Below are 54,822 nucleotides of genomic sequence, written 5' to 3' on the forward strand. Positions count from 1 at the left end.
GCCCTGGTGGCCATGACCCACAACCCGGTCATCCGGGCGCTGAAACAGCGGCTAAGCGAACGCGGCAAAGCCGGCAAGCAGATCGTGTGCGCCGCCATGCGCAAGCTCCTGCACCTCGCCTATGGCGTCCTCACATCGGGCACCGCGTTCGACCCGAAAAGGGGCCTTGCCTGCTAGGGGGTAAGACGGTATCTACGGAGGCAACCTGGTTCCGTTGGTACATGGCGAGCGCAAGCCTGCAGTCGGCGCTGCCGGTGGTGCGCTCAGAACGCCACGCCAGCCAGTGCGCACGCCACCTCCCACAACTGCGCGGCCACCTGCGGATCGCGTGCCTGCCGGGCGATCCTGGCCGGTGCCGGGTCGCCTTTCAGCTCGAACAGGCCATCCGGTCCGTAGTACGCGCCACCTTGCACCTGCGGCGAGGTCGCGGCGTAGAGCGTGGGGAGTGCCCCGGCCGCGGCGGAATGACTGATCAATGGCGCCAGCCACCTGGTCGCCGTGCCCACCACGCTGCGGCGTCCGTCCGCGTCCGGGCCATTGGCGACCAGCGCGGTCTGCGCGATGCCGGGATGCGCGCAGACCGCGCACAGGCCCCAACCCCGCGCGTCACTGCGCCGCTGTAGTTCCAGCGCAAACATCAGCATCGCCAGCTTGGATTGCCCGTAGGCCTTCCAGGGACGGTACGGGCGTTCGCTCTGCAGGTCGTCGAAGTCGATGCGGCCTTGGCGGTGCGCCAGGCTCGACAGGTTCACCACGCGTGCGGCCGGCGCGGCGCGCAGCAGCGGTAGCAGCCGCGCGGTCAGCGCGAAATGTCCGATGTAGTTGCTGCCGAACTGCAGCTCCAGGCCGTCGGCGGTGGTCTGCCGCTGCGGCGGCGCCATCACGCCGGCGTTGTTGATGAGCAGATCCAGCCGCGGGTAGCGCGCCGCGATGCGCTCGGCGAAGGCGGCCACCGAGACCAGCTGCGCCAGGTCCAGCGCTTCCACGCGGACGTCGGCCGCCGGATGCGCGGCCAGGATCGCCTGCCGCGCGGTCTCGCCCTTGGCCGGGTTGCGGGCGGCCAGCACTACGCTGGCGCCCGCGCCGGCCAGCGCCAGCGCAGTTTCGTAGCCCAATCCGCGGGGGCTGGCGCCGGTCACGATCGCGAGCTTGTCGCGCTGCGACGGCAGGTCGGCCAGGGTCCAGCGGCTCACGGCGCCACCGCCTGCGCCAGCGCACGCCACCAACGCTCTCCAGTGGCCGGCTGCGTCAGGTCGACGCGCTCGCCCATCCGCGGCGTGGCCAGCGCCACGCCGGCGGCGTCGGCCAATGCCGCGAGGCGTTCGAAGGGTTCGTGCCAGGCGTGCATGGCCAGGTCGAAGGTGCCGTTATGGATCGGCAGCAGCGTGCGTCCGCGGATGTCCAGATGCGCCTGCAGGGTCTGTTCCGGCTGCATGTGCACGTGCGGCCACTCCACGTCGTAGGCGCCGTTTTCGATCAGCGCCACATCGAAGGGACCCAGTCGCTCGCCGATCGCCTTGAAGCCATCGGAGTAGCCGCCGTCGCCGCTGAAGAACAGCTTCAGTTCCTGCGTCTCGATCGCCCACGAGCACCACAGCCGGCGCCCGCGGTCGAACATGCCGCGCCCGGAGAAGTGTTGCGCCGGGGTGGCGGTCAGCGTCACGCCGTCTACCGTGGTCGACTGCCACCAATCCAGTTGCCGCACCTTGTCCGCAGCCACGCCCCAGCGCCGCAGCAGATCGCCCACGCCCAGCGGGGTCACGAACGTCCCGACGTGCTCGGCCAGGCGGCGGATGCTGGCGCGGTCAAGGTGGTCGTAATGATCGTGCGAAAGGATCACCCCGGCGATCGGCGGCAACGCGTCCAGCGCGATCGGCGGTGCGTGGAAGCGCCGCGGGCCGGCGAACGGAAACGGTGAGGCGCGTTCGGAAAACACCGGGTCGGTCAGCCAGAAGCGCTCGCGCAGCTTGAGCAGCACGGTGGAGTGACCGAGCCGGTACAGGCTGCGGTCGGGCGCCGCGAGCAGTTGCGCGGCGGTCAGCGGCAGCACCGGCAGCGGCTGCGCGGGCACCGCCTCGGGCGACTTGCGGGTCAGCAGATGCCACATGATCCGCAGGGTCCCGGCCAGACCGGGCATGCCGCTGGTGCCCGGGGTGGCGTTGCGGAAGCGGCCATGGCGGTACTGCGGCGAGCCCAGATGCGAGGGCGGGACACGGGACAGCGGGGGAGCGGACGCAGACATTGCAGCAATCCTTGAAAGGTGATCCGGCAAGGCAATTACACTACACAGTGTAGTTTCCTTTTCGTGAAAGTAAACCGTCCGGTGTAACATCCGTCCATGGTTTCTCCTTCCACGCCCACCCCGGCACGGCTGACCGAACGCAAGCGCCAGGCGATCCTGGAGGCGGCGATCGCCGAGTTCCGTGGCCATGGCTTCGAGGCCACCAGCATGGACCGCATCGCGGCCAGCGCCGGCGTGTCCAAGCGTACCGTCTACAACCATTTCCCCAGCAAGGAAGCGCTGTTCGACGAGATCCTGGTGCAGCTATGGCAGCGCAGCCTGGACACGGTCGGCGTGCCCTACAACCCGCAGCAGCCGCTGCGCGCGCAACTGCTGCAGTTGCTGCAGCAGAAGCTGCAGATGTTCGACGATCCCGCCTTCGTCGGCCTGTCGCGGATGGCGATCGCCGAAGGCATGCGTGCGCCCGAGCGTGCGCGCGAGTTAACCGCGCGCCTGGGCAGCAAGGAGGAGGGCACCCTGGTCTGGTTGCGCGCGGCCCTGGCCGATGGCCGGCTCAAGCCGTTGCAGCCCGAGTTCGCCGCGCAGCAACTGCATGCGCTGATCAAGGGCTTCGCCTTCTGGCCACAGTTGACCATGGGCCAGCCGCCGCTCAGTCCCGCGCAACAGGCCGAGGTCGCCGCGTCGGCGACCGACATGTTCCTCGGGCATTACGCGCGGGATCCGGGTTAGGGACTGCGATCCCTCGCGTCAGCCGCAGGCATCAGCCCTCGCACCACACCGCCAGCTCGTAGCCGTCGCGGTCGGCGAAGTGGAAGCGGCGTCCGCCCGGGAACGCGAACACAGGGCGCACGATGCGGCCGCCGGCCGCTTCGATGCGGGCCTGCGTGGCTGTGAGATCGGTGGAGTACAGCACCACCAGGGCACCGCCAGGCTGCGCGGTGCCGTGGAAGAAACCGCCGCTCAGGCGGCCGTCGCGGAACTCGCAGTAGTCCGGGCCGTAGTCCTGGAAGGTCCAGTCGAAGGCCTGGCCGTAGAAGGCCTTGGCCGCATCGATCGAGGCGACGGCGAATTCCAGGTAGTCGATGCGGTGATGCTGTTCGGCGCGGGACATGGGCGGCTCCTGTGGACGAGGCGCCAGTATCGGGCAGCGCGCGGCGGCTGGCTTGGCGAAAACGGCCACAGCGCACGTCCGGTGTCGGCTGCGAGCGGCATGTGCGGGCGAGCGCGATCCCGGCGATGACGGAGGCGCGGCGGCGCCGCGAACGAGGGAGCGATGGCATGGACATCCAGGTACTGGCGCGGCGGATCTTCGACGCACAAGCCTTCAGCCGGCTGCTCGGCGCGCGGCTGGACGCGATCGGCGAGGGACAGGTCGAGATCGTCCTCGACATGCGCGACGAACTGCGCCAGCAACACGGCTTCGCGCATGGCGGCGTGCTGAGCTACCTCGCCGACAATGCGCTCACGTTCGCCGGCGGGCTGGCGCTGGGCGGCGATGCGCTGACCGTCGAGTTCAAGATCAACTACCTGCGTCCGGCACGCGGCAGCCAGCTCATCGCCCGCGCGCAGACGCTCGGGCAGGGCAAGCGCCAGGCGGTGTGCCGCTGCGACATCGTCTCGGTCGAGGAGGGCGGCGAACGTCTGTGTGCCGTGGCGCAGGGCACCATCGTCGCCGCACCCTGAGCCGTGTGCCGTTGCCGGCCGTCTCGGGCGCCTGCGTCGACGCCGGGCTGCGCGAGCGCCGGTCGCGATCCGTGCGGACGCACCGCGCCGGAGTCATTTCGGCGGCAGCGTCTGCACGAAAGCGATGGCCTCGCGCAGCAGGCGCGCGGCGAGCGCGTCGTCGGCAAAGGTCTCCGGCGCGACCCGGACCCAGCCGGGCATCGCCCGGCCGCGCGATAGCATCGGCTCGATTCCCGGTATCGCCAACGCCCACGCGTCGTGACCCTTGCCGAGTCGCACCAGCACGCCATCGTCGCGCGCGCCGCACAGCAGATGGCCGTGCAGCAGCCAGGCCCAGCCACCGAACATCGGTTTTTCGGTCAGATCCCGCTGCGCACCGAGCGTGTCGCGCAGCATGTGTTCCAAGCCTGCATCTCTGGCCATGTGTCACCCAGGTCTTCGCACTTGGCGGCACGGTAGCAAACGGCGCAAGACGACAGCCTGCGCTCGATGCAGCGCGGCGCCGGCGCCGGCATGCAGGCAGGCGGTTTTCGCCGTAATCCAAGCGAATGCAGGTGCGCGCGTAGGCGCGGTTCCTGGCCACTTTTGCGGCACCAGCCTTGTCGGAGGACTGCACTGTGGGAGGGACTTCAGTCCCGACGACGGAGGGTGTCAGTCGGCGTTCGGCTTCGCTTGTCGCGGCTGCATGACAGGTGACTCCTACAGGGGGCGACAGCGCGCGTTTGTCGCGATCGGCGGCGCATTGCCGTTGCAGACGCTGTCAGCGCGCGTGCCGCTGCACCAGCTCGCGTGGGCTGAGCCCGGTCAGTTGCCGGCTGTCGCGCACCAGGTGCGGCGCATCGCCGTAGCCGGCCTCGAGTGCCGCCGCAGTCAGGCTGGGATGCCGGTGGGCCAGGCCCAGGAAGCGTTGCAGGCGCAGGATGCGCTCGAGGGTCTTGGCGCCGTAGCCGAAGGCGTCGTGGCTGCGCCGCCGCAGCGTGCGTTCGCTGACGCCCAGCATGCGGGTCAGCGCGGCCAGGCGCGGTGGCGTGTCGCCGGCGAGTTGTGCGAACAACCAGGCCATCTCGCGGTCGGCCTGCAGCGGGCGGCTGGCGCACAGTGCGTGCAGGGCCGCCAGCGGGTCGGCGGCCTCTTCCAGGCGCGCCTGCCAGTGACGGCCGCGTCTGCCCCACAGCGCGTCCAGCGGTATGCGCTGGTCGGCGATGGCATGCAGCGACAGGCCGAGCAGGCTGGGCCCGGCGCCCGTAGCCAGCCGCACCGCCGTCAGCACGCTGCCCGGCGCCACTACGGCATCGGTGGCGCGACGATCCGGCCCGGCCACGAACAGCGCACGGCCGTCCCAGATCAGATCGACGCAGCCGTCGGGCAGCACCTGCGTCGTGGCGGTCTCGGCTTCGCCCTGGCGGAAACGCCAACTGCAGCGCAGGCGGTCGCGCAACGCCGGTGGTGCGTCGCATTCGGCGTAGCGGGAGGGCAGGGACATGGGCGGTCGGTGTGCAGCGAGCGTGCCGCCACCGTAGCAGAGGCAATGGCGCCGCTGTCTCGCGCTGTCTCGCGCTGTGTGGCTACCGCTCCGACGGCCCGCTCTCGTCGTAGCCGCGCGGGGTGAACAGGTCCGGCTGGATCAGTTCGATGAAGGCACGTGCCTGCGGCGACAGGTACTTGCCCTTGCGCACCACCACGCCATAGCTGCGCGCCGGGAAGTAATCGCCCAGGGCGCGGGTGGCCAGGCGCGCATGGTCGGCGTCGGTGAGGCAGATCGAACTGACGATGGACACGCCCATGCCCATCGCCACGTATTGCTTGATCACCTCCCAACCGCCGACTTCCAGTGCCACGGTGTAGGGCACGCGCGCCTGCTGGAATACCAGGTCGACCAGGCGGTAGGTGACCTGGCGCCGCGGCGGCAGGATCAGCGGGTAGGGCGACAGATCCTCCAGGGTCAGCTTGGGCTTGCGGGCCAATGCGTGGTCGCGCGGGGCGATCAGCAATTGCTCGAAGCGGTACACCGGGGCGTAGCTGAGGTCGGCCGGCACGTCGAGCATCGAGCCGACCGCCAGGTCCACCGCGTCCTCGCGCAGCAGGTCGGTGCCGTCGGCGCTGATCGCGTTGTGCAGGGTCAGCCGCACCTGCGGATGGCGGGCACGGAAGGCCTCCACGATCTTGGGCAGCAGATAGAGGATGGTGGAGCTGTTGGCGGCGACGTTGAGCTCGCCGGCATCCAGCCCGCGCGCCTTCTCGCGGAAGTCCGCCTCCAGCCGGTCCAGGCTCTCCACCAGCGGCTGCGCCATCTCGTACAGCAACTGGCCCTCGCGGCTGGGCACCAGTCGGCGGCCACTGCGCTCGAACAGCACCACGCCCAGCTCCCGTTCCAGCGCCTGCAACTGCAGGGTCACCGCCGGCTGGCTGACGAACAAGGCTTCTGCCGCCCGTGATACCGCACCCAGCCGCACCGTCTGGCAGAACGCGCGCAGCGGTTTCAACCGGTCGGATTTATAAGGAAATCGCGGGGTTGCAGTGCTGCCCGTGGCCATGACGTGATAGATATAAGTCTTGCTTATATAAAGCATTGACAAAACTGCTTTGTCAAATACATGCGCTAGAAGCACGGTGGAGCCCCGGAAACATCGAGGAATCCCCACATGTCCGCCCCCGCTTTCGCCGCCGCTCCCGACCCATCCAGGCGTTCCACGCCGGGCATTGCCCTGACCACGTCGCTGGCCGGCCAGGACGCCTTGCTGCCACCGCCGCTGCTGGCCCTGCTGGTGTCGCTGCACCGGGCGACCGAGCCGGAGCGGCAGGCGCGACTGGCGGCGCGGCGCGAGCGCCAGGCGTTCTTCGACGCCGGCGGCCTGCCGGATTTCCGTGACGACACCCGCGCCATCCGCGACGGCGACTGGCAGGTGGCGCCGCTGCCGGAGGCGCTGCAGGACCGCCGGGTCGAGATCACCGGCCCGACCGATCCGAAGATGGTCATCAACGCGCTGAACTCCGGCGCCAAGGTGTACATGGCCGACTTCGAGGACTCGACCGCGCCGACCTGGCGCAACCTGGTCGCCGGCCAGCGCGCGCTGGCCGAGGCGGTGGCCGGGACGCTGACCTTCACCGCGCCGGCCGCGCGCGACGGCAGCCCGGGCAAGCGCTACGCGCTGCGCCCCTACGAGGAACAGGCGGTGCTGATCGTGCGCCCGCGCGGCTGGCACCTGGACGAGAAGCACGTGCTGGTCGACGGCCAGCCGCTGGCCGGCGGCCTGTTCGACGCGGCGCTGTTCGCCTTCCACAACGGCCGCGCGCTGCAGGCCAAGGACCGCGGCCCGTACCTGTACCTGCCCAAGCTGCAGTCGATGGAGGAAGCGGCGCTGTGGGAGACCGCGCTGGCCCACGTCGAGGACATGCTCGGCCTGCCGCAGGGCCAGATCAAGGTCACCGTGCTGATCGAGACGCTGCCGGCGGTGTTCGAGATGGACGAGATCCTGCACGCGCTGCGCGGCCGCATCGTCGGCCTGAATTGCGGCCGCTGGGACTACATCTTTTCCTACCTGAAGACCTTCCGCCGGCATCCGGACCGGGTGCTGCCCGAGCGTGGCCAGGTGACGATGACCCAGCCGTTCCTGAAGGCGTATTCGGAACTGCTGATCCGCACCTGCCACCGCCGCGGCGCGCATGCGATGGGCGGCATGGCCGCGCAGATTCCGATCAGCCACGACGAGGCGGCCAACGAGCAGGCGATGGCGCGGGTGCGCGCGGACAAGCTGCGCGAAGTCACCGCCGGCCACGACGGCACCTGGGTGGCGCACCCGGCGCTGATCCCGATCGCCCGGTCGGTGTTCGACGAGCACATGCGCACGCCGAACCAGCACGCGGTGCGCCGCGAGGACGTGCAGGCCGACCGCGACACGCTGATCGCCCCGTCCGCCGGCACCATCACCCGCGCCGGCTTCGAGGGCAACATCGAAGTGTGCGTGCGCTACCTGGCGGCGTGGCTGGACGGCAACGGCTGTGTGCCGATCCACCACCTGATGGAGGACGCCGCCACCGCCGAGATCAGCCGCAGCCAGCTGTGGCAGTGGCTGCACGTGGGCGGCCTGCACCTGGACGACGGCACCGCCATCGACTTCGCCCTGTTCGACACCTGCCTGCGGCAGTTGCCGGCGCGGCTGGGCGAGCGCGCGCTGCTGCCGGGCGGCGCGCGGGTGGACGAGGCGATCGCCTTGCTCGACAAGCTGACCGGTGACGAAGAATTGGCCGACTTCCTGACCTTGCCGGCCTACCAGTTGATTGATTGAACGCGGGGATTGGGGAGTCGGGATTGGGGATTCGCAAGGGCGGATGCCCGTCCTCCCCGAAGCCGACCGCGACACCCCCACCGTTTCATCGCTGCATCCATTTCGAGGAGAACGCCAGATGAGCACCACGCTGCAGACAGCCGAACAGATCCAGCGCGACTGGGACACCGATCCGCGCTGGGCCGGGATCACCCGCAACTACACCGCCGCCGACGTGGTGCGCCTGCGCGGCACGGTGCATGTGGAGCATTCGCTGGCCCGACTCGGCGCCGAGAAGCTGTGGAAGTACCTGCACGAGAAGGACTTCGTCAACGCGCTGGGCGCGCTGACCGGCAACCAGGCGATGCAGCAGGTCAAGGCCGGGCTCAACGCCATCTACCTGTCCGGCTGGCAGGTGGCCGCCGACGCCAACCTGGCCGGGCAGATGTATCCCGACCAGTCGCTGTACCCGGCCGACTCGGTGCCGGCGGTGGTCAAGCGCATCAACAACACCCTGCTGCGCGCCGACCAGTTGCACCATGCCGAAGGCAAGGACGAGATCGATTTCCTGCAGCCGATCGTGGCCGATGCCGAGGCCGGCTTCGGCGGCGTGCTCAACGCCTTCGAACTGATGAAGGCGATGATCGAGGCCGGCGCGGCCGGCGTGCACTTCGAGGACCAGCTGGCGTCGGTGAAGAAGTGCGGGCACATGGGCGGCAAGGTGCTGGTGCCGACCCGCGAGGCGATCGAGAAGTTGAACGCCGCGCGCCTGGCCGCCGACGTGATGGGCGTGCCGACCCTGCTGGTGGCGCGCACCGATGCCGAGGCCGCCGACCTGGTGACCAGCGACATCGACCCCAACGATCGCCCGTTCACCACCGGCGAGCGCACCGTCGAAGGCTTCTTCCGCACCAACAAGGGCCTGGACCAGGCGATCAGCCGCGGTCTGGCCTATGCGCCCTACGCCGACCTGATCTGGTGCGAGACCGGCAAGCCGGACCTGGAGTTCGCGCGCAAGTTCGCCGAGGCCATCCACGCCAAGTTCCCCGGCAAGCTGCTGGCCTACAACTGCTCGCCCAGCTTCAACTGGAAGAAGAACCTGGACGACGCCACCATCGCCAAGTTCCAGCGCGAGATCGCCAGTTACGGCTACAAGTTCCAGTTCATCACCCTGGCCGGCTTCCATGCGCTGAACTACTCGATGTTCAACCTGGCGCACGGCTATGCGCGCCGGCAGATGAGCGCCTTCGTCGAGTTGCAGGAGGCCGAGTTCGCCGCCGCCGACCGCGGTTTCACCGCGGTCAAGCACCAGCGCGAGGTCGGCACCGGCTACTTCGACGCGGTGACCCAGGCGATCCAGCAGGGCCAGTCCTCGACCACCGCGTTGACCGGGTCGACCGAGGAAGAGCAGTTCCACGGCGAGAAAGCGGCCTGACCTGCAGCCAGACGCTTACGACTCGCCCCTCCCTGGCAGGAGGTGGGAAGCCCGGGTTCGCCCGGGCTTTTTTTGCGGCACGCTGGCGCCAGCGGCGGGCAGCTGTCTACCGTGTGCGACAGCTGGCCGTAGCGTCTCTTTGGCGACGAGATTGGCTGTGAAACGTATCGTGAGCATCACGTGTAGGTGCTATGCTCCCCAGCCAGGGGCCAGCGACGTCACATGAGGGGGCCGGATGAGCTGCGACAGCGCCGCATCCACCGCACGCGGCACAATTTCCAACGCTGCGGTCGCTCCGAAGCCGAACGAGCTGGCGGTGCTGACGGCCGCGGAATTGCGCCTGTTTTCCGAGTTCGGTCGCGCCCGCACGGTGCGCGCCGGCGATGTGCTGTTCCGCCGCGGCGACGGCGGCAGCGCCATGTTCGTGATCACCAGCGGCGTGATCGATCTGGATTTCGGCGAGGACCTGGTGGTCAAGCACCTGGGCCACGGCGAGTTCTTCGGCGAGCTGGGTCTGTTGATCGGCAACCACATGCGTAGCGCCGACGCGCTCGCCGCCAGCGATGGCGCCCTGGTGGAACTGGACCACGATGACTTCCAGCGCCTGGTCGACCGCGACCCGGGCGTGGTCGCCTACTTCCTGCGCCGTACCATCATGCGCGTGGTGATGAACGAGCAGACCCTGATCCGCCAGCTGCGCCGACGCAACCGCGACCTGGAGGCGGCGCTGGACAACCTCTACGCCACCACCCACCAGCTCACCCAGACCGAAGAGCTGGTGCGCACCGACGAACTTACCGGCCTGCACAACCGCCGCGGGCTGATCCTGCGCCTGCAGGAGTGCCGCCGCGACGGCCGTTCGCCCGGTCCGGGCCTGCTGCTGATCGACTGCGACCGCTTCAAGCACATCAACGACGCCCACGGCCACCTGGTCGGCGACCGCGTGCTGCAGAACGTCGCCAACATCCTGCGCTCGGTCGCCGGGCCGGACGACATCGCCTGCCGCCTGGGCGGCGACGAGTTCTGCCTGCTGGTGGCCGCCGGCACGGTCGAGGATCTGCGCCGCATCGGCGAATTCGTGCTCGCCACCGTGCAGAACCTGCTGGGCGTGCCGCACCCGGCGCCGCACATCTGCCCGGTCAGCATCGGCATCAGCCGGGTCGACCCGCATTCGGACTGGAACGACTGGTACGCCAACGCCGATGCGGCGCTGTACGAAGCCAAGCGTCAGGGCGGCAATCGCCTGTACTGGCACGACCTCGCCTCCGCCAACTGCTGAGCCACCGCGCCCCCGCCGAGCCGCCGCCATGACCGACGTCCCCGCACCGCCGCCCGAGGTCCCGCAGCTCCGCACCCTGCTGCTGACCGACCTGTGCGACTCGGTGGCGCTGGTGGAAAAACTCGGCGACGCCAAGGCGGCCGAACTGTTCAAGCAGCACGACTCGCTGGTGCTGGAGCTGCAGCAACGTTGGCGTGGCCGCCTGATCGACCGCTCCGACGGCCTGCTGCTGCTGTTCGAACGGCCCATCGACGGCCTCGGCTTCGCCCTGGACTACAGCCGCGGCCTGCACGCCCTGGGCGCGGCGCGCGCGCTGGAGCTGAAGGTGCGCGCTGGCCTGCACGTCGGCGAGGTGCTGACCTGGCGCAACAGCGACGCCGCGGTGCAGGTGGGCGCCAAGCCGCTGGAAGTGGAAGGCCTGGCCAAGCCGACCGCGGCGCGGCTGATGACCCTGGCCCGACCCGGACAGATCCTGCTCTCGGCGGTGGCCGAGTCGCTGACCCATCGCGCCGCGCGCGAACTGGGCGAGCGCGGCGAGCGCCTGCTGTGGAAATCGCACGGCCGCTGGCGCTTCAAGGGCATGCCCACCGCGCAGGAGATCTACGAAGTCGGCGAGATCGGCCACACCCCGCTGCGCGCGCCCAAGCCCACGCCCAAGGCCTGGCGCGACATCCCCCTGTGGCGCCGGCCGGCGGCGCTGGCGGCGGAAGCGGCACTGATCGCCGCGTTCGCGCTCGGCGCCTGGTTCGTCACCCGCCCGCAGCCGGCCATCGCCTTCGCCGAGCGCGATTGGGTGGTGGTGGGGGATCTGCGCAATCTCACCGGCGATGTCGCCCTGGACGACTCGCTGCAGCAGGCCTTCCGTATCAGCCTGGAACAGTCGCGCTATGTCAACGTGCTCAGCGATCTGAAGGTGCGCGATACGCTGATGCGGATGCGCCGCGATCCAGAGCACACGCCGTTGGATCGCGCCATAGCTTCGGAGATCGCGCAGCGCGACGGTGCGCGCGCCGTGCTGCTGGCCACCGTCTCGGAGGTCGGGGGACGGGTGCGGGTGAGTGCGGAAGTGGTCGATCCGCGGACGCAGGCGACCGTCTATGCCGAGTCCCACGACGGCCGCGGAGCGGGCTCGGTGCTGGCCTCGATCGATTCGGTGACCGCATCGCTGCGCGAGCAATTGGGCGAAGGCGAAGAGATCATCAGAAAGAATTCGCCGCCGCTGCCGAGCGTCACCACCAGCAGCCTCGATGCCCTGAAGGCTTACGCCATCGCGGTGAAGTACTTCACCCGGCGCGACTATCAGACCGCCGATCAGTACTTCGCCAAGGCGGCGGAGATCGACAAGGATTTCGCGCTCGCCTACATGGGGTCGATGCGGGTCGAGATCTCCACCGCCAACAATCGCGCGGCGCTGCAGTATCTGGCCAAGGCCATGGCCTTGCGCGACCACCTTTCCGAACGCGATGCGCTGTACCTGGATGCATGGGCGAGCGAACTCGGCCCGCACCCGTGGCGGCAGGCCAAGCAGAAGTGGAAGATGCTGTCGGAACTGTATCCGGACTACTACGCCGGCGCGGCGCAGTTCGCCTGGGACGAGTTCACCGAAGGCAATTACGCTTCCGCCGCGCATAGCGTGCAGAAGTTCGCGGTGCCGCAGAATCCGCTGCGCGACGTGGCGGTGGAACTGCAGGGTCGCATCTACCTAGCGCAGGGCCGGTATGGCGACGCGCTGAACGCCTTCAAGCAGGCCGAGGAACTTGGTGGCTATCCGGCGACCCGGCGCCATGCTGCGGCGTTCGCGGCGATGAAAGACTATCCGGCGGCTGGCAGGATCATGGCGGCGCTGGCGGCGTCGGGAACGGCGCTGACCGACCACTTCGAACAGATCTCCATTCCGCTGGACCAGGGACGTTTGCACGATGCCGCCGCTGCCGCGCAGGCGGCCGTGGCGGCGTCGGCGGATGCCGAGCCAGTGATCCGTTATCCGCTGCAGATCGCGCAGCAGGCGGTCGCCTTCGTTACCGATCCGCGCACGGTGGACAGGGCGTTGTTGGCGCGAATCGCCGGCGAAGCGTTGGAGCGCGCGGTCCACGGTGACGCCGGCGATCGCGACGACCTGATCATCGTCGCGATGTCGGCGATCCGCTTGGCGCAGCGCAGCGGCGACCGAACGCTGTACGACCTGCACGCTGCGCAGCTCGCGTCCCTGGTCGCGGAGTCGGGCTTTCCGCCCATGACCAAGCTGCTGTCCTTGCTGCAGGCGCAACAGCTCGTCGACAGCGGAAATCCCACGCGTGCGGTCGCTCTGTTACGCGAACAGATCGATGGCCGGGAGCCGTACCAGCTCCATGTCAGCCTGCGTGACGCCTTGCTCGCGGCCGGCGAGAAGAAACAGGCCATCGCCGAAAACGACTGGCTGGTCGCGCGTCGCGGCCTGGCGTACATCGAGCCGACCGGCGGACTGGTGCTGCAATCGATGAATGTCGCCGACGCGAACCTGGCGGTGCTGAGTACCACGGAAATCCTGGCCAGCCTTGGCGAGGCCGACCAGGCGCGGCAGAAGGCGGAAACCTTCCGACGCGCCTGGGCCGGGCAAGCGCTACCGAACTATCTGGCGGTCAGGCTGGCGACGACGGAACCCGCCTCGAAACAGTGAACGACCGTGTGCGTACCCTCGGCGGTGAGGTAGGCCAGCAGCAATTCCAGGGCTTCCTGGATTTCTTCCTTGCTCGCCAGGTCCGACGTGCACAGGCAGGTCGGCTCCTCCAGCGCGGCAGCGGCGCGTTGCTCGGAAAGGCCGAGGCTACGCAGCGCCGCGCCCGGATCCTGCGCGAACAGCGCGCGGAAGTCGTCGTCGGTGGACAGAAGCGTGAGCAATTGCTGGGCGGTGGCGAGATCGAAGGGCGGATGCCCCTGCGGCTGATCGGTCATGATGTGGTCCCCTGTTGCGATAGCGGTGGACATGCGATGCACGCATGGTGGAGGTGCGGTTGCCACGGGTGCTCGCAGGAGCGACCGGGGCCGCGACGGTATCCTAGCAGTCCGGCATCTCTCCAACGTGGCAAATCGATGCAGCGCTCCCGCACCGCGGAAACGAGGGATTCATGCGCCTGAGGCGCTGCGCCGTGCTGTTCGTCGAGGCGAGGGAAAGCGTGGCGTTCGACCTGGCTAGCCTGCTGCGGGGCGGTGCGGGCCTGCGTCGCCGGCGGGCCTGGGTCGCCCTGGCGCCGCACTTGGACGGCGAGCTCGAACTGGACGTGGCCGAGCTTCCGTTGCTCGGCCAGGTCAGTCCTACGGAATGGGTCGAGCGCGCACAACTGGTCGACCATGCGGACGATGCGATCGAGCGGGCGCTTGAGCGCGGCCTGCTGATCGGCGACGACGCACGTTCTGCGGCGTTTCGCGAACGCGACGAGGCATTGCGGTCCGCGCATTGGTGGCCGGCTGCCGCCGTCGCGCACTGGGCGAGCCGTTGGCAGGGCATCGATGGGGTGACCGCGATGGAGCGCAACGGCATGGTGTCCGCCCCCGACCTGCGCCGCAAGCTGGGGGCGCCACCGCCCGAAGTGCAGGAGGTCGATTCCGGTCTCGCCAGGATTCCGCTGCCGCGGCTGGACGACGGCGCGTTCGAGGCCATGCTTGCGCGTCGCGTCACCTGCCGCAACTACGACGCTGCCCGCACGCTGCCGCATGCGCTGTTCCTGCGGATGTTGCAGCGCGTGCTGATGGCGCGGGCGACGCTGCGTGTCCAGGACGATACGATATTCCTGAAGAAGAACGTGCCGTCCGCTGGCGGGTTGCATCCCACCGAAGCCTATCTGCTGGTGCGCCGGGTGGAAGGGATCGAGCCGGGGCTGTACCACTACCACCCGGTGGAGCATGCGCTGTCACCGTTGTCGTGCCCTGGGCCGGACATCGACGCATTCGCGCGTCTGGCGCTGGCCGGACAGCACTGGTTCGCCGATGCCCACGTGCTGGTGCTGCTGGCGCCGCGATTCAACCGGACGTTCTGGAAGTATCGCCAGCACGCCAAGGCTTACCGCGCACTGACCCTGGACGTCGGCCACATTTCGCAGGCGCTGTACTTTTCGGCGACCGATCTGGGGTTGGGCGCGTTCGTCACCTCTGCCATCAACGACGTCGATCTCGGCAAGGCACTGGGCCTGGATCCGATGCGCCAGAGCGTCATGGCGATCTGCGGCTTCGGTTGGCGGTCCGAGCACGCAGCGACGACCGAGTTCGATCCGGCGTGCGACGTCTGGGCGGCGGGGTCCGCTTCGCGGCAGGTGTGACCATGTTGGACGACGAGGTCAATCGACGGCGGTAGGCTTCAGCCAATACTCCAGCAATGGCCCATCCGCCCCGAGCAGCGGGTCACTCTGCGGAAATGGCACCTGCGCGATCCGCTGCAGCATGGCCGCCGTGGGCGCCTCCCGGCAGATGTCCCAGTCCTGGCCGGCCGGATAAGCGCCGACGACCATGAAGTCGGCGCTGGCGGACAGCCGGCAGTGGCCGGTGCCGGCCGGCAGCAACAGGGCATCGCCGGCCGCGAGCGCGACCTCGACGCCGCCCGGGCCGCCGAGCAGCACACGGGCGCTGCCGCGGGCGACGCCCAGTACCTCGTGCGCGGTGGAGTGGTAGTGGTGGTAATCGTAGATGCCGTCGCGCCATTGCGGCGGCCAGCCGTGGGCGCCGAAGCGGCGTTCGAAACCGTCGGCGTCGATAGCGCCAACGCAATGCCGATAGTGCAGCACCGGCAGGAACGGATGGTTGGGCACCCAGTCGTGCGGCGGCAGTTGCCAGTGGTCCAGCGGCATCGCGGTTCTCCTGCACGGTCGTCGGCAGGCCGATGCTAATCGGTCGATGTCGTCGCCATGTCGCCACAGAACGCAAGCGCGGTGGCGGTCGCGCGGCGTGCCTGCTGCCCACGCGATGTGCCGTATCGTGCTGTGCCCGGATTGCCTCAATGCAGGGGCGCACTCTCCACGTCGCCGTGCTGATGCGTACCCAGCCGCCCGACCATTGCCGCACTGCTCGGGTTCAGTCCGACCACATGGACCTGCGCGCCGTGGCGGCGGAACTTCAGCACCACCTGGTCCAGTGCGCCGATAGCGCTGATGTCCCAGACGTGCGCCTGGCTCAGATCCAGGGTGACCCGCGCCGGCGCATGGGCGAAGTCGAAGGCGCCGGCGAAGCTGCCGGCCGAGGCGAAGAACAGCTGGCCGCGGATGCGGTAGGTGTGGCCGCCATCGGCGTCCTGGCTTCTGGCGATATCGAGCATGCGCCCGACCTTGCGCGCGAAGAACAGCGCCGACAGCAACACCCCGGTGAGCACGCCGCGCGCCAGGTCGTGGGTGGCCACGGTCACTACGACGGTGCCGAGCATCACCACGCTGGAGCTGGCCGGGTGGGTACGCAGCTGCACCAGCGAGCGCCAGCTGAACGTGCCCACCGAGACCATGATCATCACCGCCACCAACGCGGCCATCGGGATCTGCCGTACCCAGGCGCCGGCGAACACCACCAGCAGCAACAGCACGCTGCCGGCGACCAGCGCGGACAGGCGGCCGCGCCCGCCGGATTTCACGTTGATCACCGACTGCCCGATCATCGCGCAGCCGGCCATGCCGCCGAACAGGCCGCTGACGATGTTGGCCACGCCCTGGCCCACGCATTCGCGGTTCTTGTCGCTGGGCGTGTCGGTCATGTCGTCGACGATCTGTGCGGTCATCATCGACTCGAGCAGGCCGACCACCGCCATCGTCGCCGCGACCGGGAACACGATCCGCAGCGTCTCCAGCGTCCACGGCACGGTCGGCAACAGCAGGCTGGGCAGGCGATCGGGCAGTTGCCCCTTGTCGCCGACGGTGGGCACGTGGATGCCGAAGTACAGCGCCAGTCCGGTCAACAGCACGATGGTCACCAACGGCGGCGGTACGGCCAGCCCGCGCGTCCAGCGGTGCCCGAGCAGCAGCGCCGTCGCACCGCCCACGGCGACCGGCAGCAGCGTCCACGGCGCCATGCTACCTGCGGTCAATGCCGCGCCCAGCACCAGCAGCCACAGGCCGATGCCGGGGAAGCTGCGTCGCGACAGCCAGGGCAGGCCGTAGATCAGCAACAGCCCCAGCGCCACCAGTGGGTACACCGGCACGGGCACGCCGATCAGTTCGGGCAGTTGCGCCATGAAGATCAGGATCGCCAGCGCGTTGACGAAGCCGGTGATCACCGAGCGCGAGACGAAGCGCATCAGCGCGCCGAGCTTGAACAGTCCGGCCAGGATCTGCAGCACGCCGGTCAGCAGCGTGGCCGCCAGCAGGTAGGGCAGGCCGTGCTGTTTGACCAGACCGATCATCAGCAGCGCCATCGCGCCGGTGGCGGCGGAGATCATGCCGGGGCGTCCACCGGCGAAGGCGATGGTGACGCAGATGCAGAAGGCGGCGTACAGGCCGATCTTGGGGTCGACCCCGGCGATGATCGAGAACGCGATCGCCTCGGGAATCAGCGCCAGTGCGACGACCAGGCCGGCGAGCACGTCGCCACGGAGATTGCCGCACCAGGATTGGCGCAGGGAAGAGAAAAGCTTCAAGGTAGACACTCCCGACACCGCCCTGTCGCAGGGCAGCGCTCGCTGTATGCAATGGAAAACCAGCAACCTGCGGCCAGCCGTCGAGGCGGGCCGATGCGAGCGGCGGGGTTCAGGGTGGTGTCATGGGAAGCGCGTGGTGAGGGATCGGCGCGAGCAGAGGCGCGTCGCCAGTATACGCGACGGCTGTCGCCGCGCCCGCTGTGACCGCATCCACGCTGCCGCCATCGTGCGACTCACGTTGCGCTCACTTTCGCCGCGCAGAATGTGGCAATCGCAACGCCGCATCGTGGAGTCGGCCATGCAGGATCTACGCATCGATCATGTCGATGGCGCCTTGTCCGCCCTGGACCAGGCCGACCCTCAGTACAAGGCGGCGCTATGGCAGTGGGCGTGCCTGGAAATGCTGCACGAGACGCTCAGCGCCATGCACCAGCTCTCGCACCGCGCCGGCGTGGCCGAACTGGTCGCCGATGCCTGGCTGGCACCGGTCGATGTCATCGCGCCGGAGCAACCGTTCCTGGAGCGCGCCGCACTGGCCGATCCCCGCGTGCCGGCGTTCGCACTGGCGTTGGATGCGGCGTCGTCGCGGCAGTCGCGCGCCGAGCTGTGGCGCAGCGGCTACGCCAGTGCGGTGCAGGCCACCTTGCAGGGCATGCAGGCATTGGCCGGCAAGCACCGGATCGACGCGCGGTTGCCGCAGCACGCCGCAACTGCCTGAGCGCTGCGCGGAGCGCGCCATTCGTGCTGCTGCGCCTTCGGGCGGCCGTGATAACGCGGCACGCGCTTTGCTCGTACTGAGTCGTCTTCGTCGCTAGCTTCGGCCGTGCGCGGCAGGCCGCAGCACCGCCTCGGCATTGCGCTTCGCTGGTCGCGCAATGACACGCGCACCACATCGCGTTCACCCCCATGCGACGGCCTTCGCGACAGCCTGGGTGCATGCGCCACGACGACCGCCATCCTGCGGCTCCCCCTTCCGCGCCCTCGCCGCCACCGCGGCGCGTGCGCGACGCCAGCGGCACGTCCGAAGCCGCGGCCTGGTGGCGGCAGCTGCGTGGCAGCCGGTGGTTGGGCGCAGTCGTGGTGCTGCTGTTGCTGGCGCTGGTCGTCGTGTTCCTGCTGCGCTGGGGCGGCGCGTGACCTAGGCAGTGCGCCTTCCCGATCCGCATGGAGCATCCCATATGGCCCGATCCGCTCCCCATGCTCAGGTACGCGCCTGCCATCTGCGCGAGGCCGCGTCCGCTGGCCATGAGGCGGCCACGCATGCCTGGGTGGTCGCCGAAGTGGCGCGCCTGATGCATCTGCCGTTGCACGAGGAAGGCTGTGCTGCCGGAGCCTGTGCGTTCTGCGTGCCGGACGAAACCCTCACCACCGCGCAGGCCGAACAGTTCGGCGTGCATGCCGCAGCCGATCTGCTTGGCGGCGTGGTGCCGCATGCCTTCGTCGCGACCAAGGCGATCAGCCATCCGCTGATCGATGCCGATACGCAGGCGCCGGATGGCTGGCAACCGGACCTGGGCGTGGCGCTGGCGTCGGCCACGCTGCCGGGCTACACCGCCTTCAGCGCGGCGGACGCCCGGCGCGCGTATGCGCGCCTGTGCGAGGGCGGCCAGGTGCGGCTGAAGCTGCCGCATGGGGTCGGTGGACTGGGGCAGGTGTTGCTTGGCGATGCGCAGGCGCTGGATGCCGCGCTGGCGGCACTGCCCGCACAGGAGCTGCACCAGCATGGCGTGGTACTGGAACGGCATCTGCACCAGCCGACCACCTTCAGCGTCGGCGAAACCCACTGCGCCGGCGTGACCATCGCCTACTGCGGCACGCAATCGCTCACCCGTGACAGTAGCGGCCGCGAGGCGTACGGCGGCTCGGAACTGCACGTGATCCGCGGCACCCTCGACACGCTGCTGGAGCAGCCATTGCCGCCGCGCCAGCGCACCGCGGTGATGAAAGCGCGCGATTACGATCGACTGGTGGCCGCGGCCTATCCCGGCTTCTATGCCTCGCGGCGCAACTACGACGTGATCGAGGGCCTGGTGCCCGACGGCAGCGTCGCCTGCGGCGTGCTCGAGCAGTCCTGGCGTGTCGGCGGCGCCACGCCGGCGGAACTGGCCGCGGTCGCCGCGTTCCAGCAGTCGCCGACGCTGCAGCGCGTGGTCGCCGCCACCGTCGAACGGTACGGTGCGCATCCGCCGCCGCCGGCCGGGGCGCAGGTCTACTACGTCGGCGAGGAGCCGCGCACCGGCCTGCTGACCAAGTACCGCTACATGCGCAGCGCGGCCTGATCCATGGAAGCCGAACTTTCCAGCATCGACATCGCAGTGGATGGCGCATCCCTCAGCGGCACCCTGCTGACGCCGACCAGCCGCCTGCCCGGCGTGCTGTTCGTGCATGGCTGGGGTGGCAATCAGCACCACAACCTGGTGCGCGCGCGCGAGGCGGCGGGCCTGGGCTGCGTCTGTCTGACCTTCGACCTGCGTGGCCACGAAGGCCTGGCGGCGATGCGCGAGACGGTGACGCGCGCGCAGAATCTGGACGACATCAAGGCGGCCTACGATCGCCTGGCGGCGTCGCCGCAGGTGGATCCGGAGGCGATCGCAGTGGTGGGGCTGAGCTACGGCGGCTATCTGGCCGCGTTGCTGACCCTGGAGCGCCCGGTGGAGTGGCTGGCGCTGCGCTCGCCGGCGCTGTACAAGGACGCGCACTGGGATGGCCCGAAAGTCGCGCTGAACCGCGATCCGGACCTGATGCCGTACCGGCACCGCGTGGTGGCGCCGGCGGACAACCGCGCCCTGGCGGCATGCCAACGCTATCGCGGCGATGTGCTGCTGGTGGAGGCCGAGCGCGACGTGATCGTGCCCGGGCAGGTGCTGAGGAACTACGCCGCCGCGTTCTCCAACGCACGCTCGCTGACCACGCGCACGATCGCCGGCGCCGATCACGCGCTGACCGAGAAGGCGCACCAGGCCGCCTACACGCGCTATTTGATCGACTGGTTGACCGACATGGTGATCGGACGCCGCGTGGCGCTGGCCAGCAGCGTGGTCGAACGGCGCAAGCAGCGGCTCAAGCGCAGCGAGGGCGATGCAGCGACGGCGCCGGGCCAGGGGTCGAACGCGTTCCACGGCCGTCTCGAAGCGAAGGAGCGCAGCGCCCCGCCGCCTACTTCCACCTCGCCGCCCACTTCGTCGCGTTGAGCCGTATGCAGCGCGGGAGGCGTGTGACCGCTGCACGCGGCGCATGCCGCGAATGTGCCGTGTGCGCGATGGTGTGCTAGCCGGTTGTCGCTGCTGTGCCGGCAGGCGGCGCCCTGGGCGCTTTCAATAACGCCCGAAGACTCGTCGTAGGAGCGGCTTCAGCCGCGACAGCAGTTCCCAGTAACGCCAGTCGCGGCTGAAGCCGCTCCTACATGGGCGACGATGAGATCCCCGCTGCGCGAGGCGCTCTTCAGTGACAACGCCCCGCATGCGCCAGGTGCTGCCAGGCATGCCGCACCAGCCAGCGCGCCTCGTCCCATGGCACCGACAGCATCGGCGCGCATTGGTGATAGGCGTCCTGCAGCACGCGGTACAACTGCGCCTCGCTGGCGCGCGGGTAGGCCAGGTACACGTCGTAGCCGATCTTCAGCAACTGCGCGTAGTCGGTGAAGCCCTGGTGGCCGAGGCGGCCCTCGGCGTGGGCCTGGCGCCAATACGCCATCTCCGCGTCCAGATCGACGGCATGGCGGTGCTGATGCGCAGGATGCGCAGGCTGGGAAAGTGCGGAGGCGGTGTGCATGGACGTCACTCCGATGTCGGCGATCCCCTGTGATGCCGATCCTAGCCGATGAACGAAGGCTGACCGTGAGGGAGGCGTTTGCCGGGCGTGAAGCCGCGCCGTCGTCGGCCTGAGGACCAGTCGCGGGCTGGGATGGCCCACACCCTGCGTCGCTTGGCCCTTTGATTGCAGGCATCTCCGGCGGCACCTGAGGACTGCGTGTCATGGCGGCCGGGCATGCTGCACTGCAGCTTGCGCCGAAATAATGATGATCTATAACTATTATCAGTCCTAAGTGATCCTTCCTCCCCTCCCCCCATGCAGGCCTATCCATGAGCAGCTACCAAGACCGCTGGCAGACCGTCCAGGTCGAGATCGACGCAGGCATCGCCTGGGTCACCCTGAACCGGCCGGACAAGCGCAACGCGATGAGCCCCACCCTCAATCGCGAAATGATCGACGTGCTGGAGACGCTGGAACTGGACAGCAGCGCCGAGGTGCTGGTGCTGACCGGCGCCGGCGAATCCTGGTCGGCCGGCATGGATCTGAAGGAATACTTCCGCGAGACCGACGGCAGGGAAGAGATCGTGCAGGAGCGCATGCGCCGCGACTGCTCGCAGTGGCAGTGGCGCCTGCTGCGCTTCTACAGCAAGCCGACCATCGCTGCGGTCAACGGCTGGTGCTTCGGCGGTGCGTTCTCGCCGCTGGTGGCCTGCGACCTGGCCATCGCCGCCGACGAGGCGGTGTTCGGGCTGTCGGAGATCAACTGGGGCATTCCCCCGGGCAACCTGGTCAGCAAGGCGGTTGCCGACACCATGGGCCACCGCAACGCCATGCTCTACATCATGACCGGGCGTACCTTCACCGGCACCGAGGCGGCGCAGATGGGCCTGGTCAATGCCAGCGTGCCGCGTGCGCAGTTGCGTGACGAGGTGACCAAGCTGGCGCAGGAACTGCAGCAGAAGAATCCGGTGGTGCTGCGCTTCGCCAAGCACGGCTTCAAGCGCTGCCGCGAGCTGACCTGGGAGCAGAACGAGGACTATCTGTACGCCAAGGTCGACCAGTCCAATCACCGCGATCCCGAGAAGGGCCGGCAACAGGGCCTGAAGCAATTCCTGGACGACAAAACCATCAAGCCCGGTCTGCAGACCTACAAGCGCTGACCCGTCGCGTCGCCTGCGGCCCGCGGGGCCGCGGCGGCGTTGCCGCACGCCGTACCGTCTCTTTCCTCCGGATGGTTCCGATGAATGCCGCTGAGTCCGTTGCCACCGCCGTGCGCTACCGTCCTGTCGGACTGAGCCACGCGGACACCGAGGTCCACCGCGATGCCGACGGCGTGCTGCGCCTGCGCGCGCGCGAACCGCTGGCGCCGCTGCCAAGGCACCTGCTGCAGCGCCTGCAGCACTGGGCGCTGCACACCCCCGATGCGACCTTCGTGGCGCAGCGCGACGAAGACGGGCAGTGGCGGCGCCTGAGCTACGCGCAGATGCTCGAGCGCACCCGCCGCATCGCCGCCCATCTGCTGGACATGGGGCTGTCGGCGCATCGGCCGCTGGCGATCCTGTCCGGCAACGACCTGGAGCACCTGCAACTGGCATTCGCGGCGATGTACGCCGGCATCCCGTACTGCCCGGTGTCGCCGGGCTATGCGCTGCTGTCGCGCGACTACGCCAAGCTGCGGCATGTGGCCGAGGTGCTGCGTCCCGGCCTGCTGTTCGCCAGCGACGGTGCGGCGTTCGCCCCGGCGATCGCTGCGGTGTTCCCCGCCGATGTGCCGGCGGTGTGCGTGCGCGGCAAGCTGGGCGACCGCGCCTGCCTGCGCTTCGAGGACCTGCTGGCGCCGCGTGCGCTGGATGCCGCCGATGCGGCCTTCGCCGCCTGCGGCCCGGACAGCATCGCCAAGTTCCTGTTCACCTCCGGCTCCACCCTGCTGCCCAAGGCGGTGATCACCACCCAGCGCATGCTGTGCGCCAACCAGCAGATGCTGTTGCAGACCTTCCCGGTGCTCGGCGAGACGCCGGTGCTGGTCGACTGGCTGCCGTGGAATCACACCTTCGGCGGCAGCCACAACATCGGCATCGCCCTGTACAACGGCGGCAGCTTCTACCTCGACGACGGCAAGCCGACCCCGGCGCTGTTCGAGCAGACCCTGCGCAACCTGCGCGAGATCGCGCCCACCGTGTACCTGAGCGTGCCGCGCGGCTGGGAACAACTGGCGCAGGCGCTGGAACAGGACGCGGCGTTGCGCGAGACCTTCCTGTCGCGCATGCGCATGTTCTTCTTCGCCGCCGCGGCGCTGTCGCAGGAAGTATGGGATCGCCTGGAACGCATCGCCGAGGCGCACTGCGGCGAGCGCATCCGCATGCTCGCCGGCCTGGGCATGACCGAGTGCGCGCCGTCGTGCACCTTCACCCACGGCACCAGCAACACGCCCGGCGACGTCGGCGTGCCGGCGCCGGGCTGCGAGGTCAAGCTGGTGCCGGTCGGCGACAAGCTGGAAGCGCGCTTCCGCGGGCCGCACGTGATGCCGGGCTACTGGAACGCGCCGCAGCAGACCGCCGAGGCCTTCGACGAAGAAGGGTTCTATCGCTCCGGCGATGCGCTCAAGCCGATCGATCCGCAGCACCCCGAGCGCGGCCTGCTGTTCGACGGACGCCTGGCCGAGGATTTCAAGCTGTCCTCCGGCGTGTTCGTCAGCGTCGGCCCGTTGCGCACACGGGTGTTGATGGAGGGCGCCGCCTACGTGCAGGACGTGGTGGTCACCGGCGCCGACCGCGACGCCATCGGCCTGCTGCTGTTCCCGCGGCTGGATGCGTTGCAGGCGCTGTCGGGGCTGCCCGCGCAGGCCGACGCGGCGCAGGTGCTGCAGGCGCCGCCGGTGCGCGCCTGGCTGCAGCGGCTGCTGGACACGCTCAACCGCAGCGCCACCGGCAGCGCCAGCCATGTCGCGCGCGCGGCGTGGCTGGAGCAGCCGCCGAATCTGGAAGCGGGCGAAATCACCGACAAGGGTTCGATCAATCAGCGCAACGTGCTGCGCGCACGCGCGGCGTTGGTCGAACAGCTCTACGCCGGGACCGCGCCGGGCGCTGTCGCGGCGCCGTCATGACCGGGCCGCCCCGGCGCGGCACCGCATAGGCGGATCGCGCTTCTTCGCACCACTGGCTTCGAGACTTGGGAGGGAATCGATGACTGTGCCTCTTGCGCGCGCGCGGCGTGCGCCCCGTAGCGTGTGCCTGGCAATTCTGTGCAGCGTCGGCTGCGGCCAGGCCAATGCCGAACCCGACGGCCCGCAGGGCAAGCTGCTGGCCGATCAGGAAGACTATTCGGCGCTGGCGGCGCGTCCGCGCCAGGGCTGGGAGAAGTGGAAGTACATCCCGCTCGGCGATGGCTGGCTCAGCCTCGGCGGCGAGAGCCGCACGCTGTATGACTACCGCGAGCACGCCGGCTTCGGTCGCTTCGCCACCGATCCGCACGGCTACGCGCAGCAGCGCCTGCGGCTGTGGGCGGACTACCGGCCCTCGGCGTATGTGCGCCTGTTCGGCGAACTCGCCGACAGCCGGGTCGCTGGCCTGCAGACGCGGCCGGTGCAGGCCACCGACCGCAACCCGCTGGACCTGGCGCAGGGCTTCGTCGAGCTGTCCGACGGACAGCCGCAACCGGCCTGGCGCCTGCGCGCCGGCCGCCAGCAGATCGCCTATGCCTGGCAGCGCCTGCTCGACCCGCGCGATCCGGCCAATTCGCGCATGCCGTTCGATGCGGTGCGGCTGCTGACCCGGCAGCCGCGCTGGAGCGGTGGCCTGCTGTGGGGGCGCCCGGTGCTGACCCGCACCGGCAGTTTCGACGACCGCAGCAACCGCGACCAGCGCCTGTGGGGCGCGCACGCCGAAGTGCCGCTGGCGCCCAGCCAGCCGAAGGCGGCGCTGCTGGAGACGCTGTACTTGGACACCGTGCAGGACGGGCGCCGCTATGGCGGCGTGGTCGGCGAGGAGCATCGGCGCACCTTGTCCACGCGCCTGAGCGGCGCCGTGCAGGGCTGGGACTACGACCTGGAGCTGATCGGCCAGCGCGGCCGTTTCGCCGGCCAGCGCGTGCGCGCCTGGCAGGGCACGCTGTTCGGCGGCTACACCTTCGCCGCGACGGCATGGACGCCGCGCCTGGGCTGGCGCATGGAGGCGTCCTCCGGCGACCGCGATCCGCGCGACGGCGAACTGAACACCTTCAACGGCCTGTACGCGCGTGCCTCGGTGTTCGACGGCAGCATGATCAGCAGCAACGTGCGTTCGTTCGGCCCGGAACTGGTGCTGCGCCCCAGCGAACGGCTGTGGATCGACATGTACGTGCTGAAGCTGCAACGGCAGAGCCTGCACGACGGCGTGTACGCAGCCGGCTGGCGGGTGCTGCAACCGGGTGACGCCAACGACGCGCGCGATATCGGCACGCGCTCGGTGCTGTGGGTGAAGTACCGCTTCAACGCCTTCGCCAGCCTGGACGTGTACGCCCACTACACCCAGGCCGGGCCGTTCCTGCGCGAGGGACCGGTGCGCGGCCGCGACTATTTCTACATCGCCCCCTTCCTGACCCTGCGCTTCTGAGCCGGAGCCTTTCCATGCGCGATTCGCTGCCATCGTCTGCGCCGTACCGCCCGCTGTATGCGTGGTACGTCACCCTCGTGCTGTTGCTGGCCTACACGCTGTCCTTCGTCGACCGGCAGATCCTGGGTCTGCTGGTGCAGCCGATCAAGCGCGACCTGCAGTTGTCCGACTCGGCCTTCAGCCTGGTCCACGGCTTCGCCTTCGCGGTGTTCTACACGCTGATCGGGGTGATGCTGGGTCGCGTCGCCGACCGCCGCAACCGCCGCAACCTGATCGTGCTCGGCGTGGTGGTGTGGATCGCGGCGACCGCTGCCGGTGCCTACGTCACCAGCTTCTTCACCCTGTTCCTGGCGCGGGTGTTCGTCGGTGTCGGCGAGGCCTCGCTGTCGCCGGCGGCGTACTCGATGCTGGCCGACTACTTCCCGCCGGAAAAGCGTGCGCGGGCGATGAGCGTGTACACCTCCGGCGTCTACATCGGCTCGGCGGCGGCGTTCATCGTCGGCGGCCTGGTGATCGCGGCCACCAGCAAGGAGAGCATGGTGGTGCTGCCGCTGCTGGGCAGCTTCCGGCCCTGGCAGGCGGCCTTCATCCTGGTCGCGCTGCCCGGGCTGGCGGTGATCGCGCTGATGGCCACCGTGCGCGAGCCGGCGCGGCGCGAGCAGGCCGCGGCGGTGCCCAGCGTGCGCCCGGACCTGAGCCACCTGCGCGACAACGCGCGGGTGTACGTGGCGCTGTTCCTGGCCAATGGCGTGATCGCGATGATCACCTTCGGCATCACCGCCTGGCTGCCGGCCACCTTCATCCGCCGCTGGCAGTGGACGCCGGGCGAGATCGGCCCGGCCTACGGCATCATCATCCTCACCTTCGGCATCGCCGGCATGCTGTTCAGCGGCTTCCTCGCCGACCGCCTGGCCGCGCGCGGCAACCGCGATGCGGCGCTGAAGATCTCGCTGGTCGGGGCCGTGCTGCTGGTGATCAGCAGCGCACTGTTCGCGGTCGCGCCGGGACCGTGGCCGGCACTGGCGGCGATCGCGCTGACCACGTTCGTGCTGGGCATGCCGGTGGCGCTGGCGCCGGCGATCCTGCAGGCGGTCACCCCGAACCGGCTGCGCGGCCAGGTCACCTCGATCTACCTGCTGCTGGTCAACCTGATCGGGCTGGGCCTGGGTCCTTTCCTGGTGGCGCTGGGCACCGACCACGTGCTCGCCGACGAGCGTCAGGTCGGCCTGTCGCTGGGCGTGGTGTGCATGGGCGCGGCGCTGCTCGGCGCGCTGTGCCTGTGGACGGCGGCCGCGCCGTACCGGGCGCTGCTGCGGCGCGTGGACGCGGCGTTGTGACCATGCGCGGCCATGCCCCTACAATGCAGCTGCGACGGTGTTGCCGGCCGGCGCCGATGGATGCGTGCGCATCCGCCGTGACCTGGTCGCAGGATGCCCCATGCAGGAAGCGCAGTGAGTTCGAAACCGAGTCCCGAGATGTCCAGCAGCGCGTTGCCCGCCGATCCGCATGTGGACAGCGTGGACCAGCGGCGCCTGACCAGCCTGATCGGCTACCGCATCACCCGGACAGAACTGCAGGTGCGGCGCCTGTTCCAGGATTGCGTGCGTGCCTTCGAACTGAAGCCGGTGGAGTATTCGCTGCTGGTGTTGGTGGACGCCAACCCCGGCATCAACCAGCGCCAACTGGGCGAAGTGCTGAGCGTGTCGCCGCCGAACCTGGCGATCGTGGTCGCGCGCCTGGTCAAGCGCAAACTGCTGCGCCAGGTGCGCGGGCGCCAGGACCGGCGCATGCAGCATTTGCATCTGACCGCTCCCGGCATTGCGCTGCTGGCGCAGGCCGAAGCCGAAGTGGTGCGCATGGAGCAGCAGCTCGGCACCGCGCTCGGTGCGACCTCGGCGCGCGCGCTGCTGCAGGCGCTGGACCGGCTGGACGCGCTCGAGCGTCTGTAGCGGCCCCCGGCGGCGCGGCTGGTTCCTGCCGCCCGCCCCGCTTTTTCACTGATTCGCGATCCGTCGCCAGCGTCCCGCTGACGGCGCGCGTCGCCGCGTGTCCGCACCCTGCGCGCGGCCACGCCCGTTCGCGTTCCTGTCTCTGTCCCCCCGCACCCCGCCGTTCCCCTTTCGCTTGGAGTGCCTGCCCGTGAAGCGTGTTCGCCACCGTGTCCCCTCGCCGTCGCGTGCCCGTGCGCGCCTGTCCCTGCTCGCCGTGCTGGCCATCGCCTGGGTCGCCCCGGCGGCCGCGCAATCGGTGCCGCAGAGCGCCACCTTGCCGACCGGCATCAATACCGGCGGCACCAGCTTCTTCGATGGTTTCAGCAAACCCAATCAGGGCTGGACGGCGATCCAGTACCTGCGCCGCTACGACTTCGATGCGATCAAGGACGCGCACGGCGACGACGTGCCGGTGTTCCGCGATCCGCACATCGGCTCCTCGGTGTGGGTGACCCAGGTGGCCTACCTCAGCGACTACAAGCTGTTCGGTGGTTCCCTCGGCATCACCGCGCTGGCTGCGCTCGTCGATCTGGACACCTCGTTCGCGTACGACAGCCCGGTGGCGCTGCGCGACAACGGCGCCGGCCTGGGCGACCTGACCATCGGCCCCTACCTGCAGATGGCGCCGGTGATCCGCGATGGCCGCCCGGTGTTCTCGCAGCGCTTCGAACTGGATGTGCTGGCGCCGATCGGCAAGTTCGACCGCAACCGCGACGTGAACCAGGGCTCAGGCTACTGGTCGGTGCTGCCGAGCTGGGCCTTCAGCATCCTGCCCACGCCGCGCTGGGAGATCAGCGGACGGCTCAACTACCTCTACAACTTCCGCGCCGACAAGGCCTCCAACGTGCCGCAGGGCGACGGCTTCGTGTTCCGCAACGGCCAGGCAGGCGACGCGGCGTGGCTCAACTTCGCCAGCTCGCTGGAAGTGGTCAAGGACCTGCACCTGGGCATCAACGGCTACTACCTCAAGCAGCTGCGCGACAACCGCACCAACGGCCAGCGCGTCGCCGACAGCAAGCAGACCCAGTTCTATCTCGGCCCGGGCCTGTCGTGGCGGATCGACCAGAAGAACATCTTCAACGCCAACTTCTACATGCCGGTGGAGGTCAAGAACGCACCTTCCGGCCACAACGTCAACCTGCAATACATCCACGTCTTCTGACGACCAACCCCGCAACGGACACGCGCTGCCATGAACCTGCATAACAAGACCCTCCTCGTCACCGGCGTGGCCTCCGGCATCGGCGCCGAGGTCGCGCGCCTGGCGCGCTTCCACGGTGCCACCGTGATCGGCATCGACCGCCAGCCGGTCAACATGACCCTGCACGGCTTTCACCAGGCCGATCTCGGCGATCCGGCCTCGATCGACGCGCTGGTGGCGCAGCTGCCCGAGCGCATCGACGCGCTGGCCAACATCGCCGGCGTGCCGGGGACCGCACCGGTGGACGTGGTGGCGAAGGTCAACTACCTGGGCCTGCGCCACCTCAGCCAGGCGTTGCTGCCGCGCATCGCGCCCGGCGGCAGCATCATCAACATCGCCTCCATTCTCGGCGCCGAGTGGCCGCAGCGGCTGGACCTGCACAAGCAACTGGCTGCCGCCGACAGCTACGCCGCCGGCAGCGACTGGCTGGCGGCGCATCCGGTGCCGCAGGCGACCTGCTACCAGTACTTCAAGGAAGCGCTGATCGTGTGGACGCTGCTGCGTTCGCGCGACTGGTTCGCCGACCATTCGGTGCGCGTCAACAGCGTCGCGCCCGGTCCGGTGTTCACGCCGATCCTGGGCGATTTCGTCACCATGCTCGGGCCCGAGCGGGTCCAGGCCGACGCCGGCAAGATGAAGCGCCCGGCCTATGCCGACGAGGTCGCCGAGGCGGTGGTGTTCCTGGCCTCCGATGCGGCGCGCTGGATCAACGGCGTCAACCTGCCGGTGGACGGCGGCCTGGCCGCCACCGCCCTCTGAACCACTTCTTCTTCCTCTTTCCACGAGAGCACACAGCATGCACAGCACCGAACCCCTGGCCGCCGCGTCCACCTGGAGCGAGCGCATCTTCAACGGCGAGTGGGTCGCCGCCCAGGGCGGCGTCCTCGAGGTGATCGAACCGGGCAGCGGCAAGCCGCTGCACCGCGTCGGCCAGGCCAATGCCGCCGACGTGACCGCGGCGGTGGCGCAGGCACGCGAGGCGCAACGCGCCTGGGCGGCCACGCCGCCGCGCGAGCGCGCGGCCGTGTTCCATCGCGCCGCGCAGGTATTGCACCAGCATGCAGCGGCGGCCGCGGCGCTGATCGCCCGCGAGACCGGCGGCATCCTGCCCAAGGGCGAGCACGAGGTGCGCGAGGCCATCGTGCTGCTGCAGCAGGCCGCGGCGATGCCGCTGCAGGCGCAGGGCCAGGTGCTGCCGAGCGCGCCGGGCCGGCTGAGCCTGGCGCGGCGCCTGCCGCTGGGCGTGGTCGGGGTGATCTCGCCGTTCAATTTCCCGCTGGTGCTGTCGTTGCGCTCGGTGGCGCCGGCGCTGGCGGTGGGCAATGCGGTGGTGCTTAAGCCCGATCCGCGCACGCCGTACGCGGGCGGCTTCGTCATTGCCGAAGTGCTGCAGCAGGCGGGCCTGCCGAAGGGCCTGCTGCACGTGCTACCGGGCGGCGCCGACGCCGGCCAGGCGCTGGTCGAGGCGCCGGGCGTGCCGATGATCGCGTTCACCGGTTCCACCGCCGCCGGCCGCCGCATCGGCGAGCTGGCCGGCAAGCACCTGAAGAAGGCCGCGCTGGAACTGGGCGGCAAGAATTCGCTGATCGTCCTCGACGATGCAGACCTGGACAAGGCGGTGTCGGCGATCGCGTTCGGCGCGTATTTCCATCAGGGCCAGATCTGCATGGCCACCGGCCGCGTGCTGGTCCAGCGCAGCATCGCCGCGGAACTGACCCGCCGCCTGGCCGAGAAGGCGCGGCACCTGCCGGTCGGCGATCCGGCCACCGCGCACGTCGCGCTCGGCCCGATCATCGACCAGCGCCAGCTGCAGCACGTCAAGGAGGTGGTCGATGCCTCGGTGGCGGCGGGTGCGGTGATCGAAGCCGGTGGCACCCACGACGGCCTGTTCTACGCCGCCACGGTGCTGTCGAACGTGCAGCCGGGCATGCCGGCGTTCGAGGAGGAAGTGTTCGGCCCGGTCGCCAATGTCATTGCCTTCGACAGCGACGACGAGGCGGTGGCGCTGGCCAACCAGACCGAATACGGCCTGTCGGCCGGCATTCTGTCTGCGTCGGTCGGCCGCGCGATGGCGCTGGGCGAGCGCCTGCATACCGGCCTGCTGCACATCAACGACCAGACCGTGGCCGATGAGGTGACCAACCCGTTCGGCGGCACCGGCGCCTCCGGCAACGGCACCAGCATGGGCGGCCCGGCCGACTGGGGCCAGTACACGCACTGGCAGTGGGTGACGATCCAGGACAGCGCGCCGCAGTATCCGTTCTGAGTGTTGATTCGCCGGGCGTCGCATCGGCGCCCGGTGATGCGGTGGCACGTAGTGAGTGCAGGGAGCGGCGTTTGCTCCGTTGTGTGCAGGTCGAGGCGCACGCGGCCTGCGCGTTCGGTGTGGCACCGGCACTGCATTGTGGGAGGGACTTCAGTCCCGGCGCCTCGGCGGCGATTCACCCTTGCCGCTGCTTTCGTCGCGGCTGAAGCCGCTCCTACACCGGACGACGCTGAAATATCCCTGTAAATCCTTGTAGGAGCGGCTTCAGCCGCGACCGGGCCGTCCCGACGACCCCCACTCGCTCACCCCTGCGCCCGCTGCCGGAACTGGATCGGCGAACACCCCGCATGCCGGCGGAAGCAGCGGCTGAAATACGCCGCATCCGCATAACCCAGGACTTCCGCGAGCTGCTGCACGGTCAAGGTGGTGTAGACCAGGCTGCGCCTTGCTTCGAGCATGATCCGCCGCTGCAGCAGTTCCAGTGCCGACGCCCCGGCCAGGCGCCGGCACAGCGCATTGAGATGGCTGCGGCTCAGCCCGAGCCGGTCGGCATAACGCGCCAGCGGCCAATGTTCACGGTAATGCGCGTCGATCAGCGCGGTGTAGGCGCGCACATGGCGCGCGCCGCGGTCGGCATCGTGCGGATCGGCATGGACATGTGCCAGTGCGCCGCGTGCAGCCCAGAGCAGGGCCTGGGTCGCCAGCGCCTGCAGCATCGGCTCGCGGCCGGGGCGGCGTTGCGCGTGTTCGGCGGCGATGGCGGCGAAGCAGGCATCGAGCATCGGTTGCTGGTCGCCCGCGGGCAGGCATAGCGGCCGTGCCAGCGCTTCGTCCAGACTCGGCCACTGCGCCGCCAGGCGCTGCCTTAGCGGTGCCGACACGGTCACGATGTGGCCGCGCACGTTGCGCTGGAAGCGGAAGCCGTGCACGCACAGCGGCGGCAACAGCAGCAGGCACGGGCCGCGCAGACGCTGCTGCGTTCCGTCCAAGTGCAGGCCGGCGCTGCCGCGCTGCAGATACAGCAGTTGCAGCAGGTCGTCGTGGCGGTGCGGGCGGATATGCCAGTCGTGCAGGCGGCTGCGCGCGGCGATGGATTCCCAGTGCAACAGGTCCGGTGTCTCGCGATCGCCGGTCTCGCCGTACAGGCGGAAGGCCGGGACCGTGACGGGCGACGCGACAGCGGCGGAAGCAGTGCGGGGCATCGGCGAAAAGTACCGGAATCGGTCGCGATGATCCATGTCCTCGGTGCGCTGCAACCGGAACACTGTGGGTCGGTCCCATCTTCTGGAGGACATATGCGTACCCAGGTCGCCATCGTCGGCGCCGGCCCGGCCGGACTGCTGCTCGGGCAGTTGCTGCACGGCCACGGCATCGACACCGTCATTGTCGAACGGCAGACGCCCGAGCACGTGCTGTCGCGGATCCGCGCCGGTGTGCTGGAGCAGGGTACCGCCGACTTGTTGTGCGCCGCCGGTGCCGGCGCGCGCATGCAGCGCGAAGGCATCGTCCACCATGGCTTCGAACTGGCGCTGGAGCAGCGCCGCGAACGCATCGAACTGAGTGCGGCAACTGGCGGCCGTGCGGTCACCGTCTACGGCCAGACCGAAGTGACCCGCGACCTGATGGACGCACGTCAAGCGGCCGGCGCCACCACACTCTATTCCGTCGAGGATGTGCAGCTGCATGACATCGACGGGCGGCAGCCTTGGCTGAGCTTCGTACAGGACGGTGTCACGCAGCGCCTGGACTGCGACTACGTGGTCGGCTGCGACGGCTTCCACGGGGTCAGCCGCCGCGCGATCCCGGCCGAGGTGCTGCGCGTCTACGAGCGGGTCTATCCGTTCGGCTGGTTGGGCGTGCTGGCCGACACCCCGCCGGTGGCCGATGAGCTGATCTATGCGCGCAATGCGCGTGGCTTCGCCCTGTGCAGCATGCGTTCGCCCACCCGCACCCGTTACTACGTGCAGGTGCCGGCGGACGAGCGGGTGGAGGACTGGTCGGACGATCGCTTCTGGGACGAACTACGCAGCCGCCTGCCCGACGACGTGGCGCAGGCGCTGGTCACCGGCCCCTCGCTGGAGAAGAGCATCGCGCCGCTGCGCAGCTATGTCGCCGAACCCATGCAGTACGGCCGCCTGTTTCTGGCCGGCGATGCCGCGCACATCGTGCCGCCGACCGGGGCCAAGGGCCTGAACCTGGCTGCCGGCGACGTCGGCCTGCTCGCGCACCTGTTCGCGCAGGCGCAGCAGGAACGCAGCGACGCGCCGCTGCAGCGCTATTCGGAACTGGCGCTGCAGCGTGTGTGGAAGGCCGAGCGCTTCTCCTGGTGGATGACCACGATGCTGCATCGCTTCCCGGACGAAGACGCGTTCAGCCGCCGCCTGCACGACGCGGAGCTGGACTACCTGCTCGGCAGCGCTGCCGGGCGTGCCACCATTGCCGAGAACTATGCGGGATTGCCGTTGGCGCTTTAAAGCTGGGATTGGGGAGTCGGGATTGGGGATTCGTCGAGCCGCGGCCCAGTCAGTCTGTGCATGTCGATCGTGCCCGTCTTCGCTTTCTTCAAATCCCGAATCCCGAATACCCACTCTCGATAGAAACGTTGTCTATCACCGCGATCGATGACGGCGATGAAAAAAGCGGATCGACGGCGGCGTAGACCGTCAGTGCGTCGCTGCGGCAGGCACCGCATACGAACATTTGGGTGCGTGCTACCGCGTCATTTCTGATGTCGAGGTAACTGTGGCGATGCTCCCAGACCAGGAAAAAAGCCGATAAATCCGCGCGTTTTTCGTAATTTCCCGCGTCGCGCAGCCACTGCGCATTGCTACGCTGCAGCCGCGCCGGTGCCGACGTTGCCGCGCATCGCGGCAGCGCAGCGTCATTGCGCATTCCCCTGTTCCCCCATCGGAGAGTCTTCCATGAAGATCCGCTTTCAGGCCTGTCTGCTGGCGCTGCTGCTTGCGCTCCCGGTCGCGTCCGCGTTCGCGCAGACCGCGGTCACCGCCAATCCCAACCACGAACAGTTGCTGCATGGCGAAGACTGGCGCACCACCGCCAACAAGCGCCTGGTCTACGACTTCTGGCGCATCGTGTTCGAAGCCGGGCACACCGAATATGCGCCGATGTACATGGCCAAGGACTACATCCAGCACAACCCGACCGTGGCCAACGGCCGCGATGCGTTCCTGGCGTTCCTGACGTCGTTCGTCAAGCCGACGCCGATCCAGCCGCGGGTGCAGTTGCCGCTGGTGGCGATCCTGGCCGAGGGCGACTACGTGACCCTGGTGTCGGTGCGCACGCTGCCCGATCCCAAGGACGCCAGCAAGACCTACACCACCACCTGGTTCGACATGTTCCGCATCCAGAACGGCAAGATCCAGGAGCACTGGGACGCGGCGACCAAGTGACGCCGCACGGATGATGAAGACCCGCAGGCGCCGCCCACTGCGGTGGACGGCGCCTGCGGTGCGTACGGATGGCGTCGCGCGTGCGCGTCAGAACGCGTCGGCGCGGTAGCCGGTATCGATGCTGAGGCTGCCGCCCAGCGCGCGCGAGACGCAGGCGCACAGCTTGCGGTTGCTGTGGCGTTGCTCGTCGCTGAGGAACACGTCGCGATGGTCCAGCGGCGCGGCGGCCTCCAACACCTCGACCACGCACAGGCCGCATTCGCCGCGGCGGCAGTCGGCCATGACTTCCACGCCGGCCGCGCTCAGCGCATCCAGCAGCGATTCGTTCTCGGCGACCTGCACGGTCTTGCCCAGCGCCGGCACCTGCACCACGAACGGCTGCGCCGGCGCATTGCCGCTGTTGCCGAAGGTCTCGAAATGCAGGCGTGCACGGGTCCGGCCGTCGTCGCGCCAGCGTTGTCGCAGTTCGTCCAGCAGCGGCAGCGGGCCGCAGGCGTAGACGTCGGCGTTGCGTGGCCACTGCGCGACCTGCGCGGCCAGCTCGAGCTGACCCAGATGCTCAGGACAGAACAGTTGCAGGCGCTCGCCGAGCAGGTCCTGCAGGTGCTCCAGGTAGGCCATGCTGGCGCGGCTGCGGCCGGCGTAGAGCAGCTGGAACGGGATGCGCCCGCGCGCCAGCCGCTGCGCCATGCCCAGGATCGGGGTGATGCCGATGCCGCCGGCGACCAGCACGATGTGCTCGGCGGTCTCGTCCAGCGCGAAGTGGTTGTTGGGCGAGGAAATCTCCAGTTGGTCACCCGGCGCCAGCGTCCACATCGCGCGCGAGCCGCCGCGGCTGTCGGGCACGGCGCGCACCGCGATGCGGTAGTGGCCATCGGCGGCAGGTTCGCCGACCAGCGAGTAGGAGCGCTCGTGCCAGGCCTCGCCGATGCGCACGCGCACGTCGAGGTGGCTGCCGACGCTGAACGGGCGGCTGGCGCGGCCCGGATCGAGCACGATCTCGCGCACGTCCTGGCACGGCGTGGCGACGGCGACGACGCGGGCGATGGTCCACTGGGTGTCTTTGCGCATGGCGGGGTCCGGCAGGCGTGAGAAGGGAAGCGGGTACGGCGTGCGCCGCGATCAGGCGGGCGAGCGGCGCCGCAGCAGGCGGCTGCCGGGGATCTGTCCCAGCGCGTTCTGGTCGTGCAGGGCGTAGTGGGCGTTGCGCTGCGCCAGCCGCGCGTGCTCGCGCATCAACGCTTCGGCGCGCGCGCCCTCGCGGCGCACGATCGCGTCCAGCACCTGGCGGTGCTGGTCCTGCGCGATCGACAGCACGGTGGCGGCCTGGCCGCGCTCGAGCACGAAGCTGCTGGGCGAGGCGAACGGCAGCTGCGCGACCCGCGCGAACTCGCGCGAGAGCAGCGCACTGCCGGCCATCTCGAACAGCAGCGCGTGCAACTGCGCGTTGCAGCCGACATAGCGCGCGAAGGCCTCCTCGCTCAGCGGGCGCGTCGTCAGGATGGCGTCGATCTGGGCCAGCAGCGCCTGCGCCCGCGCCAGCAAAGCCGGCTCGGCACCGCGCTCGGCGGCACGGCGCGCGGCCAGACCTTCCAGGGTGCCGCGCAGTTCGATGGCGTCGTCCACGTCCGCCTCGTCGAACGCCTGCACCGCATAGCCGCCGCCTCGCAGCGGCTGCACCAGGCCTTCTTCGGCCAGCCGCTGCAGGGCGGCGCGCACAGGCGTACGCGATGCACCGAGGCGTTCCACCAGCGCGACCTCGGACAGGCGCTCGCCGGCGGCAAGCGCGCCGGCCAGGATCAGCTCGCGCAGTTCCAGCAGGGCGCGGGTGGTCTGTGCGGCGCTGGAGCGGAACGGATGTGCAGCCGGCATGGCGGGCTCCTGTGTGTGCGGCGGGCTCAGCCGACCATGCGCAGCTGCAGGTCCTGGCTACGCTGCTCGGCGGCGATCATGCGCTCGATCAGGCGCCGCGCCCACATGCCGCCGGCATCGACGTTGAGGTTGTAGAACACGTGGTCCGGATGCGCATCGATGGCGCGCTGCTGCGCTTCCAGGATCAGTTCGTCCTCGCCGAACACGCCGCTGACGCCATCGCGCAGGCGCGTGGTGATCGACTGCTCGTGCAGCGAGTGATTGCGCGCGAACGCCCAGAAGTAGTGGCAGGTGCGATCGGTTTCCGGGGTGATGGTGTTGAGCACGTAGCCGTTGACCCCGCGCGAGCGGTCGCCCTGCGGCGCGCCGCTGCCGGCCACCGCCACGCCGACGTCGATGGCGATGGTGCAGGGCGCTTCGAAGCGGATGATCTGCCAGCGGTCGACCTTGCCGCGGTAGCCGTGCGCGTGTTCGATCTGCCAGGCCCAGAACGGCGGCGGGTCGATGTCCAGCATCCAGCGCGAGACCACCGTGCTGCGTTCGCCGTGGACCACGTCGAACGGCGCCTCGGCGACCTCGTCCTGGCCGATGCTGGAGCCGTGCACGAAGGTCTCGTGGGTCAGGTCCATCAGGTTGTCCAGCACCAGCCGGTAGTCGCACTTGACGTGGATGGTGCGGCCGTCGCCGGCCCAGGCCGGGTCGTCGTTCCAGTGCAGGTCCGGCACCAGCGCCGGATCGGCCAACGCCGCGTCGCCGGGCCACACCCAGACGTAGCGGTGCCGCTCCACGGTAGGGAAGCGGCGCACGCAGGCGGAAGGATTGATCGTGTCCTGCGAGGGCATGTGCACGCAGCGCCCGTTCGCGTCGTAGACCAGGCCGTGGTAGCCGCAGACCACATCGTCGCCGCGCAGCCGGCCCATCGACAGCGGCACCAGGCGGTGCCAGCAGGCGTCCTCAAGCGCGGCCACGCGGCCGTTGCTGGTGCGGTACAGCACGATGTCCAGATTGCACACCTTGCGCGGCAGCAGCGCGTGCTTGACCTCGTGATCCCAGGCGATGGCATACCAGGCATTGAGCGGAAATGCCGGAGCGGACGACTGCATGGCGGCGACCTCGATTGTGTATACAACAGGCTGGGGGATGATCCTTGCGTGTTGCGGCGCACAACCGCGTACTGGGGCCATCGCGCCATCGCCGATGCTCGGCGATGGAAGAATGTATACAACAGGGCGGGGCAGGCGCGCCGTTGCCACGTCGTTAAATTGTTCGTTTATCGAACTATGCATCCGATAATCGGATTGACCGCCCGTCAGTGCCGGCCTAACGTGGCGTCCCGGAGCGACCTGGAGGAGGATGTCGTGGCAGACCCCGTAATGCGCCTGCGCCGCCGTGCGCTGCGCCCCCGGCCGGCGACGGCGGAGCGGCGCCGATGATCGACAAGACCCTGGCTTCGTGCGCCGACGCGGTGGCCGACATCCACGATGGCGCCACGGTGATGATCGGCGGCTTCGGCACCGCGGGCATGCCCGATGCACTGATCGATGCGCTGATCGCGCAGGGCGCACGCGAGCTGACCATCGTCAACAACAACGCCGGCAACGGCGAGACCGGGTTGGCCGCGCTGATCAAGCACAAGCGCGTGCGCAAGATCGTGTGCTCGTTCCCGCGACAGAGCGACTCGCAGCACTTCGACGCGGCCTACCGCGCCGGCGAGCTGGAACTGGAACTGGTGCCGCAGGGCAACCTGGCCGCGCGCATCCACGCCGCCGGCAACGGCCTGGGCGCGATCTTCACCCCCACCGGCTACGGCACCGAGCTGGCCGCCGGCAAGGAGACCCGCGAGATCGACGGCCGCCACTACGTGCTGGAGTATCCGATCCGCGCCGATTTCGCGCTGATCAAGGCGCACCACGGCGACCGCTGGGGCAACCTGGTGTACCGCAAGACCGCGCGCAACTTCGGCCCGCTGATGGCGATGGCCGCGACCTGCGCGATCGTGCAGGTGGAACAGGTGGTGGAACTCGGCGCGCTGGACCCGGAAGCGGTGGTGACCCCGGGTATCTTCGTGCAACGCGTGGTGGCGGTGGCCACCGCACAGGAGGACGCATGCACGCATTGACCAGCCGCGGTATCGACCGCAACGCCCTGGCGGCGCGCGTGGCGCGCGACATCCCCGAGGGCGCCTACGTCAACCTGGGCATCGGCCTGCCGACCGCGGTGGCCAATTTCCTGCCGGCGGACAAGGAGATCTTCCTGCACAGCGAGAACGGCCTGCTCGGCATGGGCCCGGCGCCGCCGCCGGGGCAGGAGGACCTGGACCTGATCAACGCCGGCAAGCAGCCGGTGACGCTGCTGACCGGCGGTTGCTATTTCCACCACGCCGACTCGTTCGCGATGATGCGCAGCGGGCGCCTGGACGTGTGCGTGCTCGGCGCGTTCCAGGTGTCGGTGCATGGCGACCTGGCCAACTGGAGCACCGGTGCGGCCGATGCCATCCCCGCGGTCGGCGGCGCGATGGATCTGGCGATCGGCGCCAAGCAGGTCTACGTGATGATGGAACTGCTGACCAAGCGCGGCGAGCCCAAGCTGGTGAGCGCGTGCAGCTATCCGCTGACCGGGCTGCGCTGCGTGTCGCGGGTGTATACCGACCTGGGCGTGTTCGCGCTCGGGCCGGACGGCGCGCGCGTGCTCGAACTGGTCGAGGGCGTGAGCCTGGACGACCTGCGCCAGGCCACCGGGCTGGCGCTGACCCTGGCCGATTCCACGGAGGCGGCATGAACGAGGCCTACATCATCGACGGCATCCGCACGCCGATCGGCCGCTACGGCGGCGCCCTCGCCGGGGTGCGTGCGGACGATCTCGGTGCGGTGCCGCTGCAAGCGCTGCTGGCGCGGCATCCGCAGCTGGATCCGGCGCAGATCGACGACGTCTACCTGGGTTGCGCCAACCAGGCCGGCGAGGACAACCGCAACGTCGCGCGCATGAGCCTGTTGCTGGCCGGCCTGCCGAGCAGCGTGCCGGGCAGCACGCTCAATCGCCTGTGCGGGTCGGGCCTGGATGCGGTCGGCACGGTGGCGCGCGCGCTGCGCGCCGGCGAGCTCGGCCTGGCCATCGCCGGCGGCGTGGAGTCGATGTCGCGCGCGCCGTGGGTGATGGGCAAGGCGGAGAGCGCCTTCGCCCGCAACCAGCAGCTCGAGGACACCACCATGGGCTGGCGCTTCGTCAATCCGAAGATGCAGCAGCTCTATGGCGTGGACCTGATGGGCGAGACCGCCGAGAACGTGGCCGCGCGCCACGGCATCTCGCGCGAGGACCAGGACGCCTTCGCGCTGCGCAGCCAGCAGCGCACCGCCGCCGCGCAGGCGGCCGGTTTCTTCGACGGCGAGATCACGCCGGTGACCGCGCCGGGCAGGAAGCGCGGCGAGACCATCGCGGTCAGCGTCGACGAGCATCCGCGCGCCGATACCACGCCCGAGGCGCTGGCCAGGCTCAAGCCGATCTTCCGCCAGCCTGGCACGGTCACCGCCGGCAACGCCTCGGGCATCAACGACGGCGCGGCCGCGCTGCTGCTGGCCAGCGCCGCACAGGTGCAGGCGCTGGGCCTGACCCCGCGCGCACGCGTGCTGGGCTTCGCCAGTGCCGGCGTGGAGCCAGCGTACATGGGCATCGGCCCGGTGCCGGCCACGCGCAAGCTGCTGGCGCGGCTGGGGTTGTCCATTGGCGACTTCGACGCGATCGAACTCAACGAAGCCTTCGCCGCGCAGGGCCTGGCGTGCCTGCGCGAACTCGGCGTCGCCGACGATGCCGCCCATGTCAACGCCAACGGCGGCGCGATCGCGCTCGGCCATCCGCTGGGCATGAGCGGCGCGCGCCTCACCCTGACCCTGCTGCGCCAGCTCGAGGCCAGCGGCGGCCGCCGCGGGCTTGCGACCATGTGCGTGGGCGTCGGCCAGGGCGTGGCGCTGGCGATCGAGCGGCTGTAGCCGCTCGCCCATCGACGCTGCGCCCCGCACGCCGGCATCATTCTTCCAGCCAACCGGCTCCGCACGGAGCCAGCGAGACCGCACGATGCACGACGACACCCCCATCGACCCCCTGCTCGGCTATCGCCGCCCGTACCCGGGCACGCAACCGGCCTATCTGCATCCGCCCTACGCCTCCACCGGCGCGCGCGGCCCGATCCGCGATCCGATCGCGATTCCGCTGACCCTGTCCGAGGCCACCGGCCCGACCCTGGACCGCACCACCCTGGGCGACCATGCGGCCGATCTCACCGCCGGCTTCCCCGGCGCGCCGTTGGGCGAGCGCATCATCGTCAGCGGGCGCCTGCTCGACGAGAACGGCAAGCCGGTGCGCAACAGCGTGGTCGAGGTGTGGCAGTGCAACGCCGCCGGCCGCTACCTGCATGCCGGCGACCAGCACGACGCGCCGCTGGATCCCAACTTCACCGGCACCGGCCAGGTGCTGACCGACGACCACGGCCGCTACCGCTTCACCACCATCAAGCCGGGCGCGTATCCGTGGCGCAACCACTACAACGCCTGGCGCCCGGCGCACATCCACTTCTCGCTGCACGGCGACGGCATCGGCCAGCGCCTGGTCACGCAGATGTATTTCCCCGGCGATCCGTTGCTGGCGTTCGACCCGATCTTCAACTGCGTGGAGGATCCCAAGGCACGCGAGCGCATGGTCTCCGCGTTCGACTGGGAGAACACCGCCAACGAGTTCGCGCTGGGCTACCGGTTCGACATCGTCCTGCGCGGACGCAAGCAGACCCCTTGGGAGTGAGGCGATGAGTTTCCAGGCAACCCCTTCGCAGACGGTCGGCCCCTACTACCGTATCGGGCTGGAGCCGCTGTACCGCACCGAGATCGCGCCGGCGCAGGCGCAGGGCACCCACGTGGAAATCGCCGGCAGCGTGTTCGACGGCAACGGTGCGCCGGTCGGCGATGCGCTGCTGGAGATCTGGCAGGCCGATGCCGCCGGCATCTACGACCATGCCGCCGATCCGCGCCGCGGCGAGCACGATCCGGCCTTCCACGGCTGGGGCCGGGTGCCGACCGACGCGCAGGGCCGTTTCGCCTTCCGCACGGTCAAGCCCGGCCGTGTCGCCGGGCCCAAGGGCCTGCAGGCGCCGCACCTGGTGGTGCTGGTGTTCATGCGCGGCCTGCTGCGCGCAGCGCCGACGCGGCTGTACTTCGGCGACGACGACCTGGACGGCGATGCGATCCTGGCGCAGGTGCCGGCCGAGCGCCGCGCCACCCTGGTCGCGCAACCGCTGGCGGCGCACCGCTACCAGTGGGACGTGCGCATGCAGGGCGAGCACGAGACCGTGTTCTTCCGCTATTGAGCACGGCAGACATGCTGCACAGGCCGCAGCGGTTACCCTGCTTGACCTCTCCACCGCGTACGAACCGATGAGCGTGTCCGAGTCCCTGTTGCGCCCGTTGTTCGGCGATCCGATCGTCGATGCGGCGTTCGACGATCGCGCCCGCCTGCAGGCCATGCTCGACATGGAAGCGGCACTGGCACGCGCGCAGGCGCGCTGCGGGGTGATCCCGGCCAGCGCGGTGGCGCCGATCGCCGCGGCCTGCGATGCCGCACGCTACGACCTGCCCGCGCTCGCCGCCGCCACCGCGCTGGCCGGCAATCCGGCGATCCCGCTGGTCAAGGCGTTGACCGCGCAGGTCGCCGCCGCCGACGAAGACGCCGCGCGCTGGGTGCACTGGGGCGCGACCAGCCAGGACATCATCGACAGCGGCGCGGTGCTGCAGCTGCGCACCGCGCTCGACCGCGTGGAGGCGCAACTGGACGCGCTGTGCGCGGCGCTGGCGGCACTGGCGCAGCGCGAGCGCGACACCGGCCTGCCCGGGCGCACCCTGTTGCAGCAGGCGGTGCCGGTGACCTTCGGGCTGAAGGCGGCGGGTTGGCTGGACGCGCTGCAGCGCAGCCGTCGGCGCCTGCAGGCGTTGCGCGAGGATGCGCTGGTGCTGCAGTTCGGCGGCGCCGCCGGCACCCTGGCCGCGCTGCAATCGCAGGGCCTGGCCGTGGCCGAGGCGCTGGCCGCGGAATTGCGCCTGCCGTTGCCGGCGCTGCCCTGGCACGCGGCGCGCGACCGCATCGGCGAGATCGGCGCGGCGTTCGCGTTGCTGGCCGGCAGCCTGGGCAAGATCGGCCGCGACGTCGCCCTGCTGATGCAGTCGGAAGTGGCCGAGGCGTTCGAACCCGCCGCGGCCGGCAAGGGCGGCTCCTCGGCGATGCCGCACAAGCGCAATCCGGTCGGCTGCGTGGTCGCGATCGCCGCGGCCACGCGGGCGCCCGGCCTGCTGGCGACCTTGTTCGCGGCGCTGCCGCAGGAACACGAGCGCGCGGTCGGCGGCTGGCACGCCGAATGGGAAACCCTGCCGGAACTGGTGCGGCTGAGCGCCGGCAGCCTGGCCCAAGTGCGGGTGCTGGTCGAGGGCCTGGAACTGGACCGGGCGCGCATGGCCGCACATCTGGACAGCCACGGTGGCCTGCTCTACGCAGAGGCGGTAGCGGTGACCCTGGCCGCGCACCTGGGCAAGGCCGCCGCGCACGCGCTGGTGGAATCCGCGGTGCGCCGCGCGCTGGCCACGCAGCAGCACCTGCGCGCGATGCTGGCCGAGGAGCCGCAGGTGAGTGCGGTGCTGACACCGGCGGATCTGGATGCGCTGTTCGCCAGCGACAGCTGGCGCGGCATGGCCACGGTGTGGATCGAGCGCGTGCTCGCCGCGCAGGCGCGCGCGTGAGCCGCCGCGCCGTGCCTGTCTGCCGCAGCGTCGGCGACACGTTCTAGACTTGCCGGTGCCGCGCGGTTCCATGCCGTGGCGGCCCAATCCATCTTCCAAGCGAGCGCCGACCATGCCGATCCTCGACCTGCCCACGCATCGTCTGCATTACCGCATCGACGGCAGCGAAGGCCGTCCGTGGCTGACCCTGTGCAATTCGCTCGGCACCGACCTGCACATGTGGGACGCGCAGATCGCGGCGCTGGCCCAGCATTTCCGCGTGCTGCGCTACGACCGTCGCGGCCACGGCGCCTCCACCGCCGCGCCGGCGCCGTACGCCATGGCCGATCTCGGCGGCGACGTGCTGGCGCTCTGGGATGCGCTGTCGATCGAACGCAGCCATTTCTGCGGCCTGTCGATCGGCGGGCTGACCGGGCAGTGGCTGGGCCTGCACGCCGGCGAGCGCCTGCTCAGCCTGACCCTGTGCGCCACCGCGGCCAGGATCGGCAGCGCCGAGAGCTGGCAGGCGCGCATCGACCAGGTCCGCGCCGAGGGACTGGCGCCGCTGTGCGAGGGCACGCGCACGCGCTGGTTCACCCCGGCCTTCGCCGAGGCGCAGCCGGCCACCGTCGAGGCGATCCTGGACAGCTTCCGCGCCACCGACGCGCAGGCCTACATCGGCTGCTGCCAGGCGCTGGCCGAGGCCGACTTCCGCGAGCGCCTGGGCGAGATCCGCGTGCCGGTGCTGGCCGTGGCCGGGCATGACGATCCGGTGTGTCCGCCTGCCGAGTTGCAGGCCATCGCCGCACAGGTGGCGCAGGGCGAGTACGCCGAAGTGCATGGCCGCCACCTGTGCAACGTGGAGTCGCCGCACGCCTTCAACGACGCGCTGCTGCGCTTCCTGCTGCAGTAGCGCGCGCCTGCCTTTCCCCACGTTTCAGGAGTCGACCCGATGGACGAGAACGAACGCTACGCCGCCGGCCTGCAGGTACGCCGCGCCGTGCTCGGCGATGCCCACGTCGACCGCTCGCTGGCCGCGCGCACGCCGTTCACCGAGGAGTTTCAGGAGTTCATCACCCGCACCGCCTGGGGCACGGTGTGGACCCGGGAGGGCCTGCCGCGGCACACGCGTTCGCTGCTGACCCTGGCGATGATGGTGGCGCGCGGCCACGACGAGGAGTTCAAGTTGCACGTGCGCGCGGCGCGCAACAACGGCGTCAGTGCCGACGAGATCAAGGAAGTGCTGCTGCAGGCGGCGATCTATTGCGGTGTGCCGGCGGCCAACCATGCCTTCGCCCTGGCCGCACCGATCCTGGCCGAGCAGGCCGCCGAGGGCGGCGCCTAGAGCGCGCAGCGCTCCGCTCAGCGCACCTTACGCACTTCGGTGTCGGCCGGGCGCAGCCGCGTGCCGTCGGCGGCGCGCGGCTGCATGCGCGCGACCGGCTTGCCGCTGCGCGTGTCGATCAACGCCGAATGGCGCTCGCCGTGGCCGAACAGATGCCGTTCGCCCCACTGCCGCAGCGCCAGCACCACCGCGAACAGGTCCTCGCCCTTGGCGCTCAGCGCGTACTCGCGGTAGGCGCTGCCGTCGGACGCTTCGCGCGTCTCCAGAATGCCGGCTTCGACCAGCTTGCGCAGCCGGTCGGCCAGGATGTTGCGCGCCATGCCCAGGCTGCGCTGGAAGTCGCCGAAGCGACGCACGCCATCGAAGGCATCGCGCACGATCAGCAGTGACCAGCGGTCGCCGATCAGGTCGGCGCTGCGCGCCACCGGGCAGGGCGAATCGGGCAGTGCAGGGCGGGGCGGCATCGGCGTTCCTGGCAGGCGCTCGGCAGTAGTGGTTGCATTTTAAAACCTATCGGCCTAGCCTGGAACAAGTTTCGTTTTGAAACCGGAACAGGCAAGCCATCGATCATGCAATCCGTCACCGCTGCGCCCGCCATGCCGCGGCGCCTGGTCTGGCTGTTCGCCATCGCCAGCGGCCTGAGCGTGGCCAACGTCTACTACGCGCAGCCGCTGCTGGACGTGCTGGCGGCGGACTTCGGCATCCGCCCGGCGGCGGTGGGCGGCGTGGTCAGCGCGGCCCAGATCGGCTGCGCGCTGGCCCTGCTGTTGCTGGTGCCGCTGGGCGACCTGGTGGAGCGCCGCCGCCTGATGGCGGTGCAGGCGCTGGGGCTGGTCGCGGCGCTGGTGGTGGTGAGCGTGGCGCGGTCGGCGCCGGCGTTGCTGGCCGGCATGCTCGCCGTCGGCCTGCTGGGCACGGCGATGACCCAGGGCTTGATCGCCTACGCCGCCAGCGCCGCGGCGCCGCAGGAGCAAGGGCGGGTGGTCGGTGCGGCGCAGGGCGGTGTGTTCATCGGCCTGTTGCTGGCGCGGGTGTTTGCCGGCGGGGTCAGCGAACTGGCCGGCTGGCGCGCGGTCTATGCCGGCGCCGCGGTGCTGATGCTGGCGCTCGCGTGGCCGCTGTGGCGCTGGCTGCCGGTGCTGCCGGTGCCGCCGCAACCACTGCCGTATCCGCGCCTGATCATGTCCATGCTGACGCTGCTGCGGCAGGAGCGCGTGCTGCAGGTGCGCGGCGTGCTGGCGCTGCTGATGTTCGCGGCGTTCAACATCTTCTGGAGCGCGCTGGTGCTGCCGCTGCGCGCGCCGCCCTATGCGTTTTCGCACCTTGCCATCGGCGCCTTTGGCCTGGTCGGCGTGGTCGGGGCGCTGGCGGCCGCGCGCGCCGGGCACTGGGCCGACCGCGGCCACGCCCAGCGCACCAGCGCCGCGGCGCTGGTGGTGTTGGTGCTGGCCTGGTGGCCGTTGTCGCAGTTGCCGCAGTCGCTCGCCGCGCTGGTGCTGGGAATCGTCCTGCTCGACCTGGCCGGGCAGGCGCTGCACGTCACCAGCCAGAGCATGATTCTGCGTCGCCGGCCGCAGGCGCACGGCCGGTTGATCGGCCTGTACATGCTGTTCTACGCGGTGGGCAGCGGACTGGGCGCGATCGCGACGACCGCGACCTACGCGCAGGCCGGCTGGGCGGGCGTGTGTGGCCTGGGGGCGGCGGTCAGCCTGCTGGCGTTGCTGTTCTGGTGGGTGACGCGGCGGGTCGGCGCGGCCTCGGTGGCGCTCAGTCCAGCACCCGGCTCAACTGCTGCGCCGCATGCCGCAGCGCCGGCAGCACCGTGCTCTGCAGGCTACCCAGGGTCATCCGCGCCACCGAGCTGCCGACGTTGAGCGCGGCGACCACGCGATCCTGGCGGTTGCGTACCGGCACCGCCACCGAGCGCAGGCCGATCTCCAGTTCCTGGTCCACCACCGCATGGCCGTCGCGCTGTACGCGCTCGAGCAGGGCCTGGAACTGCGCGCGGTCGGTGACGGTGCGTTCGGTGCGCGGACGCAGCGGGTTGCGCTCCAGGTAGCTGTTCAAGGTGTCGCCCGGCTGCGCCGCCAGCAGCACCCGGCCCATCGAGGTGCAGTACGCCGGCAGGCGGCTGCCGGCGCGCAGGCCGATCGACATGATCCGCACCGTCTCCGCCCGCGCCACGTACAGCAGGTCGTCGCCGTCGAGCACGCCCAGCGAACAGGACTCGTGCAGGGTGTCGCGCAGCGCGTCCAGCACCGGCTGCGCCGCCACCGACAGGGCGGCGGTGGACAGGTAGCCGCTGCCGATGCCCAGCGCGCGCGGCAACAGCACGTAGCCGCGGCCATGGGTGCCGGCGTAACCGAGCTTCTCCAGCGTGTACAGCACGCGCCGCACCGCCGCGCGCGGGATGCCGGTGTCGGCGCTGAGCTGGGCCATGCTGACATCGCGGCTGTGCTGGCCGAAGGCGCTGAGCACGGCCAGACCGCGCGCCAGCGAGGTCATGAAGTTCGGGTCGCCTTCGCATTCGCCGATGCGCCGCATCAGTTCCGCGGCCAGGCCGCGCTCGGGTGGGGTGGGAGCGGTGGCGGCGCGCGCGGTGCGGCGTGCGCGAGGGGGACGCGGGGACTCGGACATGGAAGCGGCGGCGGCGGCGATGCGTCCGATGGTAGTGGCTGTATTCGCGGGCGTCGATGCTGGGGTGTGGTCGAGGGCGCCAGGCGCAAGGCGATCGTCCCCCGTCATGAAGCAGATGGGCACTGCGGCAGCCGCTCCTACGGTTCTTTTTCGTCCGACACGCAAATCTCAAGCGAAAGCAAAGGCTTTCGCCCTTACGGGCGAGTTACTTTGATCAGCCTTCGGCTGCTGAGAAGCACTTCTTTGCTCGCGCAAAGAAAAGGTAACCAAAAGAAAGCGCGCCCTGCCTCGCGCCCTCCGCGCTGCGCGCTCCGGGTCCGCGTCCATCCCGGGGATCCGCGGAAGGGGCATCCTGCCCCTGCCGCGGACGGCGCACATCCATGTGCGCCGCCCTTCGGGTTTTTCCCCGCGATGGCCGCCGCTTCGGAAGGGAACCCGGTAAGTCAAAAACCAAAGGCAAAAGCAACAGCCAAAGCCAAAGCTAAGCGATCGCGACTCCTACAGCGACTCGCGGTGATCGGTGTCCGGGCGTGATGTGGGAGGGACTCTCGTCCCTTTTTGTGGGATTAGTCCCGACAGCCTCGGACCTTCTCGCCTCAGTCGCCCAGCCGCACCACCAGCTTGCCGAAGTTGCCGCCGCTCAGCATGTCGATGAAGGCCTGCGGTGCGTTCTCCAGCCCGTCCACCACGTGTTCGCGATAGCGCACGCGGCCGTCGGCCAGCCAGGCGCCCATCTCGCGCAGGAACTCCGGGTACAGCTTGACGAAGTCGCCGACGATGAAGCCCCGCAAGGTCAGGCGCTGGCGCAGCACCTGGCTCATCAGCGCCGGTAGTCTGTCCGGGCCCGGCGGCAATGCGCCGTTGGCGTTGTAGGTGGCGATGGTGCCGCACACCGGCACCCGCGCGAAATCGTTGAGCAGCGGCAGCACCGCATCGAACACGTGGCCGCCGACGTTCTCGAAATACACGTCGATGCCGTCGGTCGCGGCGGCGCGCAACTGCTCGGCGAAGTCCTTGGCGCGGTGATCCAGGGCCACGTCCACGCCCAGTTCCTCGCGCAGGTAGCGGCATTTCTCCGCGCCGCCGGCGATGGCGATCACCTTCGCCCCGCGCAGCTTCGCGATCTGCGCCACGGTGGCGCCGACCGGGCCGGTCGCCGCGGCCACCGCGACGGTCTCGCCCGGCTGCGGCTTGCCGATCTCGTGCAGGCCGGCGTAGGCGGTGAAGCCAGGCATGCCGTACACGCCCAGCGCAGTGCTCGGCGGCAACGGCGAGTTCGGATCGAGCTTGCGCCGCAGGCTGGCGCCGTCGACGACCAGATGGGTCTGCCAGCCGCCGTTCTGCACCAGCACCAGATCGCCAGGCGCATGGTCGGGGGAGTTGGATTGCAGCACCTCGGCCACGGTGCTGCCGACCATGGTCTCGCCCAGTTGCACCGGCGGCGCGTAGGACGGTGCATCGCTCATGCGCCCGCGCATGTACGGGTCCAGCGACAGCCAGCGGTTGCGCAGCAGCACCTGCCCCGGCCCGGGCGGCGCCAGCGGCGCTTGTTCGGTACGGAAGTTGTCGGTGCCCGGTGCGCCCTGCGGGCGCGAGGCGAGCACGATGCGGGTGGTGTGGGTGGGGGCGGTCATGCGGTTTCCTCACTTGCGGTATTCAATTGCGTGATGTCCTCGGCGGACAGCTGCAGGCGCGCGGCGGCGAGCAGGTCCTGCAGTTGTTCCAGGCTGGTCGCGCTGGCGATCGGCGCGACGATGCCGGGCCGCGCCATCAACCAGGCCAGCGCCACCTGCGTGGGCGTGGCCGCATGCTTGCCGGCGATGTCGTCCAATGCGGCGAGGATGCGCAGGCCGCGCGCGTTGAGATAGCGTGCGACCACGCTTGCGCCGCGCGCCTGGCTCTTGCCGGCGTCTTCGGCACGGCGGTACTTGCCGCTGAGGAAGCCGCTGGCGAGCGCGTAGTAGCACAGCACGCCCAGGCCCTGTTCGCGCACCAGCGGTTCCAGTTCGGCCTCGTAGCCGGCGCGGTCGTACAGGTTGTACTCCGGCTGCAGCGTCTCGTAGCGGGGCAGGCCGTACTGCGCGGAGACGTTCAGCGCCTCGCGCAGGCGCGCGGCGCTGTAGTTGGAGGCGCCGATCGCGCGCACCTTGCCCTGTTCGATCAGCCGCCCGAACGCCGCCAGCGACGCTTCCAGCGGCACCGAATCGTCGTCCTCGTGCGCCTGGTACAGATCGATGACGTCGGTTTGCAGGCGCTGCAGCGAGTCCTCCGCGGCGGCAGCGATGTTGTCGGCCGACAGGCCCGGGCGTTCGGCCCACTTGCCGACCTTGGTCGCGATCAGCACCTTGTCGCGTTTGCCGCTGCGCTTGAGCCACTGCCCGATCAGTGCTTCCGATTCGCCGCCGTGGTTGCCGGGCACCCAGGCCGAATAGATGTCGGCGGTGTCGATGAGATTGCAGCCGGCCTCGACGAAGGCATCGAGCAGGGCGAAGGAGGTCTTGGCGTCGGCGCTCCAGCCGAACACGTTGCCGCCGAACGCCAGCGGTGCCGCATGCAGGCCGGAACGGCCGAGTTCGCGCGTGTGCAGCATGGAATACGTTCCACTGTGGGGGAGGCGACAGGATAGTCGTCAGGGGTTGGATGGCCGTCAAATACGCGAGAAAACATCGTTCTGTAGACGTGATTGGCGCTAACGGAAGTGCAACATTCGGCACTACCGGGCCGCGTGCTAGGCTCGCGGCACCTCTCTTGCGGATGCCTGCCATGACGCTTCGTACCTCGCTCGCTTGCGCCTGTACCCTGGCCGTCGCCACCGCGTTGCTCGCCCCGGCGGCGCAGGCGATCAAGCCCGCCGACACGGCCACGCTGCCGGCACCGGATGCGGCGCTGCAGACGGCGATCAACGGCAGTTGGCGCGATCGCGCCAACGTCGCCCGCGATGCCTATCGCCATCCCGGCCAGACCCTGGCGTTCTTCGGCATCAAGCCGACCCAGACGGTGATCGAGGTCACCCCGGGCAGCGGCTGGTATTCCGAGATCCTGGCGCCGTACCTGCGCGAGCGTGGCCAGTACATCGCCGCGCTGGTCGATCCGGCGGCGGTGCCGGAAGGGCGCGGCCGCGACTACCAGCAGAAGGCGCGCAGCGGCCTGGAGCAGAAGTTCGCCGCGGCGCCGGCGCAGTACGACCGCGCGCGCATCGTGGCGTATGCGCCGAACGCGCCGGTGTTCGGCCCGCCCGGCTCGGCCGACCTGGTGCTGACCTTCCGCAACGTGCACAACTGGCGCATGGCCGGCCAGGCCGAGGGCATGTTCAAGGGCTTCTACCAGGTGCTCAAGCCCGGCGGCGTGCTCGGCGTGGTCGAGCACCGCGCCAAGGCCGACGTGCCGGCCGACGACAAGAGCGGTTATGTCGGCCAGGCGCAGGTGATCGCCATGGCCGAGGCGGCCGGCTTCAAGCTGGCCGGCAAGAGCGAGCTCAACGCCAACCCGCGCGACAGCAAGGACTATCCGGGCGGCGTGTGGACGCTGCCGCCGAGCAACCAGCACGACGCCGCCGACGACGCCAAGTACCAGGCGATCGGCGAGAGCGACCGCATGACCCTGAAATTCGTCAAGCGCTGACCGGCGCGCGGGCGGGGAGGCGCGGGCGCATGGGACAATGCCTGCGCCGCGCCGTGCGGCGCAGGTTTGCTGCCGTTTCCGCCGATGCTGATCGCCTTCAACAAGCCCTTCAACGTGCTGTGCCAGTTCACCGACCGCAGCACGCCGCCGCGGCGGACCCTGGCCGAGTTCGGCCTGCCCGCCGACGTGTACGCGGCCGGGCGCCTGGACTACGACAGCGAAGGCCTGCTGCTGCTGACCGACGACGGCGCGCTGGCGCACCGTCTTACCGATCCGCGGCACAAGCAACCCAAGACCTATTGGGTGATGGTGGAGGGTGCACCGCAACCGGAGCAGTTGCAGCGTCTGCGCGACGGCGTGCTGTTGAACGACGGCCCGACCGCACGGGCCGAGGTGACGTTGCTGGATGCGCCGCCATCGCTGTGGCCGCGCGATCCGCCGGTGCGCTTCCGCAAGAGCGTGCCCGATGCCTGGTTGCAGGTGGTGTTGCGCGAAGGTCGCAACCGCCAGGTGCGGCGGATGACCGCGGCGGTCGGCTTGCCGACCCTGCGCCTGGTGCGTGCGGCGATGGGCGCACACCGGCTGGACGGGTTGGCGCCGGGGGCCTGGCGCGCGCTGTAGTGCGTGTTGTGCCGAGTGACGCGTAGGAGCGTTTCAGCCGCAACATGGGAACCTCTGTAACGCTCCGGTCGCGGTAGACGCCATTCCTGCGTTAGAAAAGCAGGGTCGCAGCGAATCCATAAAAAAAGCGACCGGGATGTCTCCCGGTCGCTGCGTTTGATGCTGCGGCTGCCGTCAGCGGCAGTACGCGGATCTCACTCTTCGGTGGCGTCCTGCGCTGCGGCATTGCGGCGCGTGCCGCGGGTGCTGGCGGCGCTGCGGCGCGCACCGACGTTGCCGCGCTTGTTGGCGGCTTCGATGCGCTGCGCGTTGCCTTCGATCGGCGCGCCCTTGTCGCGCTGGCGCTTGCGGTAGATGGCGTAGCCGAGCAGACCCACGCCCACTGCGGCAGCGGCGATCGCGATGGCCGGGTTGCGGCGCACGGCGGTGCGCGCGACCTTGGAGCCGGTCTTCACTGCACCCATCGCTGCGCCCGCCTTGAGCGCGCCCATCGCCTTGCCCGACTGCAACCACTTGTTCGCCTGCGGGCCGAAGTGCTTGAGGCTGTCGCCGGCGTGGCTGGCGAGATCCAGGGCGCGGTCGGTGATGATGGTCAGCTTGCTCATGGGCGTCCCTACTGGCAGGAATGAAGGGCTGCAGTGTCGCCCGCCTACCGTATACGGGGCGTTAGCGCAGCGCCGCGGATTCGTCTGCCGGCTGAATGCGGGGCGTGGATTTGGTCGCGCCATCAACGGCTGAGTGCGCCGCGTAGGCCTGCCACGCGCACTGCCGTTGGCCGCGTGGCGCAGCGGTGGCTGGCCGTCGGGTCGAGCCGCTTGGAGCCGATTGCGGCTTTCATGACGGCCCATCGGCCTAGGTACGCGCGTGCGTGGCCGCATCGGCGCTCGGACGTGGTCCCGCTTCCCTGGCGCAACCCCGCGTAAGCATGGCATGACGCGCTTACGCGGGGTCGATGACACACGTTAGGTACCGCGCGGCTTGGCGCGGTGGCTGGCGGTGGCGGTCCAGGGGTCGTCCGGCCAGGGGTGGCGCGGGTAGCGACCCTTCATTTCCTTCTTCACTTCCGGGTAGGTGCTGGACCAGAAATTGCGCAGGTCCTGGGTGACCTGCAGCGGCCGCCCGCCGGGTGAGAGCAGGTGCAGCAGCAGCGGCACACGGCCGTCGGCGATGCGCGGGGTGTCGGCCAGGCCGAACAGCTCCTGCAACTTGACCGCCAGCACCGGCGGCTGCGGCTGCCCGGCATGGTCCAGGCTGTAGTCGATGCGCCGTTCCATGCCCGACGGCACCGCGATGCGCACCGGTGCGTGGCGGTCGATGGCCTGGCGCCGGTCCCACGGCAGCCGCGCTTTCAGCGCCTCGCCCAGCTCGTCCTCGCTCAGCGCATCGAGTCGGGTCTTGCCGGCGAAGGCCGGGCGCAGCCAGTCGTCGAGGCTGTCCAGCAGCGCGGCATCGCCCAGGTCCGGCAGGTCCAGTTCCGGCATCCACTGGCGCAGTCCCGCCACCCGCGCGCGCCACTGCGTCAGACCCTCGCTCCAGGGCAGCGCCTGCAGTCCGAGTTCGCGTACCGCCTCGGTCAATGCCGCGGCCGCCTGCGCCGGCTCGACGCGGCCAGCGGGGCGGCTGTCGAGCACGATGCGATCGAAGCGGGTCTCGCGCAGCGCGCTCAGCGCGCGCCGCTCGGCATCCCAGCGCACCACGTCTTCCTGCGCGAAGCGCTGCGGAAACTGCGCGCGCAGATAGGTCTCGTCCACGGGCGCGGCGCGCAGCAGCAGTGCGTCCTTGGCCTCGTGGCGCAGTTCGGTGGCGACCAGCCAGGGCTCGCCGCGCAGGTCGCTGTGCTCGAACAGGCGCACGCTGCGGCCGTTGGCCAACTGGTAGCGCAGCGGATCGCTGGGGTGACGTGTACCGATGCGGTCGGGGAAGGCATGCGCCAGCAGATCGCCGAGTTCGTGCGCCTCCACGCTGTCCGGCGCGGCGGCCTCGCTGCGCAGGCGCCGCCGCCACTGCTTGGCCGCCGCGTCGATCGCCGCCAGCGCACCGCGGTTGGCGTCGTGCGGCACGCGGCCGCGGCGGAACGCGGCCAGGGCACGCCAGCGCGCGGCCAGCGCATCGCCGCCCTGGCGCAGCGGATCGCGTGCTTCGATCAGGGCGGCGAGGTCGCAGGCCAGCGCCTGCGCGCGCGCATCGTTGGCCGCCAGCAGCATCGCCGCCAGCCGCGGATGCGTGCCCAGCGCGAGCATGCGCCGGCCGCTGGCGGTGATGGTGCCGTTTGTGCCGAGCGCGCCGAGCCGCTGCAGCAGCTCGCGGGCGGCGGCCAGCGCACCGGCTGGTGGCGGATCGACGAAGCGCAGGCCATCGCTGCCCCAGGCCGCCAGCTCCAGCCCCAGCCCGGCCAGCTCCACCTGCAGGATCTCCGCGCGGCGTTGCGCCTCCAGGCGTTGCGACTGCGGCCACAGCCGGTAGGCCCAGCCGCTGGCGACACGGCCGGCGCGACCGGCGCGCTGATCGGCCGATGACTGGGCGATGGCGGTCACGTCCAGCCGCGAGAAGCCGCTGTTGGGATCATAGTGCGGCTCGCGCGCCAGCCCGGCATCGATCACCACGCGCACCCCGGGCAGCGTCACCGAGGACTCGGCGACATTGGTCGCCAGCACCACGCGTCGTCGCCCCTGCGGATCGGGCTGCAGCACCTTGCTCTGTTGCTCCACCGGCAACTCGCCATGCAGTAGCAACACCTCCAGCCCGCTCCCTTCTCCCTCCGGGAGAAGGTGGCGCGCAGCGCCGGATGAGGGTGCGCCAGAGGCGGTGCCGGCTGGAGTAGAGCCGGACGCGGCATCTGCTGGGGTAAAGCCAGCCGCGGCACCCGCTGGAGCAACACCCACCGCACCACCACCGACACCCGCCGCTTCCAGCGCCGCCTGCACCCGCCCGATCTCGCGCTGCCCGGGCAGGAACACCAGCACATCGCCCGGATGCTGCTGCAGCGCATGCTCGACCGCACGCCGGGCCTGCGCTTCCAGCGACTCCTCGCGTCGCGCCGGGAAGTGCGCGATCTCCACCGGGAAACTGCGCCCGGCGCTGGATAGCCGCGGAGCATCGAGGAACTGCGCCAGACGCTCGCCGTCCAGCGTCGCCGACATCACCACGATGCGCAGGTCCTCGCGCACCTGCGCCTGTACGTCCAGGGCCAGCGCCAGGCCCAGGTCCGCGGCCAGGTGGCGCTCGTGGAATTCGTCGAACAGCAGCGCGCCGACCCCGTCGAGCATCGGGTCGTCCT

Annotated in this window: 53 protein-coding genes and 1 pseudogene (1 of these 54 only partly in view); 33 read left to right on the forward strand and 21 right to left on the reverse strand. The window is 69.9% G+C overall.

The genetic code is table 11. The features are described 5' to 3' along the window. Window positions 1–177 (forward strand): annotated as a pseudogene (locus GGR66_RS21305) (IS110 family transposase); the annotation flags it as partial. An 86-nt stretch (window positions 178–263) separates the two neighbouring features. On the opposite strand, the gene GGR66_RS18785 reads toward GGR66_RS21305, so the two are convergent. Together GGR66_RS18785 and GGR66_RS18790 are read right to left on the reverse strand one after the other, a co-directional pair. Next, the gene (locus GGR66_RS18785) at window positions 264–1,193 is read right to left on the reverse strand and encodes an oxidoreductase (protein ID WP_184449840.1); all 930 of its coding nucleotides are present in this window, start codon (window positions 1,191–1,193) and stop codon (window positions 264–266) included. Beyond that, window positions 1,190–2,242, reverse strand: coding sequence for an MBL fold metallo-hydrolase (locus GGR66_RS18790; protein ID WP_184449842.1), 1,053 nt, complete (start codon window positions 2,240–2,242; stop codon window positions 1,190–1,192). Before GGR66_RS18790 ends, GGR66_RS18785 begins: the two co-directional genes overlap by 4 nt. A 96-nt stretch (window positions 2,243–2,338) precedes the next feature. Here GGR66_RS18790 and GGR66_RS18795 point away from each other — a divergent pair, with 96 nt between their 5' ends. Next, on the forward strand, window positions 2,339–2,971 hold the full coding sequence (locus GGR66_RS18795) for a TetR/AcrR family transcriptional regulator (RefSeq protein ID WP_160964604.1): 633 nt from the start codon (window positions 2,339–2,341) through the stop codon (window positions 2,969–2,971). A gap of 31 nt (window positions 2,972–3,002) precedes the next feature. Here the strand turns inward: GGR66_RS18795 and GGR66_RS18800 are convergent, their stop codons facing one another. Continuing rightward, a complete protein-coding gene (locus GGR66_RS18800; protein WP_048490682.1) occupies window positions 3,003–3,353 on the reverse strand; it encodes a VOC family protein in 351 nt (116 codons plus the stop codon). Window positions 3,354–3,520: 167 nt separating this feature from the next. On the opposite strand from GGR66_RS18800, the gene GGR66_RS18805 reads away from it, so the two are divergent. Then, complete coding sequence (locus GGR66_RS18805; protein WP_184449844.1) at window positions 3,521–3,925, forward strand: PaaI family thioesterase; 405 nt, start codon at window positions 3,521–3,523, stop codon at window positions 3,923–3,925. 93 nt (window positions 3,926–4,018) lie between these two features. Here the strand turns inward: GGR66_RS18805 and GGR66_RS18810 are convergent, their stop codons facing one another. The 3 genes from GGR66_RS18810 to GGR66_RS18820 form a co-directional block, all read right to left on the reverse strand. Further along, the gene (locus GGR66_RS18810) at window positions 4,019–4,321 is read right to left on the reverse strand and encodes a TfoX/Sxy family protein (RefSeq protein WP_255421792.1); all 303 of its coding nucleotides are present in this window, start codon (window positions 4,319–4,321) and stop codon (window positions 4,019–4,021) included. A 364-nt stretch (window positions 4,322–4,685) separates the two neighbouring features. Then, window positions 4,686–5,408, reverse strand: coding sequence for a helix-turn-helix domain-containing protein (locus GGR66_RS18815; protein ID WP_184449848.1), 723 nt, complete (start codon window positions 5,406–5,408; stop codon window positions 4,686–4,688). 82 nt (window positions 5,409–5,490) lie between these two features. Beyond that, the gene (locus GGR66_RS18820; RefSeq protein ID WP_184449850.1) at window positions 5,491–6,459 is read right to left on the reverse strand and encodes a LysR family transcriptional regulator; all 969 of its coding nucleotides are present in this window, start codon (window positions 6,457–6,459) and stop codon (window positions 5,491–5,493) included. A 108-nt stretch (window positions 6,460–6,567) separates the two neighbouring features. On the opposite strand from GGR66_RS18820, the gene aceB reads away from it, so the two are divergent. The 4 genes from aceB (at window position 6,568) to GGR66_RS18840 (ending at window position 13,560) form a co-directional block, all read left to right on the forward strand. Then, entirely contained in the window at window positions 6,568–8,211 is a 1,644-nt protein-coding gene (aceB, locus tag GGR66_RS18825) for a malate synthase A (protein ID WP_184449852.1), read from the forward strand. A 118-nt stretch (window positions 8,212–8,329) separates the two neighbouring features. Then, window positions 8,330–9,625, forward strand: coding sequence for an isocitrate lyase (gene aceA, locus GGR66_RS18830; RefSeq protein ID WP_160961298.1), 1,296 nt, complete (start codon window positions 8,330–8,332; stop codon window positions 9,623–9,625). Between the two features lie 235 nt (window positions 9,626–9,860). Further along, window positions 9,861–10,904, forward strand: a complete 1,044-nt coding sequence (locus tag GGR66_RS18835) for a GGDEF domain-containing protein (RefSeq protein WP_160964592.1) — start codon at window positions 9,861–9,863, stop codon at window positions 10,902–10,904. Window positions 10,905–10,932: 28 nt separating this feature from the next. Continuing rightward, complete coding sequence (locus GGR66_RS18840; protein WP_184449854.1) at window positions 10,933–13,560, forward strand: putative peptide modification system cyclase; 2,628 nt, start codon at window positions 10,933–10,935, stop codon at window positions 13,558–13,560. Here the strand turns inward: GGR66_RS18840 and GGR66_RS18845 are convergent. Further along, window positions 13,512–13,835, reverse strand: coding sequence for an NHLP-related RiPP peptide (locus tag GGR66_RS18845; RefSeq protein ID WP_255421793.1), 324 nt, complete (start codon window positions 13,833–13,835; stop codon window positions 13,512–13,514). The two genes, GGR66_RS18840 and GGR66_RS18845, sit on opposite strands and share 49 nt — an antisense overlap. Before the next feature lie 173 nt (window positions 13,836–14,008). Here GGR66_RS18845 and GGR66_RS18850 point away from each other — a divergent pair, with 173 nt between their 5' ends. Continuing rightward, on the forward strand, window positions 14,009–15,196 hold the full coding sequence (locus tag GGR66_RS18850) for a putative peptide maturation dehydrogenase (RefSeq protein WP_184449856.1): 1,188 nt from the start codon (window positions 14,009–14,011) through the stop codon (window positions 15,194–15,196). Between the two features lie 18 nt (window positions 15,197–15,214). Here GGR66_RS18850 and GGR66_RS18855 read toward each other — a convergent pair whose 3' ends face one another. Together GGR66_RS18855 and GGR66_RS18860 are read right to left on the reverse strand one after the other, a co-directional pair. After that, window positions 15,215–15,721: a cupin gene (locus tag GGR66_RS18855; protein WP_184449857.1), complete on the reverse strand. Its 507-nt coding sequence runs from the start codon at window positions 15,719–15,721 to the stop codon at window positions 15,215–15,217. Window positions 15,722–15,867: 146 nt separating this feature from the next. Continuing rightward, window positions 15,868–17,490, reverse strand: a complete 1,623-nt coding sequence (locus GGR66_RS18860) for a SulP family inorganic anion transporter (protein WP_184449859.1) — start codon at window positions 17,488–17,490, stop codon at window positions 15,868–15,870. A gap of 298 nt (window positions 17,491–17,788) precedes the next feature. On the opposite strand from GGR66_RS18860, the gene GGR66_RS18865 reads away from it, so the two are divergent. The 4 genes from GGR66_RS18865 (at window position 17,789) to GGR66_RS18880 (ending at window position 20,681) form a co-directional block, all read left to right on the forward strand. Then, complete coding sequence (locus GGR66_RS18865; protein WP_184449861.1) at window positions 17,789–18,208, forward strand: hypothetical protein; 420 nt, start codon at window positions 17,789–17,791, stop codon at window positions 18,206–18,208. A gap of 218 nt (window positions 18,209–18,426) precedes the next feature. Beyond that, window positions 18,427–18,627, forward strand: coding sequence for a hypothetical protein (locus GGR66_RS18870; protein ID WP_184449863.1), 201 nt, complete (start codon window positions 18,427–18,429; stop codon window positions 18,625–18,627). A gap of 41 nt (window positions 18,628–18,668) precedes the next feature. Next, window positions 18,669–19,769 (forward strand): DUF3182 family protein, encoded by a 1,101-nt coding sequence (locus GGR66_RS18875; protein WP_184449865.1) that lies wholly within the window; start codon window positions 18,669–18,671, stop codon window positions 19,767–19,769. Between the two features lie 3 nt (window positions 19,770–19,772). Then, window positions 19,773–20,681, forward strand: coding sequence for an alpha/beta fold hydrolase (locus GGR66_RS18880; protein ID WP_184449867.1), 909 nt, complete (start codon window positions 19,773–19,775; stop codon window positions 20,679–20,681). Window positions 20,682–20,931: 250 nt separating this feature from the next. Here the strand turns inward: GGR66_RS18880 and GGR66_RS18885 are convergent, their stop codons facing one another. After that, a complete protein-coding gene (locus GGR66_RS18885; RefSeq protein ID WP_184449869.1) occupies window positions 20,932–21,261 on the reverse strand; it encodes a hypothetical protein in 330 nt (109 codons plus the stop codon). A 311-nt stretch (window positions 21,262–21,572) separates the two neighbouring features. Here GGR66_RS18885 and GGR66_RS18890 point away from each other — a divergent pair, with 311 nt between their 5' ends. The 8 genes from GGR66_RS18890 (at window position 21,573) to GGR66_RS18925 (ending at window position 31,290) form a co-directional block, all read left to right on the forward strand. Next, entirely contained in the window at window positions 21,573–22,403 is an 831-nt protein-coding gene (locus GGR66_RS18890; RefSeq protein ID WP_160964570.1) for a p-hydroxycinnamoyl CoA hydratase/lyase, read from the forward strand. Window positions 22,404–22,483: 80 nt separating this feature from the next. Further along, the gene (locus GGR66_RS18895) at window positions 22,484–24,346 is read left to right on the forward strand and encodes a feruloyl-CoA synthase (protein ID WP_184449870.1); all 1,863 of its coding nucleotides are present in this window, start codon (window positions 22,484–22,486) and stop codon (window positions 24,344–24,346) included. A gap of 79 nt (window positions 24,347–24,425) precedes the next feature. Then, window positions 24,426–25,832: an alginate export family protein gene (locus GGR66_RS18900; protein ID WP_221236528.1), complete on the forward strand. Its 1,407-nt coding sequence runs from the start codon at window positions 24,426–24,428 to the stop codon at window positions 25,830–25,832. Window positions 25,833–25,846: 14 nt separating this feature from the next. After that, complete coding sequence (locus GGR66_RS18905) at window positions 25,847–27,169, forward strand: MFS transporter (protein WP_184449872.1); 1,323 nt, start codon at window positions 25,847–25,849, stop codon at window positions 27,167–27,169. Window positions 27,170–27,307: 138 nt separating this feature from the next. Beyond that, window positions 27,308–27,781: a MarR family transcriptional regulator gene (locus GGR66_RS18910; RefSeq protein WP_184450095.1), complete on the forward strand. Its 474-nt coding sequence runs from the start codon at window positions 27,308–27,310 to the stop codon at window positions 27,779–27,781. 241 nt (window positions 27,782–28,022) lie between these two features. Beyond that, window positions 28,023–28,985, forward strand: coding sequence for a transporter (locus GGR66_RS18915; RefSeq protein ID WP_184450097.1), 963 nt, complete (start codon window positions 28,023–28,025; stop codon window positions 28,983–28,985). Between the two features lie 30 nt (window positions 28,986–29,015). Next, entirely contained in the window at window positions 29,016–29,783 is a 768-nt protein-coding gene (locus GGR66_RS18920) for a coniferyl-alcohol dehydrogenase (RefSeq protein WP_184449874.1), read from the forward strand. 37 nt (window positions 29,784–29,820) lie between these two features. Beyond that, window positions 29,821–31,290, forward strand: a complete 1,470-nt coding sequence (locus tag GGR66_RS18925; protein WP_184449876.1) for a benzaldehyde dehydrogenase — start codon at window positions 29,821–29,823, stop codon at window positions 31,288–31,290. A 302-nt stretch (window positions 31,291–31,592) separates the two neighbouring features. Here GGR66_RS18925 and GGR66_RS18930 read toward each other — a convergent pair whose 3' ends face one another. After that, on the reverse strand, window positions 31,593–32,492 hold the full coding sequence (locus GGR66_RS18930) for a helix-turn-helix domain-containing protein (RefSeq protein WP_184449878.1): 900 nt from the start codon (window positions 32,490–32,492) through the stop codon (window positions 31,593–31,595). Between the two features lie 93 nt (window positions 32,493–32,585). On the opposite strand from GGR66_RS18930, the gene pobA reads away from it, so the two are divergent. Continuing rightward, window positions 32,586–33,764 carry a 4-hydroxybenzoate 3-monooxygenase gene (gene pobA / locus GGR66_RS18935; RefSeq protein ID WP_184449880.1) on the forward strand — a complete coding sequence of 393 codons (1,179 nt, stop codon included), beginning with the start codon at window positions 32,586–32,588 and terminating at the stop codon, window positions 33,762–33,764. A gap of 88 nt (window positions 33,765–33,852) precedes the next feature. Here the strand turns inward: pobA and GGR66_RS18940 are convergent, their stop codons facing one another. Next, on the reverse strand, window positions 33,853–34,182 hold the full coding sequence (locus GGR66_RS18940; protein ID WP_184449882.1) for a hypothetical protein: 330 nt from the start codon (window positions 34,180–34,182) through the stop codon (window positions 33,853–33,855). Between the two features lie 29 nt (window positions 34,183–34,211). Here GGR66_RS18940 and GGR66_RS18945 point away from each other — a divergent pair, with 29 nt between their 5' ends. Further along, complete coding sequence (locus GGR66_RS18945) at window positions 34,212–34,700, forward strand: nuclear transport factor 2 family protein (RefSeq protein ID WP_184449884.1); 489 nt, start codon at window positions 34,212–34,214, stop codon at window positions 34,698–34,700. 87 nt (window positions 34,701–34,787) lie between these two features. Here GGR66_RS18945 and GGR66_RS18950 read toward each other — a convergent pair whose 3' ends face one another. The 3 genes from GGR66_RS18950 to GGR66_RS18960 are packed head-to-tail and all read right to left on the reverse strand — an operon-like array spanning window position 34,788 to window position 37,675. Beyond that, window positions 34,788–35,771 (reverse strand): PDR/VanB family oxidoreductase, encoded by a 984-nt coding sequence (locus GGR66_RS18950; protein ID WP_184449886.1) that lies wholly within the window; start codon window positions 35,769–35,771, stop codon window positions 34,788–34,790. A 51-nt stretch (window positions 35,772–35,822) separates the two neighbouring features. Further along, window positions 35,823–36,572, reverse strand: a complete 750-nt coding sequence (locus GGR66_RS18955) for a GntR family transcriptional regulator (RefSeq protein ID WP_184449888.1) — start codon at window positions 36,570–36,572, stop codon at window positions 35,823–35,825. A 26-nt stretch (window positions 36,573–36,598) separates the two neighbouring features. Next, complete coding sequence (locus GGR66_RS18960; RefSeq protein ID WP_184449891.1) at window positions 36,599–37,675, reverse strand: aromatic ring-hydroxylating dioxygenase subunit alpha; 1,077 nt, start codon at window positions 37,673–37,675, stop codon at window positions 36,599–36,601. 326 nt (window positions 37,676–38,001) lie between these two features. Here GGR66_RS18960 and GGR66_RS18965 point away from each other — a divergent pair, with 326 nt between their 5' ends. The 8 genes from GGR66_RS18965 (at window position 38,002) to pcaC (ending at window position 44,666) form a co-directional block, all read left to right on the forward strand. Beyond that, window positions 38,002–38,691 carry a 3-oxoacid CoA-transferase subunit A gene (locus GGR66_RS18965; protein ID WP_160964546.1) on the forward strand — a complete coding sequence of 230 codons (690 nt, stop codon included), beginning with the start codon at window positions 38,002–38,004 and terminating at the stop codon, window positions 38,689–38,691. Next, the gene (locus GGR66_RS18970) at window positions 38,679–39,350 is read left to right on the forward strand and encodes a 3-oxoacid CoA-transferase subunit B (RefSeq protein WP_184449893.1); all 672 of its coding nucleotides are present in this window, start codon (window positions 38,679–38,681) and stop codon (window positions 39,348–39,350) included. Before GGR66_RS18965 ends, GGR66_RS18970 begins: the two co-directional genes overlap by 13 nt. Further along, complete coding sequence (gene pcaF / locus GGR66_RS18975; protein WP_184449895.1) at window positions 39,347–40,555, forward strand: 3-oxoadipyl-CoA thiolase; 1,209 nt, start codon at window positions 39,347–39,349, stop codon at window positions 40,553–40,555. The genes GGR66_RS18970 and pcaF overlap by 4 nt, the downstream gene beginning before the upstream one ends. Before the next feature lie 85 nt (window positions 40,556–40,640). Beyond that, window positions 40,641–41,360: a protocatechuate 3,4-dioxygenase subunit beta gene (gene pcaH / locus GGR66_RS18980; RefSeq protein ID WP_184449897.1), complete on the forward strand. Its 720-nt coding sequence runs from the start codon at window positions 40,641–40,643 to the stop codon at window positions 41,358–41,360. A 4-nt stretch (window positions 41,361–41,364) separates the two neighbouring features. Further along, window positions 41,365–41,922, forward strand: coding sequence for a protocatechuate 3,4-dioxygenase subunit alpha (gene pcaG, locus GGR66_RS18985; protein WP_184449899.1), 558 nt, complete (start codon window positions 41,365–41,367; stop codon window positions 41,920–41,922). 67 nt (window positions 41,923–41,989) lie between these two features. Next, window positions 41,990–43,342, forward strand: coding sequence for a 3-carboxy-cis,cis-muconate cycloisomerase (locus tag GGR66_RS18990; protein WP_184449901.1), 1,353 nt, complete (start codon window positions 41,990–41,992; stop codon window positions 43,340–43,342). A gap of 112 nt (window positions 43,343–43,454) precedes the next feature. After that, window positions 43,455–44,234, forward strand: a complete 780-nt coding sequence (pcaD, locus tag GGR66_RS18995) for a 3-oxoadipate enol-lactonase (protein ID WP_160964536.1) — start codon at window positions 43,455–43,457, stop codon at window positions 44,232–44,234. A gap of 39 nt (window positions 44,235–44,273) precedes the next feature. Continuing rightward, a complete protein-coding gene (gene pcaC, locus GGR66_RS19000) occupies window positions 44,274–44,666 on the forward strand; it encodes a 4-carboxymuconolactone decarboxylase (protein ID WP_152235697.1) in 393 nt (130 codons plus the stop codon). 17 nt (window positions 44,667–44,683) lie between these two features. Here the strand turns inward: pcaC and GGR66_RS19005 are convergent, their stop codons facing one another. Beyond that, window positions 44,684–45,130 carry a helix-turn-helix domain-containing protein gene (locus tag GGR66_RS19005; protein WP_184449903.1) on the reverse strand — a complete coding sequence of 149 codons (447 nt, stop codon included), beginning with the start codon at window positions 45,128–45,130 and terminating at the stop codon, window positions 44,684–44,686. Between the two features lie 105 nt (window positions 45,131–45,235). Between GGR66_RS19005 and GGR66_RS19010 the strand changes: the two genes are divergently transcribed. Further along, window positions 45,236–46,540, forward strand: coding sequence for an MFS transporter (locus GGR66_RS19010; RefSeq protein ID WP_255421794.1), 1,305 nt, complete (start codon window positions 45,236–45,238; stop codon window positions 46,538–46,540). On the opposite strand, the gene GGR66_RS19015 is transcribed toward GGR66_RS19010, so the two are convergent. The 3 genes from GGR66_RS19015 to GGR66_RS19025 form a co-directional block, all read right to left on the reverse strand. Next, window positions 46,434–47,303: an IclR family transcriptional regulator C-terminal domain-containing protein gene (locus GGR66_RS19015; RefSeq protein WP_160964532.1), complete on the reverse strand. Its 870-nt coding sequence runs from the start codon at window positions 47,301–47,303 to the stop codon at window positions 46,434–46,436. The two genes, GGR66_RS19010 and GGR66_RS19015, sit on opposite strands and share 107 nt — an antisense overlap. A 596-nt stretch (window positions 47,304–47,899) precedes the next feature. Further along, the gene (locus tag GGR66_RS19020) at window positions 47,900–48,937 is read right to left on the reverse strand and encodes an NADP-dependent oxidoreductase (RefSeq protein WP_184449905.1); all 1,038 of its coding nucleotides are present in this window, start codon (window positions 48,935–48,937) and stop codon (window positions 47,900–47,902) included. After that, on the reverse strand, window positions 48,934–49,893 hold the full coding sequence (locus GGR66_RS19025; protein WP_184449907.1) for an aldo/keto reductase: 960 nt from the start codon (window positions 49,891–49,893) through the stop codon (window positions 48,934–48,936). The genes GGR66_RS19020 and GGR66_RS19025 overlap by 4 nt, the downstream gene beginning before the upstream one ends. A 173-nt stretch (window positions 49,894–50,066) precedes the next feature. Between GGR66_RS19025 and GGR66_RS19030 the strand changes: the two genes are divergently transcribed. Next, entirely contained in the window at window positions 50,067–50,924 is an 858-nt protein-coding gene (locus GGR66_RS19030) for a class I SAM-dependent methyltransferase (RefSeq protein WP_184449909.1), read from the forward strand. Window positions 50,925–51,008: 84 nt separating this feature from the next. After that, entirely contained in the window at window positions 51,009–51,545 is a 537-nt protein-coding gene (locus GGR66_RS19035; protein WP_160964797.1) for a pseudouridine synthase, read from the forward strand. A 194-nt stretch (window positions 51,546–51,739) separates the two neighbouring features. Here the strand turns inward: GGR66_RS19035 and GGR66_RS19040 are convergent, their stop codons facing one another. Both GGR66_RS19040 and hrpB read right to left on the reverse strand, forming a co-directional pair. Then, complete coding sequence (locus GGR66_RS19040) at window positions 51,740–52,150, reverse strand: hypothetical protein (RefSeq protein ID WP_017908157.1); 411 nt, start codon at window positions 52,148–52,150, stop codon at window positions 51,740–51,742. A 357-nt stretch (window positions 52,151–52,507) separates the two neighbouring features. Continuing rightward, window positions 52,508–54,822, reverse strand: partial view of an ATP-dependent helicase HrpB gene (hrpB, locus tag GGR66_RS19045; protein WP_255421795.1) — the 3' portion only. Its footprint extends 334 nt past the window's final position; the window shows 2,315 of its 2,649 coding nt (coding positions 335–2,649); the start codon falls outside the window, past its right edge; its stop codon occupies window positions 52,508–52,510.

The organism is Xanthomonas sp. 3498 (assembly GCF_014199795.1).
Classification (GTDB): Bacteria; Pseudomonadota; Gammaproteobacteria; order Xanthomonadales; family Xanthomonadaceae; genus Xanthomonas_A; species Xanthomonas_A rydalmerensis.

Excerpts from the sequence above, each read along its gene's own strand:
- GGR66_RS18790 (WP_184449842.1), bottom strand. The coding sequence starts at position 2,242 with ATGTCTGCGTCCGCTCCCCCGCTGTCCCGTGTCCCGCCCTCGCATCTG.
- GGR66_RS18795 (WP_160964604.1), top strand. The coding sequence starts at position 2,339 with ATGGTTTCTCCTTCCACGCCCACCCCGGCACGGCTGACCGAACGCAAG.
- GGR66_RS18800 (WP_048490682.1), bottom strand. The coding sequence starts at position 3,353 with ATGTCCCGCGCCGAACAGCATCACCGCATCGACTACCTGGAATTCGCC.
- GGR66_RS18805 (WP_184449844.1), top strand. The coding sequence starts at position 3,521 with ATGGACATCCAGGTACTGGCGCGGCGGATCTTCGACGCACAAGCCTTC.
- GGR66_RS18810 (WP_255421792.1), bottom strand. The coding sequence starts at position 4,321 with ATGCTGCGCGACACGCTCGGTGCGCAGCGGGATCTGACCGAAAAACCG.
- GGR66_RS18815 (WP_184449848.1), bottom strand. The coding sequence starts at position 5,408 with ATGTCCCTGCCCTCCCGCTACGCCGAATGCGACGCACCACCGGCGTTG.
- GGR66_RS18820 (WP_184449850.1), bottom strand. The coding sequence starts at position 6,459 with ATGGCCACGGGCAGCACTGCAACCCCGCGATTTCCTTATAAATCCGAC.
- aceB (WP_184449852.1), top strand. The coding sequence starts at position 6,568 with ATGTCCGCCCCCGCTTTCGCCGCCGCTCCCGACCCATCCAGGCGTTCC.
- aceA (WP_160961298.1), top strand. The coding sequence starts at position 8,330 with ATGAGCACCACGCTGCAGACAGCCGAACAGATCCAGCGCGACTGGGAC.
- GGR66_RS18835 (WP_160964592.1), top strand. The coding sequence starts at position 9,861 with ATGAGCTGCGACAGCGCCGCATCCACCGCACGCGGCACAATTTCCAAC.
- GGR66_RS18840 (WP_184449854.1), top strand. The coding sequence starts at position 10,933 with ATGACCGACGTCCCCGCACCGCCGCCCGAGGTCCCGCAGCTCCGCACC.
- GGR66_RS18845 (WP_255421793.1), bottom strand. The coding sequence starts at position 13,835 with ATGACCGATCAGCCGCAGGGGCATCCGCCCTTCGATCTCGCCACCGCC.
- GGR66_RS18850 (WP_184449856.1), top strand. The coding sequence starts at position 14,009 with ATGCGCCTGAGGCGCTGCGCCGTGCTGTTCGTCGAGGCGAGGGAAAGC.
- GGR66_RS18855 (WP_184449857.1), bottom strand. The coding sequence starts at position 15,721 with ATGCCGCTGGACCACTGGCAACTGCCGCCGCACGACTGGGTGCCCAAC.
- GGR66_RS18865 (WP_184449861.1), top strand. The coding sequence starts at position 17,789 with ATGCAGGATCTACGCATCGATCATGTCGATGGCGCCTTGTCCGCCCTG.
- GGR66_RS18870 (WP_184449863.1), top strand. The coding sequence starts at position 18,427 with ATGCGCCACGACGACCGCCATCCTGCGGCTCCCCCTTCCGCGCCCTCG.
- GGR66_RS18875 (WP_184449865.1), top strand. The coding sequence starts at position 18,669 with ATGGCCCGATCCGCTCCCCATGCTCAGGTACGCGCCTGCCATCTGCGC.
- GGR66_RS18880 (WP_184449867.1), top strand. The coding sequence starts at position 19,773 with ATGGAAGCCGAACTTTCCAGCATCGACATCGCAGTGGATGGCGCATCC.
- GGR66_RS18885 (WP_184449869.1), bottom strand. The coding sequence starts at position 21,261 with ATGCACACCGCCTCCGCACTTTCCCAGCCTGCGCATCCTGCGCATCAG.
- GGR66_RS18890 (WP_160964570.1), top strand. The coding sequence starts at position 21,573 with ATGAGCAGCTACCAAGACCGCTGGCAGACCGTCCAGGTCGAGATCGAC.
- GGR66_RS18895 (WP_184449870.1), top strand. The coding sequence starts at position 22,484 with ATGAATGCCGCTGAGTCCGTTGCCACCGCCGTGCGCTACCGTCCTGTC.
- GGR66_RS18900 (WP_221236528.1), top strand. The coding sequence starts at position 24,426 with ATGACTGTGCCTCTTGCGCGCGCGCGGCGTGCGCCCCGTAGCGTGTGC.
- GGR66_RS18905 (WP_184449872.1), top strand. The coding sequence starts at position 25,847 with ATGCGCGATTCGCTGCCATCGTCTGCGCCGTACCGCCCGCTGTATGCG.
- GGR66_RS18910 (WP_184450095.1), top strand. The coding sequence starts at position 27,308 with ATGTCCAGCAGCGCGTTGCCCGCCGATCCGCATGTGGACAGCGTGGAC.
- GGR66_RS18920 (WP_184449874.1), top strand. The coding sequence starts at position 29,016 with ATGAACCTGCATAACAAGACCCTCCTCGTCACCGGCGTGGCCTCCGGC.
- GGR66_RS18925 (WP_184449876.1), top strand. The coding sequence starts at position 29,821 with ATGCACAGCACCGAACCCCTGGCCGCCGCGTCCACCTGGAGCGAGCGC.
- GGR66_RS18930 (WP_184449878.1), bottom strand. The coding sequence starts at position 32,492 with ATGCCCCGCACTGCTTCCGCCGCTGTCGCGTCGCCCGTCACGGTCCCG.
- pobA (WP_184449880.1), top strand. The coding sequence starts at position 32,586 with ATGCGTACCCAGGTCGCCATCGTCGGCGCCGGCCCGGCCGGACTGCTG.
- GGR66_RS18940 (WP_184449882.1), bottom strand. The coding sequence starts at position 34,182 with ATGCGCAATGACGCTGCGCTGCCGCGATGCGCGGCAACGTCGGCACCG.
- GGR66_RS18945 (WP_184449884.1), top strand. The coding sequence starts at position 34,212 with ATGAAGATCCGCTTTCAGGCCTGTCTGCTGGCGCTGCTGCTTGCGCTC.
- GGR66_RS18950 (WP_184449886.1), bottom strand. The coding sequence starts at position 35,771 with ATGCGCAAAGACACCCAGTGGACCATCGCCCGCGTCGTCGCCGTCGCC.
- GGR66_RS18955 (WP_184449888.1), bottom strand. The coding sequence starts at position 36,572 with ATGCCGGCTGCACATCCGTTCCGCTCCAGCGCCGCACAGACCACCCGC.
- GGR66_RS18960 (WP_184449891.1), bottom strand. The coding sequence starts at position 37,675 with ATGCAGTCGTCCGCTCCGGCATTTCCGCTCAATGCCTGGTATGCCATC.
- GGR66_RS18965 (WP_160964546.1), top strand. The coding sequence starts at position 38,002 with ATGATCGACAAGACCCTGGCTTCGTGCGCCGACGCGGTGGCCGACATC.
- GGR66_RS18970 (WP_184449893.1), top strand. The coding sequence starts at position 38,679 with ATGCACGCATTGACCAGCCGCGGTATCGACCGCAACGCCCTGGCGGCG.
- pcaF (WP_184449895.1), top strand. The coding sequence starts at position 39,347 with ATGAACGAGGCCTACATCATCGACGGCATCCGCACGCCGATCGGCCGC.
- pcaH (WP_184449897.1), top strand. The coding sequence starts at position 40,641 with ATGCACGACGACACCCCCATCGACCCCCTGCTCGGCTATCGCCGCCCG.
- pcaG (WP_184449899.1), top strand. The coding sequence starts at position 41,365 with ATGAGTTTCCAGGCAACCCCTTCGCAGACGGTCGGCCCCTACTACCGT.
- GGR66_RS18990 (WP_184449901.1), top strand. The coding sequence starts at position 41,990 with ATGAGCGTGTCCGAGTCCCTGTTGCGCCCGTTGTTCGGCGATCCGATC.
- pcaD (WP_160964536.1), top strand. The coding sequence starts at position 43,455 with ATGCCGATCCTCGACCTGCCCACGCATCGTCTGCATTACCGCATCGAC.
- pcaC (WP_152235697.1), top strand. The coding sequence starts at position 44,274 with ATGGACGAGAACGAACGCTACGCCGCCGGCCTGCAGGTACGCCGCGCC.
- GGR66_RS19005 (WP_184449903.1), bottom strand. The coding sequence starts at position 45,130 with ATGCCGCCCCGCCCTGCACTGCCCGATTCGCCCTGCCCGGTGGCGCGC.
- GGR66_RS19010 (WP_255421794.1), top strand. The coding sequence starts at position 45,236 with ATGCAATCCGTCACCGCTGCGCCCGCCATGCCGCGGCGCCTGGTCTGG.
- GGR66_RS19015 (WP_160964532.1), bottom strand. The coding sequence starts at position 47,303 with ATGTCCGAGTCCCCGCGTCCCCCTCGCGCACGCCGCACCGCGCGCGCC.
- GGR66_RS19020 (WP_184449905.1), bottom strand. The coding sequence starts at position 48,937 with ATGACCGCCCCCACCCACACCACCCGCATCGTGCTCGCCTCGCGCCCG.
- GGR66_RS19025 (WP_184449907.1), bottom strand. The coding sequence starts at position 49,893 with ATGCTGCACACGCGCGAACTCGGCCGTTCCGGCCTGCATGCGGCACCG.
- GGR66_RS19030 (WP_184449909.1), top strand. The coding sequence starts at position 50,067 with ATGACGCTTCGTACCTCGCTCGCTTGCGCCTGTACCCTGGCCGTCGCC.
- GGR66_RS19035 (WP_160964797.1), top strand. The coding sequence starts at position 51,009 with ATGCTGATCGCCTTCAACAAGCCCTTCAACGTGCTGTGCCAGTTCACC.
- GGR66_RS19040 (WP_017908157.1), bottom strand. The coding sequence starts at position 52,150 with ATGAGCAAGCTGACCATCATCACCGACCGCGCCCTGGATCTCGCCAGC.